The organism is Lutibacter sp. (assembly GCF_030692605.1).
Taxonomy (GTDB): domain Bacteria; phylum Bacteroidota; class Bacteroidia; order Flavobacteriales; family Flavobacteriaceae; genus Lutibacter.
In genome coordinates, this window is record NZ_JAUYUD010000060.1 from 1 (window position 1) to 54,550 (window position 54,550).

Sequence of the window (54,550 nt, forward strand, 5' to 3'; positions counted from 1 at the left end):
CAATTGAATTTAGACCATCAGCCAACAGGATTATATGTGGCTAAAGTTCATTTAGAAAAACCGGTAACGCTTAAAATTATTAAACAGTAAAGGGGGAAAAGTAAAAGTTAGAAACAATAATTGAATTATAAATTCTAATAATCTATAAAACAGATATAAAACACACAAAATGAAATACATACAAAATATTTTATATGCAAGCATACTAAGTTCATTAGTATGGTCTTGTGGCGGTGGCGGTGGAGACACTCCACCACCCCCTGTTAATAATAAACCATCTACTGCAACACTTGTTTATCCTACCCATAATTTGTTGTGTATAAATAATGTACTTAATTTTCAATGGAATGCTGCTACTGATCCTGATGGAGATGCGTTAACGTATCAAATACAAGTTTCAAAAGACAATCAATTTATTATCATTGCTCATTCTCTTTCTGGAAATACGCTAAGTCAAACTATTTCATTAGAAAAAGGCGTCGCCTATTATTGGCGCGTAAAAGCCATCGACAGTAAAAATTTATCGGGAGATTATTCATCAACATTTAGTTTTTACACCGAAGGCATTGGAGTAAGTAATTACTTACCTTTTTCACCAGTTCTATCAGCACCAATACTTAATAGTATTGTATCAACAAGTACAGTAACATTAACGTGGACTGCCTCGGATGTGGATAACGATCCATTGACTTACGATGTTTTTCTGGGAACTGTAAATCCACCAACTGCTAAAATAGCCACTAATATTACAATAGCCACTGTGGGAAGTGGAACTTTAACGGCATCAACAAAATATTACTGGAAGGTGGTTGTAAAAGATACCAAAGGCGGTCAAACAACTGGTCAAGTTTGGAGTTTTACAAAAGATTAAATTCGGCTTCTTATACTTACTATTTTTTGGATAGAAAATAGAATAAAAACCATTCAATTTTTACCTTAAAAAAAGGTTATAACTATTAATATTATAATAGAAAAACTATATTTATAAACATACAATTTATTTTTATGACATTTTTTATGATAATAGGAAAAAAATTGTATTTTGCGTACATGTTAATCAAATCAATTAATTAAATTATGAGAAAAATTTTAAGTGCTGTTTTTGCCTTACTGGTAGGAACTACAATGATGGCCCAAACCACCATTTCAGGTACTGTTTTGGAAGCTAAAACTCAGCAACCAATTCCTGGCGCAAACATAAAAGTAGTGGGGAAATCTATTGGAACTACTGCAGATTTTGACGGGAAATTTACCTTAACGGTAAATCAAGAACCTCCATTTTCAATTGAGGTTTCTCTTATCGGTTTTTCTACTTCAAAAGTAGAAATAACTAAAAGTAAACAAGTAGTTAATGTATTGTTAGATGAATCTGCAACTGCTTTAAATGAAGTGGTAGTTTCAGCATCTAGAACTCCAGAGCGTATCTTGGAGTCTCCTGTTACAATTGAGCGTATGGATGCAAAGACAATTGCCAACACATCTTCACCAACATTTTATGATGGTTTGGAAAATTTAAAAGGAGTAGATGTTAACACCAATAGTTTAACATTTAAATCAATTAACACACGTGGTTTTGCAACATTTGCTAACACTCGTTTTATGCAATTAGTTGATGGTATGGACAACTCTTCACCTGCACTTAACTTTAATTTAGGTAACTTATTAGGAATGTCTGAATTAGATGTTAGCACTGTTGAATTAATGCCTGGAGCTTCTTCAGCTTTATATGGTGCGAATGCCTTTAATGGTATTTTATTTATGACAAGTAAGAATCCTTTTGATTCTGCTGGAATTAGTGTTTATTCTAAAACAGGTTTAACATCTCAAAAAGCCGCTGGCGATAATGCTTATACAGATGTTGGAATTAGAATGGCATATAAATTTAGTGATAAATTTGCTGCTAAAGCATCTTTCTCGTACTTAAAAGGAACAGAATGGTATGCAACAGATTACGGAAACACAAATGATCAAGGTAGTTATATTGCTGGGACAAGAGATAATCCTAGTTATAATGGATTAAATATTTATGGAGATGAAGTTTCAATTGATATGGACGCAACTTTCGGAACCCCAAAAGGTGCCTTAGGTACAGTTTCCAGAACTGGATACAAAGAATCAGATTTGATGGATTATAATGCTGAAAGTGCTAAGGCTGATTTCGCATTACATTATAAGCCTTTTGCAAATGATATTGAATTAATTTACAATGCCAAATTTGGAAAAGGAAATACTATTTATCAAGGAGCAAATAGATATTCAATTAAGAATTTCTTTATGCAACAGCACAAAATAGAGGTAAAAGGCACTAACTTTATGGTTAGAGCGTATGTTACAGATGAAGATGCTGGAGATTCTTATGATAGCCGTTTTGCTGCCATAAATGTTAATAGACTTGCGAAAGGAGACCCAAACTGGTTTACAGATTACTTTTTAAGTTTTACAGGAGCATTACGTAACCCAGCATTTGGAGGCGTATTTAATGCTATTGCGCCAGCACCAGGTTCTCATAGTGCTGCTCGTGCATTTGCAGATGGGAATGTGTTGAATAATTCAAAGTTAAACCCATTCCAATTGGGCGCTTTAAATGCAGGAATTGCACCACTTTTAAAGTTGCCATCTTGGATTAGAAATGATAGTGAAAGATTTGTTCCTGGAACAGCAGCATTCGATAATGCATTTAATAAAGTAATTACTAATCCAGATTTAACAACTGGATCAAAATTTCAAGACGCAACAAAAATTTATCATTCAGATGCTAATTACAATTTTGCAGACCAAATTGAATTTGCCGACATCCAAATAGGTGGTTCTTGGAGAAAATATTCTTTAAATTCATCAGGAACAATTTTTACAGATTATGATGGGCCAATTAATTATGAAGAGTATGGTGTTTACACCCAAGTTCAAAAGAAATTTGTTGATGACCGATTGAAGTTTACAGGATCTTTACGTTATGATAAAGCTCAAAATTTTGATGGAAGCGTTTCTCCAAGAGTGTCATTATCTTATTCATTGGGAAAAGGAAAGACTAGAAATTTAAGAGCTTCATATCAAACAGGATTTAGAAACCCAACTACACAAGATCAGTACATTGGTCTAGACGCTGGTAGAGCTTTCTTAGTAGGTTCTGCGCCAGACAACTTAGATAGATATACAACAGGTCCATTGCCAGTGAGTCCAACCGGAAGAGCTTTAAGCGGATTGCCTGCAACAACTAAGTTAGTTGGAAGACAAGCCTATGAAAATGCATTTTCATTATCTTCAGTTTTAAAGGGAGCACCGGCAAAAGCCAATTTTGCTTATGTAAAACCAGAAAAGGTTACAGCGTATGAAGTTGGGTATAGAGCTGGTTTTGGGCGAGTATCATTAGATGCTAGTGCATACTACAACCAATATGAAGATTTTATTGGAAACAAAACAGTATTAGTACCTTATTACGGTAAAACTGATTTTTCTGATTTTACTCCTGGAGGTGGATTACCTGCACCATTAGCTGCAATTGCTTTAAGTCAAAAGGATTTTAAAGCATTCCAAGTATATACGAACTCTTCAGCAGATATTTCTTCTTATGGTGGTAGTTTAGGTTTAACCTCAAGAATATTTGGAAATTATAATTTCGGGCTTAACTATACGTATGCTAAATTTGATTTTGATCAAACAACTGATCCAGATTATGAAGCAGGGTTTAATACACCTGAGAATAAGGTAAAAGTATCGTTTGGTAATACAGAATTGCTTGAAAACTTAGGATTTAATTTAGATTTTAGATGGAGTGATGAGTTTTTATGGCAATCTTCTTTTGCTGATATTATGGTTGATTCTCGAACTGTTGTAGATGCTCAAGTTAATTATACAGTAACGAAATGGAAATCTGTATTTAAAATTGGAGGCGCAAACCTAGGTGGTAAAGAATATTTTAGTGCACCTGGAGTTGGTAAAATAGGTTCACAATACTATGTTTCTTGGACCATTAATCCATAAAAAACAAAATAAATAATTAAAAACGCCTTAAGAAATTAAGGCGTTTTTGTTTTTCAAAAAACATTTGGATTTTATTTCAGAAATAAAATCAAAAAACTATCTTTGCGCTTTTAAAAATAAGGTTTAGCCTAATAGATTAAATACCTAAATAATAAACAGTTAAAGGAATGACAAAAGTTACAGGAAAAGTTGCACAAATTATTGGTCCAGTTATAGACGTTGAATTTCAATCAGGTGCAGAGTTACCAAAATTATATGATTCATTAGAAATTGTTAGAGAAGACGGAACTTTATTAGTTTTAGAGGTACAGTCGCATATTGGCGAAGATACTGTTAGAACAATTTCTATGGACTCTACCGATGGACTTAGTAGAGGTGTTGAAGTAGTTGCAACAGGGAAAGCAATTCAAATGCCGGTTGGAAAAGATATCTATGGACGTTTGTTTAACGTAATTGGTGATGCAATTGATGGTTTAGGAAATTTACCTAAAGAAGGTGAAAATGGATTACCAATTCATCGTCAAGCTCCAAAATTTGAAGATTTATCAACTTCTACCGAAGTGTTATTTACTGGAATAAAGGTTATTGATTTAATTGAGCCTTATTCTAAAGGAGGTAAAATTGGATTATTTGGTGGTGCGGGTGTTGGAAAAACAGTTTTAATTCAAGAGTTAATTAATAATATTGCTAAAGGTCACGGTGGATTATCGGTATTTGCAGGTGTTGGAGAAAGAACTCGTGAAGGAAATGATCTTTTAAGAGAAATGTTAGAGTCAGGTATCATAAAATATGGTGATGATTTTATGCATTCTATGGAAGAAGGTGGATGGGATCTTTCTAAAGTTGATAAAGCTGGAATGAGAGAGTCTAAAGCTACTTTTGTGTTTGGACAAATGAATGAACCTCCTGGAGCTAGAGCTCGAGTTGCTTTATCTGGACTTACAATTGCAGAATATTTTAGAGATGGTGCTGGTGATGGTCAAGGAAAAGATGTTTTATTTTTCGTAGATAATATTTTCCGTTTTACACAAGCTGGTTCAGAAGTTTCGGCCTTATTAGGACGTATGCCTTCTGCAGTAGGTTATCAACCAACCTTAGCAACTGAAATGGGTGCAATGCAAGAACGAATTACTTCAACTAAAAACGGTTCAATTACATCAGTGCAAGCTGTTTATGTACCTGCAGATGATTTAACGGATCCTGCTCCTGCAACAACGTTTGCCCACTTAGATGCTACCACAGTTTTGTCTCGTAAAATTGCGGAGTTAGGAATTTATCCTGCGGTAGACCCATTAGATTCTACTTCAAGAATTTTAACTTCAGCTATATTAGGTAAAGAACATTATGATTGTGCTCAACATGTAAAAGAGTTGTTACAACGTTATAAAGAATTACAAGATATTATTGCTATTTTGGGAATGGAAGAATTATCTGAAGAAGATAAATTAGTGGTACATAGAGCCAGACGAGTGCAGCGTTTCTTGTCACAACCATTTCATGTGGCAGAACAATTTACTGGTATACCAGGAGTTTTAGTTGATATTAAAGATACCATAAAAGGGTTTAATATGATTATGGATGGTGAGTTGGATAAATACCCTGAAGCTGCCTTTAACTTAAGAGGATCTATACAAGATGCAATTGATGCAGGTGAAAAAATGTTAGCAGAAGTGTAAAACAAGTATTCAGTAATCAGTTACAGTAACTAATACTAAGACTGAAAACTGAGACTGAAAACTTAAAAAATATGATTTTAGAAATAGTAACACCTGAGGCAACATTATTACATTCGGAAGTAGATTTAGTGTCTGTTCCTGGTATAAATGGAGAGTTTCAAATGTTAAATAATCACGCCCCAATTGTTTCTTTATTGGTTAAAGGGATTGTGAAATTTAAAGGAGAAAAAATAAATATAAAAGAGGAAGTTCAGGATTTATTTTCAATTGTTAAAGGTGAATATAGTGTTGCTATTAAAAGCGGAACTATTGAAATGAAAAACAATAAAATTATTATTTTAGCTGATTAAATTTTCTCAAATTATAACAACAAAAAAATCCTCATATATGAGGATTTTTTTTTGCGTAAATCTAAAATCAATCAATCTTATTTACGAAAAGAGTTTAACAACATCGTTACCATTAGCCAATAATAGTAGTGCAATTAAAATTAAGAACCCAGTAATTTGAGCATATTCTAAAAATTTATCATTTGGTTTTCTGCCTGATATCATTTCATATAAAGTAAACATTACGTGCCCCCCGTCAAGTGCTGGAATTGGTAATAAATTCATAAAGGCAAGCATTATAGATAGGAAAGCGGTAATACTCCAAAAAGAATACCAACTCCAAGTAGCAGGAAATATATTTCCAATGGCAATAAAACCACCAATACTGGTTGCTCCTTTTTTGGTAAAGACATATTTAAACTGAGTAATATAATCTTTTAAAGTCCATATAGCTAACGAGTTACCTTTTGAAATACTTTCAATAAAGGTATATTTTTTGGTTTGTACATTTACACCTCTCGATTTGAAGTTAGAAACACCAATAGTTTTATCTTCACTAGGCTCTACCGTAATAGTTTCTTGTACCCCATTTCTGTCTACTAATAATAAAACGTTTGTTTCTGAAGCAATTACATGTTGCGTAAATTCGTGCCAATAAAAAACTGGAGTATTATTTACTGCCAAAATTTTATCACCTTTTAAAACACCTGCCTTAGCAGCGGGCGATTCTACAACTACCGTATCAATTACTGCAACAGATCTTACTACAAACGGCTCCATAACTCCTTTTTCCCACATTATATTTCCTATATCTTCAGGAATGGCAATGGTTTCGTTTTCTCCATTTTCGTGAATAACTTCTATAGATGTGAGGTCTCTTAAAAATAAATGTTTGTTTACAGCTGTAACATCAATAGGTTCTTCACCATTAAATTTGCTAATTTTATCACCATCTTTAAATCCAAACTCTTTAAAAGTTTCATGAACGGCAAATCCATTTGTAACATCATTTGATTTAATGGACTGAACACCCCATACAAAGGTAATCATGATGTAAATAAGAATTCCAAGTATAAAATTTACAACAACCCCACCAAGCATAATAATTAATCGTTGCCATGCTGGTTTAGATCTAAATTCCCAAGGTTGTGGTGGAAGTTTCATTTGTTCAGTATCCATACTTTCATCAATCATTCCAGAGATTTTTACATAACCTCCTAATGGAATCCAACCAATACCATAAACGGTATCTCCTATTTTCTTTTTAAATAAGGAAAATTTATAATCAAAAAATAAATAAAATCGTTCAACCCTAGTTTTAAATAATTTTGCTGGAATAAAGTGTCCCAATTCGTGCAAAACAATTAAAAAGGATAAACTTAAAATAAACTGAGCGGCCTTTATAATAATTTCCATATGTGTTTTTCAAAATAAAATCGCACAAATGTACGGTTTTATAAACGGTTAGCGAAAAAGAAAAGAATGCTTTCTATATCTTTTAACAAAGTTTAACAATTTAATAAACTTTTAAGGCATTTGTTCTAATTTTGTAATTCATTTTAATAATTATGGATTTAAAGTTTTTTAAAAAATCGATTACACCACTAATAATAATGGGTTTATTTTCTATTATTATGATTTTTGCAATTTATACACTTCTTACACCTGAAAAGAAATTGCCAATTTATAATCCAGCCGATGTAAATCCAAAGCTAGTTGATGAAAATCTAATTCACATTAGGCGAAATCATAACATTGCAGATTTTAAGTTAATAAATCAAAATGGCGACACTATTACCCAAAAAGACTATGAAAACACCATTTATGTTGCAGATTTTTTCTTTACGCGTTGTACTACTATTTGTCCAATTATGACTAATAATATTGGGAAGTTGCAAGAAGTTTTTAAAGAAAATAACGATGTTAAATTTTTATCTATGTCTGTAACTCCAGAAATGGATAGTGTTCCAGTTTTGAAAACCTATGCAATTCAAAAAGGAGTTATTGACGCTAAATGGAATATAACTACTGGTTCTAAAAAGCATATATACGAATTAGCACGTAAAAGTTATTTTGCAGTTTTAGAAGAAGGAGATGGCGGTTTGCAAGATTTTATTCATACCGAAAATTTTATTTTAGTCGATAAAAAAAAGAGAATTAGAGGGTATTATGATGGAACAGATAATGAAGATATGGCGCGTTTAAGGGATGATATTATACTACTTTTAGAGGAATAAAAGGTAATGACAAATATCATTGTTTAGAATCATTCTAATTAATACCTTTGTACTTAATAAATCTAATTCTAAATAATGAAAATGACCATTGGAAATTTGAAGGTTGGAGAGTGTGGTATCATTGAAGAGTTTTCATTGGATATTATTCCATTAAGTCTTCTTGAAATGGGTTGCTTACCAGGAAAAGAGGTGAAATTATTGCAAATAGCACCTTTAAATGATCCTTACTATATTAAAGTAAACGGTAGTCATTTAGCAATTAGAAAGGAAATGGCCGATCAAATTACTATAACTAAATTAGGGTAATGGAGGTCAATGCTGTTGTAAAAATTGCTCTTGTTGGAAACCCAAATACAGGAAAAACCTCATTATTTAATCAACTTACAGGTTTAAAACAAAAAGTAGGAAATTATCCAGGAATTACGGTAGATAAAAAAGTTGGAAAATGTAAAATTTCAGAAGCATTAATTGCTGAAATAATTGATTTACCAGGCACATACAGTATTAATCCTACTACTTTAGACGAATCAATTGTTTTAGATACCTTACTTAATAAATCTAATGAGTCTTACCCAGATTTGGTGATAGTGGTAGCAGAAGTAGAAAATTTAAAAAGAAATTTACTGTTATTTTCCCAAATTAAAGATCTAGAATTACCAACGCTTTTGGTAATTAATATGGCAGATCAAATGGCTAGAAAAGGCATTTCTTTTGATTTGGAAAAGCTGAAAGAAGAGCTAAATTCAGAAATTATTTTAGTGAGTGCAAGAAAAAACAGCGGAATTGATGAATTAAAAAATGAAATTAGAAATTTTAAAAAATGGAATACAAAACCAATGGCGAGTATTTCATCAAAAATTGATGAAGAATATTTTAAGGTAGTAAAAAACACATTTCCAGAGTTTTCCTTATACAAGTCGTGGTTACTAATTACACAGCAAAATAATTGTAATTTTTTATCTCCCGAATTTCAACAGAAACTTTCAGTTTTAAATGCGGATAAAGAGAAAATAAAAAAATATCAGCATAAGGAAACTATCTTCAGGTACCAAATAATTAATGATATTTTACATAAAACGTATGTTATTAATAGAAATGAAGCTACTGAGTTTAGGTTTAAACTAGATAAAATTTTAACTCATAAAATTTTTGGTTATCTTATTTTTGCTAGTGTATTACTGCTTATATTTCAATCTATATTTGAATGGGCAAGTATACCTATGGATTTAATTGATGGTTTTTTTGCAAATTTTAGTGAATATGCAAAAGCCAATTTGCCAGAAGGAATTTTCACTAATTTAATTGCTGAAGGAATTATTCCAGGAATTGGAGGTATTGTTATTTTTATACCTCAAATTGCTATTTTATTCTTATTTATTTCCGTTTTAGAAGAAACCGGATACATGAGTAGAGTGGTTTTTTTAATGGATAAAATTATGCGAAAATTTGGAATGAGCGGCAAAAGCGTAATACCTTTAATTTCAGGTACTGCTTGTGCAATTCCTGCTATTATGGCTTCAAGAAATATTGGAAGTTGGAAAGAACGGTTAATAACAATTTTGGTTATTCCTTTTACTACATGCTCTGCGAGACTTCCTGTTTATGCAATTTTAATTGCTTTAATTATTCCAAATAAACGAATTTTAGGAATTTTTAATTTACAAGGATTAACATTAATGGGCCTTTATTTGCTTGGTTTTACAGCTGCCATTTTATCGGCAATTTTATTGCACAATGTGTTGAAAATTGAAAATAAAAGTTTGTTTGTAATAGAAATGCCAAACTATAAATTACCCTCTTTAAAAAATGTTTTTTATGAAGTTGTTGAAAAAACGAAAGCTTTTATAGTTGGTGCTGGTAAAATAATTTTGGCTTTATCTATTGTACTGTGGTTTTTAGCTTCAAATGGTGGTGAATCATTTAAGACTGCTAATGACACTGTAAAACAAGATATAGGAAATCAAAATTTAACAAAAGTTGAATTACAAAAAAAGACGGCTTCATTTAAATTGGAGCATTCCTATATTGGGGTAATGGGTAAAATGATTGAGCCAGTTATAAAACCTTTGGGTTACGATTGGAAAATTGGAATTGCGCTAATTAGTTCCTTTGCTGCACGAGAAGTATTTGTTGGAGCCCTTGCAACTATTTACAGTGTTGAAAGTGAAGGAGAAGATGTTGGAACTATTAAAGAACGGATGGGAGCAGAAGTAAATTCTATAACAGGGCAAAAGCGATTTAATTTACCAACCGGAATGTCTTTATTAATGTTTTATGCATTTGCAATGCAATGTATCGGAACTTTAGCCATTGTAAAAAGAGAAACTAAAAGTTGGAAATGGCCGATTCTTCAATTAGTTGGAATGGGCATATTAGCATATATTTCGGCATTAATAACCTTTAATTTTTTTAGCTAATGCAAGAAATTTTAGTTTATATAGCTCTTGGTTTAGCAATTGGATTTTTAGTTAAAAAATATTTTTTTAAATCTAAAAAGAAAAAGAACTGCGACTCGGATTGCGGTTGCTAGGGTATTGAATTAAGAAATTTTGAATCTTGTATTTACTTTCGCTTTTCAAACTATATGACTAACTAAGCCCAACGTCTAAAGTCATCATAATAATAAAACCACCAATAAAACCAAGCGTTGCAATATCTGTATATTTATCTCTTTGTGTTTCAGGAATAACCTCTTCAACTACAACAAATATCATTGCGCCAGCCGCAAAAGCTAAAGCATATGGTAAAATTGGTTGAAATGTCATAACAGCCCACGCACCTATAACAGCAGCAATTGGTTCTACAATGGCCGAAGATTGTCCGTACATAAAACTTTTTCTTTTACTAAGACCTTGCCTTCTTAAAGGCATTGAAACAGCAAACCCTTCTGGAAAATTTTGCAATCCAATTCCAATTGCCAGTGCAACAGCGCCTCCAATAGTTGCACCATCAAAACCGGCTGCAACACCTCCAAATAATACACCAACGGCTAATCCTTCTGGAATATTATGAAGCGTAATTGCCAATACCAATAGGGTAGTTTTATGCCAAGGAGTTTTAACACCTTCTTTTTCAGATTCCTTGAAATTGATGTGAAGATGTGGTAGAATCTTATCGAGGCCAAATAAAAATAATGCACCTAAACCAAACCCAACAACTGCAGGAATAACTTTAGTAAATCCTTCGCCAGGACTCATTTCAATCCCAGGAGCCAACAAACTCCAGAAACTTGCAGCTACCATTACGCCACCAGTAAAACCTAGCATCCCATCAAAAAAGGCACGATTTACACCTTTAAATAAAAACACCAAAGATGCTCCTAAAGCGGTTAATCCCCACGTAAAAAGAGTTGCATAAAAAGCTGCTAATATTGGATTTATACTTTCGAAATAGGCAATAATTTGATCCATAATTTATATGTTTTTTACAAATAAGTTTTTTGATATTTGATTTGATATTGAAATTAAAGAATTGTTATTTTCAATAATTATTGAATTATCAAATTCTTCTTTAGCAATTACTTTTACAGTGCGCCCTAATTGAATATTAGCCTTGTCCAAAAATTTCAAAAACGAAGAAGTAGAATCTTTAACGCCAATTACAATACAGCTACGATTAGGTTCAATGGATGAAAGCATTATTTTCTTATGGTGCGCAATATTTCCATGTTCATCAGGAATTGGATCACCATGCGGGTCATGTTTAGGAAATTCTAGAAACGCCTCTAACCTACCAACTAATGTATCGGATTTTATATGTTCTAATTGTTCAGCTATTTCATGAACTTCATCCCAATTATAATGAAGTTTATTCGTTAAAAAAACCTCCCAAAGCCTATGTTTTCTTACAATTTCAATAGCAATTTTTTTCCCATTGAATGTTAAAAAAACTCCCTTATATTTTTCGTAATTAACAAGTTCTTTTTCTGCTAATTTTTGAATCATGTCTGTAACTGAAGAAGGTTTTGTTTTTAACTTTTGTGCTATTAGCGTTGTATTTACACTTTTAGAATTGGATAGACCTAAAGTGTAAATGGCTTTTAAATAATTTTCTTCTGTTTGAGATAGCATAAAATTTAAATTTAGACAAATATAAATAAAAATTTAGATAAATCTAAAAAAGTTTTATTTGGCCTATATATATTAAATTAAAATGTATTTTTGAATTAAAAACAAATATAAAATGAATATCGTAATTTATGGTACTGGAGGTGTTGGTGGCTATTTTGGAGCAAGATTAGCACAAGCCGGAAATATCGTTACATTTATAGCTCGTGGACAACATTTAGAAGCCATCCAACAAAAGGGACTTCAACTTAAAAGTATAAAAGGAGACCATTTAGTGTATCCAGCAAATGCTACTTCAAACATTTCTGAAGTAAAAAATATTGATTTAATATTAATTTGTGTTAAAACCTGGCAATTGAGTGAAACTGCTGAAAATATAAAAGCAGTTTTAAATGAAAATACGATGGTTATTTCCTTACTAAATGGAGTAGAAAATGACCAAATAGTATGTAGTATTCTTCCAAAACAACATGTTTTAGGAGGTTTATGTAAAGTGGTAAGTAAAATGGAGGAATACGGAGTTATTAATCATTTTTCATACGATCCAACTATTGTTTTTGGAGAATTAAACAATGAAAAAACATCTAGAGCTCTTCAATTAGAACAAACCTTTTTAAATGCAGGAATTACATCAAAATTGGCAACAAACATTACTCAAGAAATATGGACAAAGTTCTTATTTATTACAACAATTAGTGCTATTGGAGCACTAACTAGATCAACTATTGGAGAAATGATTGTTTCACCTGAGATTAAAAAAATAATGTACCAAACAGCTGAAGAAATTGTGGCTATTGCAAAAGCAAAAGGTATAATTTTATCCGACGACATTATTGAAAAACAATTTAAATTAATTGAGAATCAGCCTTTTAATACAACGGCTTCTTTACAAAGAGATATAATGCAAGGAAAACCATCCGAATTAGAATCTCAAAATGGAACAATTGTTAGAATGGGAATAGAGTTTGGTATTCCAACTCCAGTAAATTCTTTTATTTATAATTGTTTACTTCCGCAGGAAAATAGAGCACGTGAGAGTAGTTCTATGTTTTAAGATGTTGTTTGTCGATACCTATGGTTTTAACCTTAAACCTTGAGCCTTTTGCCTAATTTCTATTGCTTTTCAACTTTTTTTACTAATCATATAAACCCCAATAATAACCATAAAACAACTCAAAATTTTAATAAAATTAATGTCTTGAGCATATTTTTCATTCCCTAAAACATATGCATAAATGCTAACCATTAAAAAACTTAATACAGGTTGTAAATAAATAAAACTTCCATTTACACTAGCAGAAACATAATTGAGTGCATAGATATTAAATAAATAAGTTAAAAAAGTAGTTCCGATAATTACAAAAGCAACTGCTAAATAAGTGTTCGTTGTAAAGGCATTAAAATTGGTGTTTAGTAAATCGTTAAATCCAAAAGGAAGAACAAAAATAAATCCAAATAAAAATACCCAACTTATAACTGTTATGGCTTTATATTTTTGCATTAAGGGTTTTACTAAAACTAAATACAATCCATACGAGCAAGCATTTAAAAAAATAAATAGGTTACCTAAAAAGGAGCTGGTTCCACCAGATTTTTTACCAAACCAAACCAATAAAAAGGCGCCAATTGCACCAATAAAAATTCCAATGAATTTGTTTTTGGTTATTTTTTCATTCAATAAGAAAAAACTTAGAATTAAGACAATTACAGGTGTGGTTGTCATAATTATTGAAGCATCTATTGGCGAGGTTAAACTCAATCCGTGAAAAAACAACAGCATATTTGTTGAAATACCAAATAATCCACAAACGATTAATAATTTGAAATCTTTTTTATCAACTTTTTCTTTTATAAATTGTTTTACAAACCAAAATAATAAACCTGCCCCAATAATTCTCAACAAAACTAAGGCTGAAGCACCCATTTTATCGGGCATAATTCCTTTGGCAATTAAAAAATTTGCGCCGTAAATAATATTAGCTCCAAGTAGTGCTAAATGTGCTTTTTGTGTATTTTTTATCAAATTAATTATTTTGAATTGGGGAAAATACAAACTTACAATCGAAAAAAGTAAAATTTCTATTTATTAATTAAGAAATGGAATCTATTATTTTATCAATTTCGGTTAAGGCATGTTTATAACCAATATCAAATGATTTTCGTATGGCATTACCCTCTAAGACACCTACTTTTTCAATATTTGGAGGAGAAAATACATAATTGCACTTTTCAAATTTTTTAATATTATTTGCATCAAGCCCAATATGGTAAACGCGATATAATAATTTAAGAGACGTGTTTATATCTGCATATTCACATTTTGCGACCGGATTTACAAAACTCCCAATAATTTTTGAACAATTTTTGGTAAGTGGTTCTATCGGAAAATTATTTAAAATTCCACCATCTGAAAAGTAATGACCATCAATTTCTAGAGGTGAAAAAAAGGGAGGTAATGCCGATGAAGCAATTAGAGGTTTTATTAATTCGCCCGAATTAAAATATTCCAACGTGCTATTAAGTAAATTAGTTGCTGTAATTGTTAACGGATATTTCAAACTTTCAAAAGTGTTTTCAGGGAAATAATTGATAAAATATTTGGCATATTTGGCACTGTCCAACATTCCTGGCTTATTTCGAGCGTAGAGCGATAATTTTAATAAGGGAGTTTCTTCAAAAAAAGAAAGCATTTTTTCTGGCTCATAGCCTGCGGCATATAAGGCAGCAACTAAACCACCCGCACTTGTGCCTGAAACTTCTGTTGGAACAATATTTCTTTCGAGCAAGGCTTTTAAAAGACCAATGTGTGAAATTGCCCTAACTCCTCCTCCTGAAAGTACCAATCCAATTTTATCTTTCATTTCGCAACTTATTTTTCACACAGTCAAAATTACGAATTAATTAAGTTGCTTGTTAGCCAAAAAATACACTTTAAAGTTTTGTATATAAAATGTAACTTTGCGCTTTTATAATTGAAAAGTAAAAATGGAATACAATTTTAGAAAGATTGAGGATGATTGGCAAAAGTATTGGGCAGAAAAACAAACGTTTAAAGCAGAAAATAACGCCACAAAACCTAAATATTATGTGTTAGATATGTTCCCTTATCCGTCTGGAGCAGGGTTACATGTTGGGCATCCACTTGGATATATTGCTTCAGATATTTATGCACGTTACAAACGACATAAAGGATTTAATGTTTTGCATCCGCAAGGGTACGATTCTTTTGGATTACCAGCAGAACAATATGCAATTCAAACAGGGCAGCATCCAGCTATTACTACAGAAGCTAACATAAAAACATATAGGAAACAGTTGGATCAAATTGGATTTTCATTCGATTGGTCTCGCGAAGTACGGACTTCAGATCCAAGTTATTATAAATGGACTCAGTGGATTTTCATTCAATTATTCGAATCTTATTATTGCAAAGATGCAAATCAGGCAAGATCAATTTCAGAATTGGAAGCTGTTTTTGCTACTGAAGGAAACTATAGAATTAATGCAGCTTGTGATGATAATATTGAAATTTTTGGTGCTGATGATTGGAAAAACTATTCAGAAGAACAAAAACAGAAAATTTTATTAAAATACAGACTTACTTTTTTATCTGAAACTGAAGTAAACTGGTGCCCTGCTTTGGGAACTGTATTAGCAAATGATGAAATTGTAAACGGTGTTTCTGAACGTGGAGGACATACCGTTATTCGAAAAAAAATGATGCAATGGAGTATGCGAATTACTGCATATGCACAGCGTTTATTGGATGGTTTGGCTAAAATAGATTGGCCACAACCTTTAAAAGATTCACAAACGTATTGGATTGGAAGATCTGAAGGAGCAATGGTTTCATTTAACGTCATTGCGAGTGAAACGAAGCAATCTCTACCTTATAAGATTGATGTTTTTACAACTCGCCCTGACACCATTTTCGGAGTTAGCTTTATGACACTTGCTCCCGAACACGAATTAGTTTCAAAAATTACAACTCCAGAACAAAAAGAAGCAATTGAAACGTACAAAAAAGCTACCTCAAAACGAAGTGAATTAGAACGTATGGCTGATGTAAAAACAATTTCGGGAGTTTTTACAGGCGCTTATGCCCAACATCCATTTTCTGGCAAAGAAGTTCCAATTTGGATTGGAGATTATGTATTAGCTGGTTATGGGACAGGTGCCGTTATGTCGGTTCCATGTGGTGATGAACGTGACTATGCTTTTGCGAAACATTTCAATATTGAAATTCCAAATATTTTTGAAGGTGTTGATATTTCCGAAGAAGCTTATACCGATAAAGAAAATTCTGTAATTGCTAATTCTGATTTTTTGAATGGATTGCCTTATAAAAAAGCAATGAAAACCATTATTTATGAAATAGAAAAACGTGGTTTTGGATATGGAAAAATAAATTACCGTTTGCGCGATGCAGTTTTTAGTCGTCAACGATATTGGGGAGAACCTTTTCCGGTATATTACAAAAACGGAATGCCTCAAATGATTGACAAACAATATTTGCCAATTGTATTACCAGAAGTTGAAAAATACTTACCAACAGAAGATGGTCAACCACCTTTAGGTAATGCAACTACTTGGGCTTGGGATACAAATACAAACACAATAGTTAGTAACGATAAAATAAGTCACCCTTCGGGGGATTTAGGGGGCGTTTTTTCGCTGGAATTAAACACAATGCCGGGTTGGGCAGGAAGTTCTTCTTACTTTAACCGGTATATGGATTCTGAAAACACAGAAGAATTTGTAAGCAAAGAAGCTGTAAATTATTGGCAAGATGTAGATTTGTATATTGGTGGAAGTGAACACGCAACTGGGCATTTATTATACTCTCGTTTTTGGCAAATGTTTTTATACGACAAAGGAGTTGTACCTGTTGAAGAATATGCAAAAAAACTGATTAACCAAGGAATGATTACTGGGACTTCAGCTTTTGTTAAAAGAGTAGGTTTTACTTTTTTTAACTTAGCAGGAATTGATTTTTCTGTAAAAGATAATGAAAATTTAAATCTTTTAAGAGAAGAATTTAAGGTGGTAAAGGATAAAATTATTTCAGAGGACTTAATATTATATTTAAAAAAAACATACAATCTTGATAAAACGAACAATAAAGAGCATATTGAACATATGAAAAAAAGAGAAGTTTTGATTAATTATTTAATTAATCCAATTTCTCAAAAAATTAGTGAATTAGGCTTAATTGATAAAATATTGATTGATGATGGAGATTTACAGTTTTTCAAAACACACGTATCGGTTGACTATGTAAATTCGAATGATCAATTAGATTTTGAAAGATTAAAAAAGGAGGATATTCTATATAAGGAAGTAGAATTTATAACAGCAGATAGTAATATATTTTTGTGTTCTCGCGAAGTAGAAAAAATGTCTAAATCCAAATACAATGTTGTAAATCCAGACCAAATTTGTGTGGAATACGGAGCGGATAGTTTACGAATGTTCGAAATGTTTTTAGGTCCGTTAGAGCAGTCTAAGCCTTGGAAAACTTCCGGAATTTCGGGTGTTTACAGTTTCTTAAAAAAATTGTGGAAATTATATATTGTAAACGATGTTTTTTCTGTTTCAGATGAAGAGCCAACACCTGAAGAATTTAAAGTTTTGCACAAAACTATTAAAAAAGTGGAAGAAGATATTGCAAATTTCTCTTTCAACACTTCGGTTTCAACATTTATGATTGCGGTAAACGAATTAACAGCTTTAAAATGTAATAAAAGAGCAATTTTAGAGCCACTAGCCATTATTATTGAGCCTTATGCACCGCATATTGCTGAAGAATTATGGAAAAATCTAGGACATTCAACATCTATTTCAACTGTTGAATTCCCTGTTTTTGAACCAAAATATTTGGTAGAAAGCAGAAAGGAATATCCTGTTTCATTTAATGGTAAAATGCGTTTTAAAATAGAATTATCATTAGATTTGGGGATAAAAGAAATTGAAGATGCTGTTTTGGCTCATGAAAAAACGCAAGAGCACTTACAAGGAAGAATTCCTAAAAAGGTAATTATAGTTCATGGTAAAATTATAAACATTGTTGAATAATAATTAAATGATTGACAAATTTGAAATAATAGGATTAATTGCAGCTGTTTTAACAACATCGGCTTATGTTCCTCAGGTTTATAAAACTTGGAAAATAAAATCGGCAGGTAATTTATCATTAACAATGTACATCACCATGTTTATTGGAATTATATTATGGTTGGTTTATGGAATTCATTTGAATAGTTTCGCAATGATTATTGCTAATAGTATCACCGCCATGTTAACCTTTTTATTGATTGTTTTTAAACTTAAATATAAATAACAATGTTCAAAAAAAATATTAATTATAACGCTCGAAAAACACATAGATATTTAGGTGTTATCATTGGTATTCAATTTTTATTTTGGACACTTGGCGGTTTGTATTTTAGTTGGAACAATATGGATGATGTGCATGGTGAAACGCTTTTAAAACATGATGAATATTCCGTAAAAAACTTCGATTTTTCTTTGATTCAACAAGGAATAGATTCCTTAAAAATTGTGAAAGGATTGGATTCAATTCGATCTATTAATTTTATAGAAATATTGGATAAACCTACTGCGCAAGTAAGATATTTTTATGATGGACATCTTCAAATTCAACTAATAAATTCGGAAACGGGGAAATTGCGTTCAGAATTAACAGGTCAAGAGTGTATTGAAATAGCCGAAAAACAGTTACTAAAACCAATTCCAATTATTAAAGCAGTGTTATTAAAAAAGCACACCGCTGGAGATCATCATGAATATAGAGGGAAGTTATTGCCAGCCTATGCTTTTACATTAGATCATCCAACAAAAACTACCATTTATGTTTCTACCGAATTAGGTGAAATCACAAGTGTAAGAAATAACAATTGGCGTCGTTTCGACTTTTTATGGATGCTTCACACCATGGATTATTCTACAAGAGACCATATAACAAACTGGGTATTACGTATTTTTTCAGTGTTTGGGTTAGTTACAGTATTATCAGGCTTTTATCTTTTCTATTTATCGTCACCATTTATGAGAAAATTCCGTAAAAAATAAGTTAAACTCATGTTGATTTCAATTTGAAGGTGATGTATAAAATGTTTTTCATCCAGTAAAATATTAGTTATATTTACTTCAAATTATAGTATGAAAATAAAGCAACTTTCTTTACGAATCCGTATTTTTTTAGCAATGATTTTGCTGATATTATTGGCATCGGTATTAATTGCGGCGGTTACTATATATCAATACAAAGAGCAAACCGAAGAGTATAATGAAGGCAGATTATTGCGTAAAGAGGAAGCCGTAAAAGCATCAATAAATTATTGGCTCTCAAGTGGGAATACTTTCCCTTTGGAAGCTGAGAATTTAAAATTTATTTTCAAAGATAAAATTTATGAAATTTCTGATATTGAAAAATTAGAAATTAATATTTACGATTTAAATGGAAACAAGGCCATCAGTTCTCATGCAGGTTTTATAAAAAGTGATGCTCCAGTTGCACTTTCAAAGGAGCTAATTAATTATTTATCAAATAATATAGAACATAAATATTCAAGTTCATTAAACCTTGAAGGAAGTACTTTTCAAACTTCTTTTTCTTATATTATTGATAATAAATTTAAACCATTTGGGATTTTGAATTTACGTTATGAGCAAGACAATACTGCTCAAGATGAAGATTTGAGAGAGTTTTTGTATAGGATGTTAATGGTGTATGTTTTAATGTTCGCAATAGCCATTTTACTTGCTTATTTTATCTCAAGTTATGTTACCAAAAATATAAAAGCTGTAACTGATAAAATGAAAAGCACATCGTTAAATTCAAGAAACGAAAAAATTGAAATAAAAAATGCAAGTTTAGAAATTAACACACTAGTTAACGCATATAATTTTATGGTCGATGAACTTGAAAGCAGTGCAATTAAATTAGCTAAAGGGGAAAGAGAACAGGCGTGGCGCGAAATGGCAAAACAGGTGGCTCATGAAATTAAAAATCCGCTAACGCCAATGAGACTTACGGTGCAAAGTTTTCAACGAAAATTTGATGCTAACGATCCTGAAATTAAAGATAAAATTAATGAATATAGCAAAACATTGATTCAACAAATTGATACCATGAGCCTTATAGCTTCAGCCTTTTCAGATTTTGCTAAAATGCCAGCACAACAAAAAGAAGAATTGGATGTGGTAGAAGTTATAAAACATGCACTTGATATTTTTTCTGAAGAGTATATTTATTATTTTCCTAAAAAGGAATCAATTATTGCAGAATTAGATAAAACGCAATTAATAAGGGTTATAACAAACTTAGTAACTAATGCCATTCAAGCATTACAAGAAGTTGAACACAAAAAAATTGAAGTTACTGTAACCGAAGAAAATGAAAAAGTGATTATTGTTATTGCGGATAATGGAAAGGGAATTTTGGAAAATGATAAAATAAGGGTTTTTGAGCCAAAATTTACGACCAAATCCAGTGGAATGGGATTGGGATTGGGAATGGTTAAAAACATAATTGAAGCATATAACGGAACAATTACTTTTACATCAAAACAACAAGTTGGAACCGTTTTTAATATCGAAATACCAAAAAAATAAGAAATGGAATTTAATAATATTTTAGTTGAGATTGATGCAAATATTGCATTTATTACAATAGACCGTCCTCAAAAATTGAATGCTTTAAATATAGACACTATTGAGGAGCTTCATGAAGCATTTAAAAGTTTGAATAACAATAAAAATGTGAAGGTAATTATAATTACAGGAAGCGGTGAAAAGGCTTTTGTAGCTGGTGCAGATATTTCAGAATTTGCTCATTTTTCAGTTTTGGAAGGAGCTGAGTTAGCAAGAGAAGGACAATATAAATTATTCGATTTTATTGAGAACCTAGAAACTCCGGTTATTGCAGCAATTAATGGTTTTGCACTTGGAGGAGGTTTAGAATTGGCTATGGCAGCGCATTTTAGAGTGGCAAGCTCCAATGCAAAAATGGGATTACCAGAAGTTAGTTTGGGTGTAATTCCAGGGTATGGAGGCACACAGCGTTTGCCACAATTGGTAGGAAAAGGAAAAGCAATGGAACTTATTATGACTGCCGGAATGATAACTGCTGATGAGGCTAAAGATTGGGGGCTTGTAAATTATGTGGTAACACAAGAAGAATTATTATCTTTTTGTGAAACTCTAGCGCAAAAAATTGCAAGAAACTCTTCTGTGGCAATTACCGCTGCAATAAAATCGGTAAACGCAAATTTTACGAATGGTGTAAATGGTTACAATGTTGAAATAGAAAATTTTGGGAAAAGTTTTGGCACCAATGATTTTAAAGAAGGGACAACGGCATTTTTAGAAAAACGAAGACCTAATTTTGAGTAAATTTTAAAAAATTCTATTTATTTGAACAAATCTTTTTGAATAGTACATCTCTTTAATGGATGAAATTATAACACCTAAACTTGTTGAAGAATGAATAAATTTTATTTCGTCTTCAATAATTTCTGTAATCATACCCACATGACTTATGCTCCCTATTCTATTGGTAGCAAAAAAGATTAAGTCGCCTATTTTGGCTTCGGAACGATCTATTTTGGTTCCAACTTTAGCTTGTTGATGAGACGATCTTGGAAGGGTCATGTTTATTTCTTTAAAAGTAGTATACATTAATCCAGAACAATCAAAACCTTTAGCGCCTGTTCCACCTCTTCTGTATCTAGTACCAATATTTTTCGATGCGGTTTCAATTAAAAAATCAATTTGTGAAGTTTCAAATACAACTTCTTCAATAGGTGCCTTTACAACAATATTTTCAATGGCTACAATTGGAGCTTCTTCTCTTAATATTAAAACATGACCAATAGGTAGTTTTGCCGTAACAGACGGGTTTAAATGTTCAAGTTCTTGAATACTAATCCCATATTTTTTTGAAATTCTAAATAAAGTTTCGCCTGAAACAACAGTATGATTTTGTATTTGAGAAAGATCTATTTCATTCGTTTTTACTTGTTTATTTGGTATTTGAACAATTGTATTTAATTGTAATAACTTTCCTTTAAGTTTAGGATTAAGGGCATAAATGACCGTTTCTTTTACATCGTATTTTTTAGCAATGGCATAAATACTTTCACCTTTAGCTACTTTATGTGTAACAGTGGTTTGAGAAAAAACCAACGAGCTAGTTAGTATAAAAAAGAAGGATAAAAGTTTATAACTATTCATATATTTCAATGTGTTTTAACAATAGTTGCCAAAAGTATAAAAACTATCAATTGGGTTTAAGATATTAACATAACTTTATCATTCCTAAACAAATTGTTTCTTCAAAGATAAAACTTATTATTTATTTTACCCCATTCCATTCATTGTAAAACTGCTGAAGAAAAGTTTCCATATATTGGTGACGTTCTTCAGCAATTTTTTTACCTGATACGGTGTTCATTTTATCTTTTAATAATAACAATTTTTCATAAAAATGATTAATTGTTGGAGCGTCTGACTTTTTATATTCTTCTATATTTTGATTTAGTTTTGGAGCAATTTCAGGGTTGTATAATTCCCTGTTTTTAAAACCTCCGTAATTAAAACAACGAGCAATACCAATTGCACCAATTGCATCTAACCTGTCTGCATCTTGAATAATAGCAAGTTCTGGTGAATTGAATTTTTGCTCAAAATTTCCACCTTTATATGATATGTTCGAAATTATTTTTTCAATATGAACGATAATAGAATCATCAACTTGCTGACTTTCTAAAAATTCACGTGCTATTTTAGGTCCAATAGTTTCATCACCATTATGAAATTTTGAGTCGGCAATATCGTGCAATAAAGCACCCAATTCAACAATAAACAAGTCAATATTTTCTCCTTTTGCTATTAATTTGGCATTGTTCCAAACACGTAAAATATGAAACCAATCATGTCCACCTTCGGCATTAATTAAGCTCGCTTTTATAAATACTTCAGTATTTGAAATTATTTGTTGTTTATTCATTGCTTAAAATTAAAAAATCCACTTTAATTAAAGTGGATTTTTATATTTATTTTTTTTTAAAAAATATTACAATTCTTTTATTCTGATATTTCTGAACCAAACATCATCACCATGGTCTTGTAGTCCGAAATATCCTTTTGAAGCAACATCGGCCCAGTCTTTATTTAATGATGGGAATTTACTTCCAGCAACAAGTTCGTTCCATTCTGGAGTCCATAAATGATATTCTAAAACATTTTCACCATTCATTTTGTGCACAACAGTTCCTTTATAAACTGTAATTTCAACAGTATTCCATTCTCCAACCGGTTTGGCGTTTTGTGGTTTTGCTGGAATTAGATCGTATAATGAACCTGCCATTCGATTTCCGTCTTTTCCTAATTTAGCGTCAGGATGTTTCTCATTATCAAGAACTTGCATTTCTGGTGCCGTTTTCCAAATATAATCGAGCTTTTCTTGTCCAAGGTAAAATATACCAGAATTTCCACCTTCAGAAATTTTCCATTCTAATTTTACGGTAAAGTTTTGAAATTCTTTATTATAAAGGATATCTCCACCTTCCTTGTTTCCAGCTTCACCTCTTCCAGATCCAATACAGTGGATTGTACCATCAATAATTGTCCAACCATTAGGTAAATATTCTTTTTTGTAACCTCTCCAACCTTCAGCTGTTTTACCATCAAAAAGTAGCAACCAACCTTCTTCTATTTCAGCTTGAGTTAACGTATTTATTGGAGTTTCTATATTCACTTTTTCTTCTTCGGCAGTTTCAACAGGCTTTTTTATTTCAGGTTTACAACTTATTATTAAGATAAGAATGAGAGAACCAAACATTAAATTTTTTGTTTTCATTTGTTTAAATTTTATTATTTTTATAAATATGTTTTTAATTATTTTGGCATATCTGGTAATGACCATCCATTTCTATAATTATGTTTAATCAATTCTTCTGCAAATAAATTTGCGTTAACTGGTTCTGTCCATACTTGATCAAAAGTTGGGTGTCCATCATGAATTTTAAAATTATCTTCTTTAATAATTTTAATAAACTCATTATCATTTATATTGGTAAACTTCATGTTTTTTCCATCCCACTCCAATTTTTTATTTAAATTTTGAAGACGAACGGCAAGTACTCCCATTACAACCATTTCGTTAAATGGTCCAGCTTCTTTAAAAGGTGAAGCGGTTTCAATTCTACTTCCTGCATTTTCCTTACATGCTCTTATCCAATCTTGTTCATGAGAAACTTCAATTCTACGTCTGAATTTTGGAGCTGATGGAATTCTTCCTGACAATAACCAAGGATCCATACCATAACATCCACAAATAAGTGTGTCTTTGGTACCATGGAAAATAACACCACCACCTGAATTGTTCATGTCCTTACCTTCTGGCCATCCTACTGGTTTATTTGGTTGCAAACCACCGTCATACCATGTAACATCTACTTGAGGTAAATTTAGGTTATTCTTAGACATTCTTTTTGGGAAGGTAAGGGTTACCTTTTCAGCATTTGGTGCAGAGTCTGTAAGTAACATTGTGGAACTTGCTTGAGCAGAGATAGGATACCCTAATTCGAGCCCAACAAAAACTGGATGTAAAATATGACAAGCCATGTCACCAAGTGCTCCTGTTCCAAAATCCCACCATCCACGCCAGTTCCATGGAGTGTAAATTTCGTTATATGGTCTCATTTTTGCTGGTCCAACAAAAAGATCCCAATCTAATGTTCCTGGTGATTCCATAGCGCCTGGAATTGGTTGTCCTTGTGGCCAAATTGGCCTGTCAGTAAAAGCTTCCACACTTGTTACTTCACCAATTTCATTGTTTGCTATCCACTCTGCAATCAAATTAACGCCTTCCCCAGATGCACCTTGGTTACCCATGGAAGTTGCTACTTTGTATTTATTTGTTAGATTAGTCAAAAGTCGAGATTCATAAACTGTATGCGTCAAAGGTTTTTGCAAAAAAACGTGTTTCCCCATTGTAATTGCATCTGCGCTGATAATAGCATGAGTATGATCAGCAGTCGCCACAACAACAGCATCAATAGATTTACCTAGCTCATCATACATTTTTCTAAAATCTTTATATATTTTAGCTTTTGGATAATGTTTAAAAACTCGATCAGAATATTTCCAATCAACATCACACAAACCAACAATATTCTCGGTTTCCATTTTTTTAAGGTTACTAAACCCCATTCCACCAACACCGATTCCAGCTATATTTAGCTTATCGCTTGGAGCAATATGGCCTAAACCACTTACAGTAAAAGATGGAATAATAGTAAAACCAGCTGTTGCAACTAAACTTTTTTTCACAAAGTCTCTTCGCGAGAATGCATTTTCTTTTTTAATTCTACTCATGATTTGATACTTTTATAATTAATTATTTTTTTTGGAACTATTTTATGAGGATACTTAATTTAACATTTTTGCAGCCTTTATCATAAGGTTTTTAGTGGCCATAATACCAGCTATTTCATCTAAGTTATTACCTTCGTACTCAACCCCTATATAACCTTTGTAGCCTGCATCTTTAACAATTTGAAGCATTTTTACATAATCAATTTTAGGTTGATTACCATCTGAATCAAAATCATAACTTTTTGCACTAACTCCTTTTGCAAATGGCATTAATTCTTTAACACCTTTATAAATATCATACGCATCTTTACAGTTTTCACTATTAATTGAACCATAATCTTTAGTTTGACAAAAATTACCAAAATCTGGTAAAGTACCGCAATTGTCTTTTCCTATTTTGGTCATTACATCCGCCAACCAAGCTCCATTTGAAGTATATCCACCATGATTTTCTACTATAACATTAATATTTTTTTCTTTAGCATAGTCGGCTAATTCACTTAAGCTATTTATTGCAGCATTTGCAACATCTGTAGAACTACCCTTTCCATGAGCATTAACTCTAATTGAATGACAACCTAAATAGGCGGCAGCATCTACCCATTTTTTATGATTCTCAACAGCGTTACTTCTTTCGTTATTATCCAATGAAGCCAAATCACCCTCACCGTCAACCATAATTAGAACATTTTCTACATTATATTTTTCACTATTAATTTTAAGTATTTTCAATAGATTTTCCATGGCAATTTTTGGATTATCGCCTTTTGCTAATTCCACTTTATAAAGTTGACTTACATACTCTATACCATCAAAGCCTAATTCATTGGCTTTTTTAGCAAAATCTAATGGATCTAGGGTTTTTTCTCTTAAAATGGCCTTATTTAAAGACCACTGAGCTAAAGAAATTTTAAAAAATAAAGAAGGTTCTTTCTGTAAGATTTCTTTTGATAATAATGCAATTTCTTTTTCTTTAGTTTTTGACGAAGTACAAGCGCTAACCCCTAGAATTACAAGCGCAAAATAAATTAAAACTGATTTTGACATGAAATGAATATTTTTTTTCACAATTTATTATGAATTTAAAAGATTAATAATTATTTAACTAGGCATAAATTTAATGAATATTCTTTTAAAAATGCTTTAATATTTGAAAACAATAATTAATTTTTATTACAGCATGGTTGTTAAATATTAAGGCTATAAATTGTTATATTAGCAACCGAAAAAAATATTTTAATTATAAAATTTCTTATAATCAATGCTTAAAAATGAGATTAATAAACAACCTGAATACGATGCTATAGTTATAGGAACTGGTATTACAGGCGGTTGGGCTGCAAAAGAACTTTGTGAAAATGGTTTAAAAACCTTAGTATTGGAAAGAGGGCGAATGGTTAAACATATTGAAGATTACCCTACCATGCTTAAGGATTCATGGGATTTTGAATTTAGAGGAAAGGCCTCAAAACAAGATTTAGAACGTCAACAAAAACAAAATAGATCAGAGGGGTTAATTAATCCAGCTCATAATCATTGGTTTGTAGATGATATTCAACATCCGTATACCGAAACAAAACGATTTGATTGGATAAGAGGTTATCATGTCGGAGGCAGATCAATAACTTGGGGAAGACAATCGTATCGATGGAGCAACTTGGACTTTGAAGCTAATAAAAAAGATGGTTTCGGGGTAGATTGGCCAATACGTTATAAAGATATTGAACCTTGGTATGATAAAGTTGAGCAATATATAGGCGTATCTGGAGAAAATTTAGGTCTTGCCCATTTACCTGACGGGAAATTATCTAAACCGATGGAATTGAATTGTGTAGAGTTGGATTTTCGAAGAGGTTTAGCTGAAAAATTTGATGATAGAATTCTTACAATTGGTAGAACAGCGAATTTAACAGGAGATAAAGTGCATGAAGGAAGATCAAACTGTCAATTTAGAGATAGATGTATAAGAGGTTGTTTATTTGGAGGTTATTTTAGTAGTAATTCATCGACGCTACCAGCTGCTGAACGAACAGGAAATATGACATTAAGACCGAATTCAATTGCTTTTGAAATAGTATACGATGAGCAAAAAGGATTAGCTTCAGGTGTGAGAGTAATTGATACTTTAACCAAAGAAAAACATTTTTTTAAAGCATCGATTATATTTTGTTGCGCCTCTACTATTGCAACTGCAAGTGTTTTAATGCAATCGAAATCAAATAGATTTCCTAATGGTTTGGGTAATGATAGCGGGGAACTTGGACATAATGTAATGGATCATCAATTAAATGTTGGAGCATATGCAACCGTAGAGGAACACCAAGATAAATATTATAAAGGTAGAAGACCAAATGGGTTTTATATACCAAGATTTAGAAATTTGGATAAAAAAAGTGAACAAAAAGATTTTATAAGAGGATATGGATATCAGGGAGCTGCTTTAAGAAACGATTGGAGTAGTGCTGTAGCGGAAATGAGTTATGGAAAAGAGTTGAAAGAAGAATTGACAAAACCAGGTCAATGGTCTATTGGCATGGGTGGTTTTGGAGAATGTTTGCCTTATCATGATAATAAGATTAGTTTGAATTATGATAAATTAGATGAATGGGGATTACCAACGGTTGATTTTGATGTGGAATTTAAAGATAATGAAAAGAAAATGCGAAAAGACATGCAAGAGCAGGCTGTAAAAATGCTTGAAGCAGCGGGATATAAAAATGTTAAAGGATTCGATAAAACAGAATCTTTTTACCCAGGTCTAGGTATTCATGAAATGGGTACAGCTCGAATGGGGCTTGATCCAAAAACATCTGTATTAAATAAAAATAATCAAATACATTCAGTACCAAATGTATATGTGACCGATGGCGCATGTATGACTTCTTCTGCTTGTCAAAACCCTTCGTTAACATATATGGCATTAACGGCAAGAGCAGCAAATCATGCCGCTGAAGAGCTAAAAAAGAATAAAAAGAAGTTATGAAACGTAGAACAGCGCTAAAAAATTTATCCTTAAGTTTTGGATATGTAGTTGCCACTCCAACAATAATTAATATACTATCATCTTGTACAGAAAGCGTTGAAACTTGGAAGCCTTTATTTTTATCATCTGAAGAAAAACATTTAGTAACCCACTTAGTTGACATTATTTTACCAGCATCTGAAATTCCTGGGGCATTAGATGTTAACGTTCCTCAATTTATTGATAAAATGTATAAAGAAGTTGAATTTGAAAGTAATCAAAAGATATTTCAAAAGGGAGCAACTATTTTTATCCAAAAATTTGAAGACAACTTTGAAAAAAGAGTAGAAAAGGGTTTTAGACAAGAAATTGAGCAATTATTTGAAACGTACTTTAAATTACCAATATTTGAAACAGAAAAGATAATACAAGAACAAAGGTTAACGGAATCTGAGGTAAGTAATAGCAGAAAAGAGGATTATTTAATGTATAAGTTTTTATTCTCTGTAAGAAATTATACCTTATTTGGGTATTATACCTCAGAAAAAATTGGTAAAGAAGTATTGACTTATGATCCAATTCCAGGGGCATATAAGGGTTGTTTGCCTATTGAAACATTAGGGAATGTATGATCATTATAAGCACTACTTTTATAAATGAAATACAATCAAAAAAAATCCTAAAAAAAATATTTTTTTAGGATTTAAAATTTTCAAAAAACACAAAATATTTTCAAAAAACAGCAACACATTTACCGTCTACACAAGAAAGCGCTGTTGGAGGCATTGCAAAAGCGCAATCTGAACCAATGCTCCATTTTTTGTTATAGACACTTTCTTTCAAATTGTAAATGGCTACTTTTTCCTTTAATAAATCAATATTAACAGATTTACTAAACACTATGTAACTCCATGGACCTCCACAGGGTTTACTTCCAAAGGCCAAATAATCACAGTTGGAATTTTCGATGCAACTACCTGTTGCAACAAGTTGATCAATTTCTTTTTTTAAAGAATTTAATTCTTTTAAATCATCTTCTTGATACCCTTCACTTTCGTTTGAGCAACAAAAAAGGAATGGTAAAAACAGAAGTATTTTTGTAAATGAAATAAACATTTTCATAAATAGATTATTCAATTGAGTTTAAAAAACATCAAAAATCAATCCAAATTTAAATTAATTTTGAAAATTATTTTAGCAATATTCTTCATAAGCACCTGCTAAATTTGAAGCAATTACTTCTGCGGGTCTTCCTTCGATATGATGACGTTCTAACATGTGAACTAGTGTACCGTCTTTAAACAGTGCAATGGCTGGAGATGAAGGAGGAAAAGGAACCATAAATTCACGTGCTTTAGCCGTTGCATCTGAATCAACACCTGCAAAAACAGTTACTAGATTAGTAGGTTTTTTATCGTATTGCAAAGAGACTACCGCTCCAGGACGTGCAGTACCAGCGGCACAGCCACATACAGAATTAACAACTACCAATGTAGTGCCTTCTTTTTTTAACGCTTCTTCTACCTCTTGAGCCGAATGTAATGATGTAAAACCAGCGTTTTCTAATTCAAGTTGCATTGGTTTTACTATTTCTTGTGGATACATAATATATTTTTTTAGTTAAATAATTGAAGCTGCAAATATAACAGATTTAAAGTAAAATGATGTTTTTTTCAATTTAAGTGTATGCTTTGTTTTTAAAAATAAGTATAAAACTACGTATATTTGAAACTTTATTTTAGAATATGGCAAATTTTGTAAAGTGGATAGGTGCTGGTTTAGGTTTTACATTGGGTGGACCAATTGGTAGTGTTTTAGGTTTTGTTTTAGGAAGTGTCTTAAGCGGGTTTTCGAAACAAGATATTGAGCAAGTAAGGCAATATAGGTCTGCTAGTGCAAATGCACAATCTGGTGATTTTGAAATTAGTTTATTGTTGCTTTCTGCAGTTGTTATTAAAGCAGATGGGAAAGTGAATCAAACCGAATTGAATTTTGTTCGTCAGCATTTTATTGTAATGTACGGTGAAGAAAGGGCCAACAATGCATTTAAGTTGTTTAAAGGATTTACTGAAAATAACGATTTTTCGACAAGGCAAGTTTGTATTCAAATCAGACAAAATCTTTCGCATGCAGCTCGATTGCAATTGTTACATTTTTTATTCGGAATTGCTAAGGCCGACGGAATTGTATCAGAATTGGAAATTGGAGCTATTAAAACATTGGCAGGATATTTAAATATCAATCACAATGATTTTGAATCTATAAAGGCAATGTTTTATGAAAGTGTTAATAATGCCTATGTTATTTTAGAAATAGACAAAAATGTTTCAAATGAAGAAGTAAAATTAGCTTATAGAAAAATGGTAAAAAAACACCATCCTGATAAATTACAACATCTTGGTGATGAACACGTTAAAGGCGCTGAAGATAAGTTTAAAGAAGTACAAAAAGCATATGAACAGATTAAAAGTGAAAGAAATATGTAAAAAAAATATTTTTTGGTGACCAAATTCTAATGTTGGGGTCTTATAATTATATTATCAGGAATTAATAAGTTACCCAAAGATATGAGACGCCTCCACAGAGGCGTTTTTTATTTCCCATAAATAGCAGTAAAATTCTTCTTTTTATTGAATATAAAATCAAAATTAACACAATTAACATCAATGTTTTATGTGATAATTTTTTTAACATTTTCAAACTGTTATTTTCAATAAAATATGTAATTTCGCAAACTAATTGAATTAAGGGTAAAAATGAGTAAAAAGTTTAGAGAATATAAGGGTTTGGACCTTTCCAAAATAGCCAATGAAACATTGTTATTTTGGGAAGCAGAAAATATTTTCGAAAAAAGTATCACTACTAGGAGTGAAAACAAACCCTATGTGTTTTTTGAGGGGCCACCTTCAGCAAATGGGTTACCTGGAATTCACCACGTGATGGCTCGTGCTATTAAAGATATTTTTTGCCGTTATAAAACCTTGCAAGGCTTCCAAGTGAAGCGTAAAGCAGGTTGGGACACTCACGGATTACCCATAGAATTAGGTGTTGAAAAGGAATTAGGAATTACCAAAGAAGATATTGGTGTAAAGATTACTGTTGAAGAATATAACGAGGCATGTAAAACTGCGGTGATGCGTTATACCGATGTGTGGGAAGATTTGACACACCGGATGGGGCATTGGGTAGATATGGAAGATCCATACGTTACTTACAAGCCAAAATACATGGAAACTGTTTGGTGGTTATTGGCTGAAATGTATAAAAAAGGATTGATTTATAAAGGATATACCATCCAACCATATTCACCAAAAGCAGGTACTGGACTAAGTTCTCACGAATTAAATCAGCCAGGAACGTACCAAGATGTTACAGATACATCTGCGGTTGCTCAGTTTAAAGCTATAAAAAATACGTTGCCAAATTTTTTACAAGAAATAGCTGGAGATGTCTACTTTTTAGCTTGGACAACTACACCATGGACGTTGCCTTCAAACACTGCGTTAACAGTTGGTAAGAAGATAGATTATGTGTTGGTTAAGTCTTTCAACCAATATACTTTTGAGCCTATTAATGTAATTTTAGCTAAAAATTTAGTTGGAAAACAATTTGCAGGAAAATTCTTTTCAATTGAAGATGAATCGTTACTTTCTGAATTCAAAGAAAACGACAACCTGCCTGCCGGCAAGGCAGGGAAAATTCCTTTCATTGTTGTTCAAGAATTTAAAGGCGCTGATATATTAGAATCTAGATACGAACAATTATTGCCATTTACACTTCCATATCAAAATCCAGAAAATGCTTTTAGAGTTATTTCAGGTGATTTTGTGACTACTGAAGATGGAACAGGAATTGTACACACCGCTCCAACTTTTGGTGCCGATGATGCTATGGTTGCAAAACAAGCAAGCCCAGAAGTGCCACCAATGTTAGTGTTAGATGACAATGGGAATCCAGTTCCATTAGTAGATTTACAAGGAAGGTTTACTAAGCACATGGGTGTATATGCTGGAAAATATGTAAAGAACGAATATTACGATGAAGGTGAAGCACCAGAACGCTCTTTAGATGTAGAAATTTCAATACAATTAAAAGAAGAAAATAAAGCATTTCATGTAGAAAAATACCGTCACAGCTATCCACATTGTTGGAGAACTGACAAACCAGTTTTATATTATCCAATGGATTCTTGGTTTATAAAAGTGACCGAGAAGCGTGATAGAATGTTCGATTTAAATAATACTATTAACTGGAAACCAAAATCAACTGGAGAAGGTCGTTTTGGAAATTGGTTAAAGAATGCCAATGACTGGAATTTATCTCGATCTCGGTATTGGGGAATTCCGCTGCCAATTTGGAGAACTGAAGACGGAACCGAAGAAATAATTATTGGTTCGGTTGAAGAATTAAAAATGGAGATGAAAAAATCTGTTGAGGCAGGTTTTATGATGCATGATATATTCTCTGATTTTGAAGTTGGAAATATGAGTAATGAAAACTATGATAAAATAGATCTTCATAAAAATATTATTGATAAAGTAGTGTTGGTTTCTGCAAAAGGACAACCAATGAAACGCGAATCAGATTTAATTGACGTTTGGTTCGATTCAGGTTCTATGCCTTATGCACAATGGCATTATCCGTTTGAAAATAAAGAATTAATTGACGAAAATAAATTCTTCCCTGCGGACTTTATTGCTGAAGGAGTGGATCAAACACGTGGGTGGTTTTATACATTACACGCTATTTCAACCATGGTTTTTGATTCGGTGGCATATAAAAATGTAGTTTCTAACGGATTGGTGTTAGATAAAGAAGGTAAAAAAATGTCGAAACGATTAGGAAATGCTGTGGATCCATTTGAAACAATGGATAAATACGGTGCAGATGCTACACGGTGGTATATGATTTCAAATGCAAATCCTTGGGATAATTTAAAATTTGATATTGAAGGTGTAGACGAAGTTCGCCGTAAATTCTTTGGTACCTTATACAACACTTACTCATTCTTTTCTCTTTATGCAAATCTTGATAATTTTACCTATGCTGAGGATGAAATTGCAATTAACGAAAGGCCAGAAATAGATCGTTGGATTTTATCAGAATTAAATACACTGGTGAAAAATGTTGAAAGTTTTTATGAAGACTACGAACCAACCAAGGCCGCACGTGCAATTCAGGAATATGTTGGTGAGAATTTAAGTAACTGGTTTGTTCGTTTAAGCAGAAGACGTTTTTGGAAAGGGAATTACGAACACGATAAAATATCGGCATATCAAACGTTATACACTTGTTTGTTAACGGTAGCAAAATTAAGTTCACCAATTGCACCATTTTTTATGGACAATCTTTACAAAGATTTAATGAGTGTAACAGGAAAGGAAGATTTTGAATCGATACATTTGGGTACTTTTCCAACTTTTGATGAAAATTTGGTAGATAGTAAGTTGGAACATAAAATGCAACAAGCTCAAAAAATATCTTCTATGGTTTTGTCACTTCGTAAAAAGGAAATGATAAAAGTGCGTCAACCATTACAACGAATTATGATTCCCGTTTTGGATGAAAAAGAAAGGGAAGAAATTTTAGCTGTTGAAAACTTAATAAAATCTGAGGTAAATGTAAAAGAAATTGAACTGATCGATGATGCTTCTGGGATGTTGGTTAAGACTATAAAACCTAATTTTAAGATACTTGGGCCTAAGTTTGGTAAAGAGATGAGGTTTGTTTCAGAGGCCATTCAAAATTTAACTCAAGAAGATATTTCAATTGTTGAAAAACAAGGTGGAATTTCGTTAAAAATAAACGAAAATGTTGTATTTTTAGAACAGGAAGATTTCGAAATTACCTCTCAAGATATAGAAGGATGGTTGGTAGCAAATCAAGGAGGCCTTACAGTTGCTTTAGACGTAACAATTACCGATGAACTACGAAAAGAAGGGAATGCAAGAGAGCTAATTAATAGAGTTCAAAATTTACGAAAAGAGTCTGGTTTAGATGTAACAGATAAAATTAAATTAGTTATTCAAAAAAATAGTATATTAGAACAATCAATAGCAGCAAATGAGGACTATATAAAAACAGAAACATTAACTAATGAGCTGGTTTATGAAGAGTTTTTAGAACATGGGATAGAAATTGCTTTTGACGATGTTAACACGAAAATTTTAATTGAAAAAATGTAATTATGACCGAAAATAATAGATACTCAGACAAAGATTTAGTTGAATTTAAAGAACTAATCTTAAGAAAAATTGAAGCTGCAGAAGAGGATTTGGCCTTAATAAAAAGCGCATTTAAGAACGATAGTAATAATGGAACTGACGATACCTCTCCAACTTTTAAAGCATTTGAAGAAGGTTCAGAAACCATGTCTAAAGAGGCAAATGTAGCTCTTGCTATTAGGCAAGAAAAATTTATTAGAGATTTAAAAAACGCTTTAATTAGAATTGAAAATAAAACCTATGGTGTTTGCCGTGTTACAGGGAAATTAATTGTTAAAGAACGATTAAAATTAGTTCCACATGCAACATTAAGCATCGAGGCTAAAAATATGCAGCAGTAAAGTAGTACGCATTAATATTGAATGGAGCTTCCTAATTTGGGAGCTTCATTTTTTTAATAAAATTTTTAAAAATTGAAAAAAGCACTTATAATTATTTTTACAGTTTTGTTCATTGATCAATGGAGTAAAATTTATATTAAAACTAATTTTTATTACGGAGAAGAAATTTTTGTTTTCGATTGGTTTAGAATTCATTTTATTGAAAATAACGGAATGGCTTGGGGCTTTGAGTTCGGTGGTAAAGCAGGAAAATTATTTCTTTCATTGTTTAGAATTGTAGCAATTTCGGGTATTGGGTATTGGTTATATAAATCAATTCAACAAAAAGCACATTCTATTTTGATTGTAGCGGTATCTTTAATTTTTGCTGGGGCAATAGGTAATATAATAGACTCTATTTTTTATGGGTTAATATTTAATACACCAAATGGTCATGAAGTAGCTCAGCTATTTTCTAATGAACCGTATGGTAAATTATTTTTTGGAAAAGTAGTTGACATGCTATATTTCCCCATTTGGAGTGGAGACTTGCCTAATTGGATGCCTTTTTTTGGAGGAAAACCATTTACTTTTTTTAATGCTATTTTTAATGTTGCTGATTCTGCTATTTCTACAGGGGTTGGATTATTAATTGTTTTTAACAAAAAAGCATTTCCAAACGAATTATAATATTTTTTAAAATTTAAAGATATTATTTTTTGATATTTTATTATTTATCGTATTATTGCAATAAAATAATAAAGCAAGATGGGGACAACTAAATCTGAAATATTTAATGAGAATCAAAATCAAATTTCATTAATTGCAAAAGCCTTTGCGCATCCCGCTAGAGTGGCCATTTTACAGCAACTTTTTAAATTAAATACTTGTATTTGTGGTGATTTGGTAAATGAAATTGGTTTAGCTCAACCAACAATTTCTCAGCATTTAAAAGAACTGAAAAATTTAGGTATTATAAAAGGAACTATTGAAGGTACAAGTAGTTGTTATTGTATTGATGATAAGGTTTGGAAGGAAATGAAACAGCTTTTTATAAATTTTTTAAATCAAGATACTAATCCAAAAATAAAATGTTGTTAATAACACATTTTTTCAATTTTTTATTATATAAAATTAATTTAATATGAAAACTGCCCAAGAATTAAAAGATTTGGTAAAGCAAAAATATAGTGAAATTGCCTTACAAGACCAAAATGAAAATAGGGCTTCATGTTGCGGTTCTGGAGAATGCTCAACAGAAGTATATAACATTATGAGTGATAGTTACGAAAATCTAGAAGGTTATAATCCGGAGGCCGATTTAGGTTTAGGTTGTGGGCTTCCAACAGAATACGCTTTAATTAAAGAAGGCGATACTGTATTAGATTTAGGAAGTGGGGCTGGTAATGATTGCTTTGTTGCTAGAGCTCAAACAGGCGTAAAAGGGAAAGTAATTGGCGTTGATTTCACACCTATTATGATTGAAAAAGCACGTGAAAATGGTGAAAAAAGAGAATTTAACAATGTAGAATTTCGGTTAGGAGATATTGAAAAATTACCTGTGTCTTCTAATTTAGTTGATGTTGTTGTTAGTAATTGTGTACTTAATTTAGTGCCTAATAAGAAAGGAGTATTTGATGAAATAATTAGAGTTCTAAAACCCGGTGGACATTTTAGTATTTCAGATGTGGTTTTAATAGGTGATTTACCTCTTGAGCTTACCCAACAGGCAGAAATGTATGCAGGATGTGTATCAGGAGCCATTCAAAAAGAAGCCTATTTAGATTTAATTAAAGAAAGTGGATTTGTTGGTATTGAAATTCAAAAAGAGAAACCTATTTTGCTTCCAGATGATATTTTAAAAAATTATTTAGGTGATGAAGCGCTAGTATTGTTTAAAAATTCTAATATTGGTATATTTAGTATCACAGTGTTTGCTAAAAAACCAAATAATTGTAATCCTGGAACGGGCTGTTGCTAATCAAAAAATGAAAAAAAAATTAAATTTTCTCGATAGTTATTTAACACTTTGGATATTTATAGCAATGGCATTGGGTGTTGGAATAGGCTATTTTACACCTTCATTTCCAATTTTAATAGATTCATTGAGTAGCGGTACAACCAACATTCCTATAGCAATTGGTCTAATTGTAATGATGTACCCACCTTTAGCCAAAGTGAACTACGCCCTCTTACCTAGAATATTTAAAAATGTAAAAATATTGTCTATTTCATTACTGTTAAACTGGATAATTGGCCCAGTTTTAATGTTCATGTTGGCAATTACTTTTTTGCATGACTATCCTGAATATATGGTAGGTTTGATTTTAATTGGCTTAGCACGTTGTATAGCAATGGTATTGGTTTGGAACGATCTTGCTGAAGGAAGTAGCGAATATGGTGCTGGTTTGGTTGCATTAAATAGCATTTTTCAAGTATTTGCGTATAGTTTTTATGCATGGTTATTTATAACAGTACTACCTCCTTATTTTGGGTTTGAAGGTGCCATAGTAGATATTTCTATTGTTACTATAGCTGAAAGTGTAGCTATTTATTTAGGAATACCATTTTTATTAGGAATTTTAAGTAGAGTAATTTTAGTAAAATTAAAAGGAGAAAATTGGTATACTCAAAAATTTATTCCCACTATTTCACCTTTAACATTAATAGCCTTACTATTTACAATTGTAGTTATGTTTTCTTTAAAAGGAGAATTAATTGTTGAAATACCAATGGATGTGTTGATAATAGCAGTGCCTTTATTAATATACTTTGCTATAATGTTTCTTATTGGCTTTTTTATAACCAAAGCAATGGGCGCTACTTATGATAAAACCGCAGCCGTGGCATTTACAGCAGCAGGTAATAATTTTGAATTAGCAATTGCTGTGGCAATTGCTGTTTTCGGTTTAAACTCTGGACAAGCTTTTGCTGGTGTTATAGGTCCTTTAGTGGAGGTTCCTGCACTTATTTTATTAGTGAGAGTTTCTTTTTGGTTAAAGAAAAAGTATTACTCATAATTTTGTTTATATGAAAGTTGAAAATAAAAACACACCTCATAACTTTTTTGTTTTTAGCGAACTATTTTAGCATTTGAAGATTTTGAGGTTAGATTATATGATTATTAAATAACAAACATTTCACTTACTGCGCACTTTTATTAAATTCACTTTCAATAAAAAAGAGTATTTTTAATTTTTAAAACAATAATTTTTTGGAATTAGAAATTCAAATTAAAACGTTACCAAATCAACCTGGAGTTTATCAGTATTACGATAAAAATGGAAAGATTTTGTATGTTGGTAAAGCAAAGAATTTAAAAAAAAGAGTTTCTTCATATTTTACAAAAAAGCATGACAATGGTAAAACAAAAGTATTAGTAAATAAAATTGTTACTATTGAGCACATTGTAGTTGAAACAGAAACAGATGCGTTGCTTTTAGAGAATAATTTAATTAAAAAGTATCAGCCCCGATACAATGTAATGTTAAAAGATGATAAAACCTATCCTTGGATTTGCATTAAAAAAGAACGATTTCCAAGAATATTTTTGACAAGGAATGTGATAAAAGATGGTTCTGAATATTTTGGACCATACACATCAGTAAGAACAGCAAAGGCATTATTAGATTTAATAAAAGAATTGTTTTTGTTACGAAGTTGTAATTACGATTTAAGTGAAAAAAATATAGAATTACAAAAATATAAAGTGTGTTTAGATTTTCATATTGGAAACTGTAAAGGTCCTTGTGAAAATTTGCAATCAGAAGAAGAGTACAATAACGATATTACTGCTATTAAAAATATTGTTAAAGGAAATTTTAAAGAGGCAATAAAATCGTTTCATAATTTAATGGTGAATTATTCGAATGAAATGGAGTTTGAAGACGCTCAAAAAATTAAAGAAAAGATTGATTTATTAGCTAATTATCAAGCAAAATCTACAGTTGTAAACCCATCAATTACCAATGTAGATGTTTTTTCAATTATTTCAGATGAAAGTTACAGTTACGTTAATTTTTTTAAAATTATTAATGGAGCAATTATTCAATCTCATACGACCGAGATTAAAAAGAAATTGGATGAAGAGGATAAGGAATTGTTAGAGCTAGCCATCATTGAAATTCGTCAACGATTTAACTCTCAATCTAAAGAAATTTATGTGCCTTTTGAAGTTGAATTAGGAGAGAATATAAAGGTTACTGTTCCTAAATTGGGAGATAAAAAACGAATAGTAGAATTAAGCTTACGAAACGCTAAATATTACCGTCAAGAACAATTTAAACAAATAAAAATTGTTGATCCAGATAGGCATGTAAATAGAATAATGGTTCAAATGAAAAAGGATTTGCATTTATCTTTGGAGCCAAGACATATTGAATGTTTTGATAATTCAAATATTCAAGGAACCAATGCTGTAGCGGCGTGTGTAGTTTATAAAAACGGAAAGCCAAGCAAAAATGATTACAGGCATTTCAATATTAAAACAGTGGAAGGGCCAGATGACTTTGCATCCATGGAAGAGGTTGTTTTTAGGCGTTATAAAAGGATGTTAGAAGAAGATCAATCATTACCACAATTAATAATAATTGATGGCGGAAAGGGACAACTTTCTTCGGCACTAAAAAGTCTAGATATTTTAGGATTAAGAAATAAAATAGCCATTATTGGAATTGCAAAACGCTTAGAGGAAATCTATTTTCCAAACGATTCCATTCCACTTTATTTAGATAAGAAATCAGAAACTCTTAAAATAATTCAACAATTAAGAAATGAAGCTCATCGTTTTGGTATTTCACATCATAGAAATAAAAGAAACAAAAGTTCGTTAGTTAATGAACTAGAGCAAATTTCTGGTATAGGTGAGCAAACTATTGTATCTTTAATGAAGCAATTTAAATCTGTAAAAAGAATTACTGAAGCTTCCTTTGAAGAGATGGCTTCAATAATTGGAGATTCAAAGGCTACAAAAGTTTATAATTATTACCATAAAAAAAGTGAATGAAAAGAATTTTAACCTTAATTCTATTAATTAACGTTGTTTTTTGTTTTTCTCAAAATGAAGAAAAAAAGGACATTAAAGTTGGTTTGGTATTAAGCGGTGGCGGCGCTAAAGGGTTTGCTCATGTGGCGGCTTTAAAAGTTATAGAAGAAGCAGGTGTTCGAGTGGATTATATTGGAGGAACAAGTATGGGAGCAATAGTTGGTGCACTTTATGCTTCAGGTTATACTGCAGATCAATTAGATTCTATTGTAAGAACAATTAATTTCTCAAAAATTTTAACAAACGATTTGCCTCGAAAATCAAAACCCTTTTACGAAAAAGAAGCAGGTGAAAACTATTCCATTTCCCTTCCAATAAAAAATAGAAAAATTGGGATTCCTAAAGCAATTTCTGAGGGTCAAAATGTATTAAATTTATTAACTAGTTTAACGCAGCATGTTAATAATATAAACGATTTTAGCAAACTTCCAATTCCGTTTATTTGCATAGCAACGGATTTAGCAACGGGAAAACAAGAAGTGTTAAAATCTGGGTTTTTACCGGAAGCTGTAAAAGCGAGCAGTTCATACCCAACACTTTTAGCGCCAGTTGAAATAGATGGAAAATTACTTTCAGATGGGGGAATTGTCAATAATTTTCCAGTTGAAGAAGTTATTGCTATGGGTGCTGATGTAATAATAGGAATAGATATTCAAGGTGGTCTAAGTGAGAAAGAAAATTTAATTTCTGGGTTGGATATTTTAAATCAAATTGTTGGTTTTCAAATGTATAACACCTTAGCTTCCAAACACAATCTGGTCGATGTTTTAATTAAACCTAAATTGGACCATTTCAATGTAATTTCATTTAGTAAAACTAATGAAATTATGTTGGAAGGTGAAATTGCAGCAAGGCAATATATAAAGGAATTGGAAGCTATAGCAAATGCACAAATTAAGAAAGATGTCCCCAAATTGAAAACATCAATTGTTAAAAAGTATTTCATAAAAAGAATACATATAGAAGGCAATAATAATTATACTAGAGCCTATGTGCTAGGGAAACTTAATTTGAATATAAAAAACGCAACCAGTTATAAAAGTTTGATTGAAAGTATAAATAATTTAACTGCAACAGGGAATTTTGAAAGCATTGAATATCAATTAATTGATGAAAAGGATGGAGTTGTTTTAAAATTAAATATGAAAGAGAATCTATTATCTAATTTTTTACAACTTGGAATTCATTATGATAATTTGTACAAAACGGGTGTTTTATTAAATATAACGTCAAAGCACGTACTTAATAAAAACGATGTAATTTCGACCGATATTATATTAGGTGATAATTTAAGGTATAATTTCAATTACTTTGTAGATAACGGATTTTATTGGAGTTTTGGCTTTAAATCTAGATATAATAGTTTTAATGCAAATGTGAATTTTGAGGAAGGTAATGTTAATAAAATTAATTTAGTGTATGAAGATTTTTCTAATTTGTTGTATTTCCAAACGGTTTTTAGTAGAAAATTTGCATTTGGTTTAGGTGCTGAACATAAAAGGGTAAAAGCATTTACTGAAACAATTACTTCATTAGATAATTCAAATACAGATAGAGATAAATCCTATTTTGACAAATCTAATTACTTTAATTTAATCACTTATTTTAAGATTGACACCTACGATAAAAAATATTTTCAAAAAAGAGGTTTTTATCTAGATTCTGAATTAAGGTGGTATTTGGCATCATCAGATTACCCGAATGATTTAGCAGTAGAGCACATAGAATTTAAGTCATTTTCTCAGTTTAAAAGTAAGTTCGGAATGGTTAACACGCTTTTTAATAAATTAACAGGTCACTATATTTCCGAAGTGGGTATTACAATGGGAGATAATTCGAATAGAGCATTGGATTATAATTTAGGTAGTTATGGAGAAAATTTTATCAATAATTTTATTCCTTTTTATGGCTATAGTTTAGCCGAATTAAATTCAAATTCATTTTTAAAATCAACTTTTACCTTAAGGTATGAATTTATTAAAAAAAATTATATTTCGGCCACTGCTAATTATGCTCGATTTGATAAAGATTTATTTAATAAGGGAAAGATTTTTGAAAACACCAAATCGGGATATTTATTGGGATATGGCTTAGATACTTTTATTGGACCAATTGAATTAAATTATACTTGGTCACCAGACCATAAACAGAATTATTGGTATTTTAATGTTGGGTTTTGGTTTTAAAAAAAGCCCTGCATAAATGCAGGACTTTTTGGATATTGGAATTGCTTTATTCAATTATTTCACCTTCTTTATTGGTGAAATTGAAAAATAAATATTGATAAGCATTTCTAGGTAAAATTTTAATCCACTTTTTGTGTTTAGCAATCCATCTTTGTTGAATAGATGGAATTCCTTTTTTTAAATAAGCTGCAATAAAAGGATGTACATTAAGTACAATTTTGGTATTTGTTTTTTGACTTACAAGTCTTTCGAGCTCCGCTTCTATTTTATCTAATATTATTATAGGAGCCTCTACTTCACCAATTCCACTTGGGTTTGGTTCTTGAGTTTTAATTACCAATTCTGGTCGAACACGTTGCCTTGTAATTTGAACTAAACCAAATTTACTTGGAGGTAATATTTTGTGCTTTGTTCTGTCGAAAGCCATCTCAGCTTTCAAGTGATCATAGAGTTTTTGTCTATGTTCAACAGCATGCATATCAATAAAATCTACCACAATTATTCCGCCCATATCTCTTAACTGTAATTGTCTTGCTATTTCTGAAGCAGCAATTAAATTAACTTCAAGAGCAGTGTCTGCTTGTGAATCGGCTTTATTAGATCTATTACCACTATTAACATCAATAACATGCAATGCTTCTGTATGTTCAATCACTAAATAAGCACCTTTACTCATTGAGACTGTTTTTCCAAAAGACGTTTTAATTTGACGTTCGATGCCATAATGTTCAAAAATTGGAACTTTTGACTTGTATAAACTAACGATAGATTCTTTATCAGGATCAATTTCTTGCATGTAATCTTTGGTTTCAATGTACATAGCTTCTTCGCTAGTAACAATACTTGTAAAAGTATCATTAAACAAATCTCTTAAAATAGAGGATGCTCTGTTTAATTCACTTAATACTTTTACGGGTGTGTGTTGTGCATGAGCAGCTTTAATCTTCTTGCACATTACAATCCATTTTTCTAATGAATTTTGTAAATCTTTATCTAGTTCTGCTACTTTTTTATTTTCGGCAACAGTTCTAACAATTACTCCAAAACCCTTAGGTTTAATGCTTCTAATAAGTCTTTTTAATCGGTCTTTCTCATGATTATCCATAATTTTCTGTGATACAGATACTCTGTCAGAAAATGGAACTAATACTAAATACCTTCCAGCTATGGAAATTTCAGAACTCATACGAGGTCCTTTAGTAGAAATAGGTTCTTTTACAATTTGAACCAATAAGCTTTGACCCGATTTAAGAATGTCAACAATACTTCCGTTTTTATCAATTTCGGTTTCAAGTTGAAAATTTTTTAAAGTGTAATCTTTTATTTTACCTGAGTTTATGCCTTTTATAAATTTATTTAAAGATTGCATTTGCGCACCTAAATCATGATAATGTAAAAAGCCGTCTTTTTCGTAACCCACATTAACAAATGCAGCGTTTAAGCCAGACAACACTTTTCCAATTTTTGCTAAAAAAATATCTCCAACGGAGAATTTATTATCATTGGTTTCATTATTTAAGGCAGTTAATCTACCATCTTTTAATAAAGCAAAGTCAATATCAGAGGAGTTCGATCTAATAATTAATTCTGTTTTCACTCTGTATTGTATTGTGTTCTTTTTAAAATAAAAAGAACGATTTATAATAAGTTTTTCAGGATATACCCAACAATATTTGCATTGCTGCAAATATCTATTTCAATGAACGTTGTAAACTAAGAAAAAGTAAGCTCAGCTTACTTTTTCTTTTTATGTCTATTTGCTCTTGCTCTTTTTTTACGCTTGTGCGTTGATATTTTTGATCTCTTTCTTTTTTTACCACTTGGCATAATGTAATGTTGTTATAATTAATAAATAGGTTTTAGTTACGCTACCGTAACTTTGGTTTTTACACCTTCAACAAATACTTTTGCCGGTTTAAATGATGGAATGTTGTGTGCTGGAATTTTTATTGTGGTATTTTTTGAAATGTTTCTTCCAGTCTTTTCAGCTCTAGTTTTAATGATAAAACTTCCGAATCCTCTTAAATAAACATTATCTCCTTTTTCTAAGGAAACTTTTACTTCTTCCATAAACGCTTCTACAGTTGCTAAAACATCTGCTTTTTCTATTCCCGATTTGTCTGAAATATTTGATACGATTTCTGCTTTCGTCATTTTAATTATATTATATAGGTTATTATAAATTTGAGAGGGCAAATATAGGATATATAAATCAAAATCAAAAAGTTAATTCATTAAAATTTAATCAATTAAATCTAGTATCATTGTATTTCATAATAAAACCTATGAATTTTTCTAAACATCTAATAGACTGGTATTTAAAAAACAAAAGAGAATTACCGTGGAGACAGGCCAAAGACCCTTATTGTATATGGCTTTCAGAAATAATATTACAACAAACAAGAATTGATCAAGGATTACCTTATTATAATAAGTTTGTTGCACATTACCCAACGCTAAACGACTTAGCAAAAGCTTCAGAAAAAGAAATTTTGAAGTTATGGCAAGGATTAGGGTACTATTCAAGAGCTAGAAATTTACATTTTTCAGCAAAACACATTGTAAATGAACTTAATGGTGTATTTCCAAATACATATAAAAATTTACTTCAATTAAAAGGAATTGGAGATTATACAGCTTCTGCTATTGCATCTATATGTTTTAATGAAGAAACTGCCGTAGTTGATGGAAATGTGTACAGGGTATTAGCACGTTTTTTTGGAGTTGAAACGGCAATAAACTCCTCTAAAGGCATCAAGGAATTTAAAAAATTAGCACAAGAGTTAATAAAAGGAGAGCATCCCGGAACTTTTAACCAAGCCATTATGGAATTTGGGGCTAGAATGTGTATTCCTCAAAATCCGAATTGTGATTTTTGCCCTGTAAAAAATGGGTGTATTGCTTTCGGCCAAAACAAAATTGAAACACTTCCTAATAAACCAAAAAAGACTGTTATAAAACAACGCTTCTTTAATTATCTTGTTATTGAAACTGAAAATAATTGTGGACATTTGGTAAAACGAAAAGAAGGAATATGGAAAAATTTGTATCAATTTCCGTTGATTGAAACCGACAAAGTAATTGATGAAAAGGTGTTATTTTCTCATAATGAATTCGAAAATTTATTTAATAATATTTCGGTAAATATTAGGTTGCATAATACAACAATGGTGGTACATAAATTGTCGCATCAAACCATTTTTACAAAATTTTGGATTGTTAAATTAAAAGAAGATAAAAAATTTGTCACACATTGGGATACGTTAATTGAGTATCCAGTTCCTAAACTAATAGAGAATTTTTTGAAGACCTACAAAAGCAAGTGATAAATTTTGTATTTTTGTTAAATAATTGGCACTTAAAATTATGGCAGGAACAGTAAACAAAGTTATTTTAATTGGACACCTTGGGGACGAGGTTAAAATGCATTATTTTGACGGTGGAAATTCAATTGGAAGATTCCCAATTGCAACAAACGAAACTTATACAAATAAGCAAACTGGAGAGAAAGTTACCACTACAGAATGGCATAATATTGTTGTGAAAAATAAACTTGCAGAACTGTGCGAAAAATATTTAAGCAAAGGAGATAAAGTTTATTGCGAAGGTCGAATAAAATCACGACAATGGGAAGGTGAAGATGGACAAAAAAGATACACTACCGAAATTATAGTTACAGAAATGACTTTTTTATCTATTAAAAACGAAGTGGGTGGAAGTGGAGTTATTAAAGAAAACTCAGGTTCACCTATAACCAACCTAAAACCAGACTCTTCTGATAATAATGAAGAAGATGATTTACCATTTTAAGTTTAACTAATTCTAATTTCAATTGGATCCCGAACCCTCATTTTTAACTAATTTTATTCCTGAAGAACTAGACACTTGGTATTTAATGAGTATTCTAATTCTATTTATCCTACTTATTTTATCGGCCTTAATTTCTGGTGCAGAGGTTGCTTTTTTCTCATTATCAAAAACAGATATTAGCAAAGCTGCAGAATCAAAATCGAGTAAACTGAAAACAGTTGCTGAACTTATAGGAAATCCACAAAAATTATTAGCAACAATTTTAATTTCTAATAATTTTGTAAATATTTTATTTGTATTAATTTTTGCATTTGTAGGTGATGAATTTTTTAAAGGAATTACATCAAGCATTATTAAATTTATTATTGAAGTACTTTTAGTAACCTTCTTAATTTTATTATTTGGTGAGGTTTTGCCAAAAGTCTATGCTACTAGAAACTCTTTAAAATTTGCTTCTTTTATGGCGTATCCTCTTAAAATTTTAAATTCACTTTTATCTGTAATAAGTGTTCCTTTATTGGGATTAACCAAAATAATTGAGGGTAAATTGAGTAAAAGACAATCAAGTCTATCCGTAGAAAAATTGTCTCAGGCTTTAGATTTAACTTCCAATGAAGCAACAACAAAAAATGAACATAAAATATTAAAAGGAATTGTAAGTTTTGGGAACACTGAAACAAGTCAAATTATGGTACCAAGAATTGATGTTTTTGTACTTTCCAGTTTAGATTCTTTCGAAAATGTTATTTCAAAAATAGTTAATGAAGGATTTTCAAGAATACCTGTTTACGGGGAAAATGTTGATGAAATAGTTGGTGTTTTGTACGCAAAAGATTTACTACCCCACTTTCATAAAAAAGATTTTAAATGGCAAGAGATAATTAGACAGCCCTATTTTGTTCCTGAGAATAAAAAATTAGACGATTTATTAAAGGAATTTCAGGAGAAAAAAAATCATCTTGCGGTTGTTGTAGATGAATATGGAGGAACAAGTGGTATAATTACCTTGGAAGATGTTATTGAAGAAATTGTAGGAGAAATTAGTGATGAGTTTGATGATGATGAACTTTCATATTCAAAATTAGATGATAATAATTGGGTTTTTGAAGGGAAAACTAATTTAAAAGATTTCTATAAAATTATGGAAATTGAAAACAGCTCTCTTTTCGATGAATTTAGAGGCGAATCTGAGACAATTGCTGGCTTTATTTTAGAAGTTCATGGAAAGTATCCAAAACTTGATAAAGTAATTCAATTTCAAAATTATTCATTTAAAATTGAAGCTATAGACAACAGAAGAATTAAGCAAGTAAAAGTCACTATAGACAGATAAATTAATATCATGAAGCATTTTGGTTTGGTTTTAGTTTTGCTCATACTATTAGGGTCTTGTAACAGCGAAACGTTGCCTAAACCAAAAAGCTATTTAAAACTCGAGTATCCAACAAATACCTATTCAAAACCAGCGTTTAATTGTCCATATTCTTTTGAAATTTCTGAACAAGCAACTATTCAGTTTAAAAATAATTGTTGGGCAATTGTTCAATATCCAAAATTAAAAGCGACTGTTCATATTACTTATAGAAGCATCGATAATAATTTGGAAGAAATATTGAAAGAGATAGAAAAATTAACTTTTGAACATACAGTAAAAGCAAATGCCATAAATGCTGTTCCTTTTGAAAATTATAAAGACAATGTTTACGGTAAATTGTATAATATTGAAGGGGATGTTGCAACTAATATACAATTTAGAGTTACCGATAGTTTAAATCATGTGTTGGCAGGCGCCGTATATTTTTATGTTAAGCCTAATTACGATTCAATTTTACCCGCGGTTAAATACATTGAAAAAGACATAATGCATTTAATGGAATCTGTAAAATGGAAATAAATGATCCACACTTTTAAATATAGTAGAACAATAAGAATTTGGTTACTAATTGGCTTGGTTATGCTTATTGGTCAAGTAGTTATAGGAGGAATTACTAGATTAACAGGTTCGGGACTTTCAATTACCAAATGGGATATTTTAACAGGAGTTATTCCGCCTTTAAATGCAGAACAATGGCTTCAAGCTTTTAATTTGTATAAAGAAACGCCACAATTTCATAAAATCAACTCATTATTCTCGGTAAGCGATTTTAAATTTATTTATTTTTGGGAGTATTTTCATAGGCTTTGGGTTAGGGCGTTAGGAATTATCTTTTTAATACCATTTGTTTTCTTCGTTTTTAGAAAAAAAATTGACGGTTATTTAATAAAGCGACTTGGGCTTGTTGTTTTATTGACAATTATAACCGCTTCTGCGGGATGGATTATGGTTAAAAGTGGATTGGTTAATAAACCTTGGGTAAATGCTTATAAATTAACGTTACATTTTGTTTTAGCAGTATTAGTTGTTGTTGCAATGGTTAGAACTATTGCCGATGTTTATAATTATGGAAGTTCAAGGAAAAAGCAAAACGTATCAATTGTAAAAATTGGTATTACAGTTACTTTTTTTCAAATGGTTATTGCAGGACTTATGGCTGGTATGAGAGCAGGGTTGTACTATCCATCTTGGCCTGATATGAATGGTGAATTTTTACCAAGTGTTTTGAAGAATTCAGAAAATTACAGTTTGGGAAATTTAATTAATTACGATAGTTATTTGTTTGCTCCAGCGTTAGTACAATTTTCACATCGGATTTTGGCCTATATATTATTAGGTATTATCATATACATGTTCATGATTCTCAAAAATAAAATTAATAATAGGGCTCGCAAATGGTTAGATTATACCGTTATATTAATTGTTATTCAAGTTGTATTGGGTATCTTAACAGTTTTAGAAGTTGATGGAAAAATACCTTTGTTATTAGCTGTGAGCCATCAGCTTATTGGTTTGCTATTTTTAATAAGCATTATGTTTTTACACTTTTCATTAAGAAAAGTTAAGGCATAAAAAAACCTCAAGTTTCCTTGAGGTTATTTTTTAACTTTGCAAAGTAAAAAAGTATGAATTATTTAACTTCTTCAACAACTTCTTCAACAGCAGCAGCAGTGTCAACAGCCATAGTATCGATAGCTTCAACAGCTACTTCTTCAACAGCTTCTACTTCTTCTACTTTTGGAGTCTCTTTACAAGAAATAGCAAAAACACTAACTAATAATGCGATTGCAACTAAAAATTTAATTTGTTTCATTTTTGATTGATTTTTATTATAAGTGCAAATTTAAGATAATTTTATGATAAAAAAATAACTTTTTTAGTTTTTTTTAAATAATTTAATCCAATTGTTCAATTTTTTCAACCCTGTAAAGGTTTCCACCAGCAATTTCGTTGATTTTCCTTATAATTTCAGCCTCAGATACAACGTTTTCGTTAAAAGTGAAGCTTCCTTTTTTGGCTTCAAAATTAACTTTTACTTTTATAATGCCTTTAATTTTAGACACTTTTGACTCTATAAGTCGAGCGCAGCCAATTTCACACGTCATTCCACTAATTTCTGCTTCAAAACTCTTTAAAGAAACTGCTAATTCTTTATTTTTAGAATTATCTTTCAAGGAATCCTTATTTGATGCGCCATTTGTACAATGCGTAAACAATATTATAACAAAAGCATAAAAGAAAAGTCTACTCATAATATTTGTTAATTTCCATAAATCGAAACAAATTTAGTTACTATTAACGTCTCTTCCGAATTTTTATTAGATTTTTGCATTATTAATTTTCAAATGGTTTCAAAACAATTACGTTGGTTATATTTAGGTGCCCTAGCGCTAATTTGGGGTAGCTCATTCATATTAATGAAAAAAGCTTTAATAGATTTAACCCCAATGCAAGTTGGAGCATTAAGAATTCTAATTTCAGCTGTTTTTCTGATACTTATTGGCTTTAAGAAATTGTTTTCAATAAAAAAAAGGCATTGGTATTATTTAACGTTAAATGGACTATTGGGTACTTTTTTCCCTGCTTTTTTGTTTGCATTTGCAGTAGATAAAATTGACAGTTCTATTGCCTCCATATTAAATTCATTCACCCCATTAAACACCTTAATTTTTGGAACATTAATTTTTGGGTTTTCTTTTAGTAAAAGACAAGCAATTGGAATTTTATTTGGCTTAGTTGGAACTTTAATTTTAATTTTGAAAGGTGCCGAATTAAATCCTAATCAAGATTATTTTTATGCAAGTTTTATCCTTGTAGCTTCTATCGGTTATGCTTTAAATGTAAATATTTTAAAGAAATACCTGTATGAATTAGATGCCGTTTCTATTGCAGTTGCAAATTTTACGTTATTAATTATTCCAACGTTTTTAATTTTATGGTTCACTGGCTTTTTTGAAACTGTAGAGGTCACTAAAACATATACAAGATCTTTACTTTATATTTTTATTTTGGGAATTGTAGGTACTGGCTTAGCTAAAATTATATTTAACAGATTGATTCAAATTTCCAATCCTGTATTTTCATCTTCAGTTACCTATTTAATTCCAATTGTGGCAATTACTTGGGGAATTTTAGATGGTGAAAAAATAAGTTTTATTCAATTTTTGGCAGGGTTTGTTATTATTTTTGGAGTTTATTTAGTAAACAAATCTAAATAAAAACGCCTCTGTGAAAGAGGCGTTTAAAATTTATTATTTTTTTATTTATTTAAAATCAGTGACTGTAACACCTTCATTAATTTTAAGTTCTTTAGTTATAAAATCGAATTGCTGAGGTCCGGCAGACATTTTATACAAGTGTGGAAATTTAACGCCATTTACTTCTTTAAAATCAGCAAACTCCATTCCTTGTTGCATGGTTTGCCCCATTGCTTTTACTTCAGTAACTTGTTTAATTTTCAATCCAGATTTCACATCGTAATAAATGGTTGTATCGTCTCCCATTTTAACAACGTAGGCATCGTTACCATTAATCGGTTCTATATTTACCAAGGTAACTTTGTCATTCTTACCATAACTTAGTTCAGGAAATAATTCGCTTGTAGCTTTAATTTTTTCAAGTTCATCTCCTGCTAAATCCTTTTTCGCTCCTTGTTGCTCAGAATAGCCTTTTTCGCCATCAAAAATCATTTTAGAAAAAACCATTCCCATTCCAGAAACAATAACCGATTGTTTTGTTGGAGCCATAGATTTTATTTCCATGGTTAACGTCATTCCTTGCATAGTGGCTTCAGCTTTACTTAATACAGTTTTAATTTTAGCAACTTTATCAGCACCACCAATTGCTTTAATGTAATTATCAAAAACAACTTGTTTAGTAATTCCTGTAGGAATTGGTTTTGTTAATTCTGGTTTTGCAGTTACATTTCCTTCTTTATCATAAAAAACAATTTTATAAGGTAATTTTTCTAATGAAGGCAGAACATCTAAAGCTTTACCAGTAACAATAATTCTAGCATTATCTGCACTAAAATATTTTTGAGAAACACGTTGAACATCTTCAATTGTTACTGCATTTAATTTTGTTAAATAAGTTTCATAAAAATCGGCTGGCAAATTATTTGTTCTAATGCTTAGAGCATAGCCTGCAACCGTTTGTGGTTTTTCAATATTTCTAACAAAACTTCCAACATAGGCGGCTTTCACATTAGCAAGTTCTTCTTCACTAACCTTAACTGTTCTAATTTGTTGAAGTTCTTTCATAATTTCAATAACAGTACTATCAGTTACTGCATTTCTAACTTGAGCACCAGAAGAGAAAACCGAAAAAGTATTTTTATCAGCACTAATTCCTGATCTCGCCCCATAGGTATAACCGTGCTTTTCTCTTAAATTCATATTCAAATGGCTGTTGAAATCGCCTCCAAAAATTCTATTGGCTAACAAAACAGCAAAATAATCAGCATCGTTCATTTTAAAATCTACTGCGTTTAAAACTGTAACATCAGATTGTACAGAGTTTGGCATATCTATAAAATTTATCTCAGTTTTAGAAACATTGTTTATAGAAGGATTCAAATATGCTGGCACAACTCCATTTTGCCATTTGCTAAATTGCGAGGTAACTAATTTTTTTACATCCTTAAAATTAACATCTCCTACAATTACTAAATAAGCATTTGTTGGTTTAAAATAGGTGTTATAAAAATTTTGAACATCGACTAAGGTAACTTTTTCAACAGATTCCTTACTTGCAAATTCACCATAGGGATGTTTTTTACTATAGGCAAGTCCATTTTGCACTCTACTTGCTATATTTTCAACACTTTTTTCCCCAGATTTTATATTGTCTAGTAATTTGTTTACCTCTTTGTCAAACTCAACTTGAGAAAATAAAGGATTTAATGCAGCATTTGCCATTAATTCAAGAATTCTTGGGTAGTATTTAGAAAGTGAACTCATACTTGCATTTTGGCTAGAAAAAGAAATTGAAGCCCCTAAATAATCTACTTCTTCATTAAAAGCATCTTTACTTATAGTTTTGGTTCCACCACCTAATAAGCTCCCTGTTAAACTGGAAACCCCAGCTTTTTCTCCTTCAAAAATTAAAGGGTTGTCTAATGTTAAAGTGGCAGAAACTCGAGGTAATTTATGATTTTCAACAACGAGAACTTTTAAACCATTTTTAAGTTCAAAAACTTGTGGTTTTCCTAAATTTATTTTAGGAGACGGACCTGGTTTTGGTTGTATGGACCTATCTATTTGTGCAACAAGTGAAGTTGCAAATAGAAATAAGGTTATAATAGATAAAATTTTTGTTTTCATTTTAATTTGTATTATTCTTTATCTTTTTTAGGTAAATAATCTAACACCAATCGTTGATTAGGATTGAGGTATTTTTGAGCAATGTCTCTAATTTCTTCACGTGTAATAGAATTATAAATATCTATCTCAGTGTTTATTAAATTTACATCCCCATATAATAAATAATAGGATGCTAACGAATCTGCAATTCCTTCAACACTAGAGTTCGAGTTAACAAATTGATTTTCATATTTATTTCTCAATTTTTGAAGTTCTTTTTCAGAAATTAATTCTGTTTGAATTTTAACTATTTCTTCATCCATTTCCTTTACTAAATCATCCAAAGTATTTTCTCCCAAAGGAAGTGCTAAAACAATATAAGCTCCGTAATCTTCTAATGAATAGTTAAATGCAGCTATTTGTAAGGCTTTTTTCTTTTCATCAACTAGTTTTTTATATAATCTAGAACTTTTCCCATCACTCAAAACAGTAGAAATCATATCTAAAATTCTAGCTTCTCTAGTTTTCATAGAAGGAGTTCTATAAACAGTAAATACTGCAGGAATTTGAATGTTTGGATCTTCAAAAGTGGTTTTTAATTCTTGTGTGATTGGCTTTTCAGAAATTTTACCTCTTTCAATAGGTTCTCCTTTTGGAATAGAACCAAAATAATCTTCAATTAGTTTCTTAGCATTATTTTTTTCAAAGTCACCAGCAACAACTAATACGGCATTGTTTGGCACGTAGAATTTTTTGTTGAATGCTTGAAATTCTTCTAAAGTAGCGGCATCCAAATGATCTAAAGAACCTATTGTTGTCCATTTGTATGGGTGCTCATTAAATAAATTTTTAAAAACTTCACCAGTCCATTGTCCATAAGGAGAATTATCAACTCTTAATCTTTTTTCTTCTTTTACCACTTCATTTTGGGTGTCTACCCCAATTTGATTTATTACTGGATGTAATAATCTTTCAGACTCCATCCATAACCCTAATTCTAAATTATTAGACGGAAAAACCTCGTAATAATAAGTTCGGTCTTGGGTAGTGTTGGCATTATTTGTACCTCCATTAGAAGATACAATTTTAAACCACTCGCCTCTTTTAATATGTGCAGTACCTTCAAATAATAAGTGTTCAAAAAAATGTGCGAAACCAGTACGCTCAGGGTTTTCGTCTTTTGCTCCAACATGGTACATTACCGAAGTAATAACAACTGGAGCAGAATTGTCTTGATGCAGAATTACATGCATGCCGTTGTTAAGTTTGTACTCTTCAAAAGTTACTTTTTGAGCAATTAAAGAACTGCAAAAAAGGAACCCTAAAAAGCTTAAATAAAATTGTTTTTTCATTATTGACAATTTGTGTTTTAAAGATTAATAATTATTTAGTAAGACGCAATTGCTAACATGACGTTACAATTATTTTATGAATATTGTAATCAAAGAAAATTAAAATAACATCATAGCAAAATGGCCTAGTCAAATTTAAGTATTAACCCGACGGCATTATATCTATAATTATCAAGCTGCATATTGAATATCTTTATGATTGAAATATTTTTGAACTCTATCTGGATTTTGAACTAACATTTGCATATGGTTTTCTAAATTTTCTTTAAGTTTTTCATGG

Annotated in this window: 48 protein-coding genes; 30 read left to right on the top strand and 18 right to left on the bottom strand. The window is 31.0% G+C overall.

The annotated features are described in order from the left end of the window. Positions 1 to 169 precede the first annotated feature (169 nt). From Q8S45_RS05640 to Q8S45_RS05655, 4 genes are all read left to right on the top strand, one after another. Positions 170 to 871 (top strand): hypothetical protein, encoded by a 702-nt coding sequence (locus Q8S45_RS05640; RefSeq protein ID WP_305602086.1) that lies wholly within the window; start codon positions 170 to 172, stop codon positions 869 to 871. A 206-nt stretch (positions 872 to 1,077) separates the two neighbouring features. Continuing rightward, positions 1,078 to 3,981, top strand: a complete 2,904-nt coding sequence (locus Q8S45_RS05645) for a TonB-dependent receptor (RefSeq protein ID WP_305602090.1) — start codon at positions 1,078 to 1,080, stop codon at positions 3,979 to 3,981. Positions 3,982 to 4,148: 167 nt separating this feature from the next. Then, positions 4,149 to 5,657, top strand: coding sequence for a F0F1 ATP synthase subunit beta (atpD, locus tag Q8S45_RS05650; protein WP_305602093.1), 1,509 nt, complete (start codon positions 4,149 to 4,151; stop codon positions 5,655 to 5,657). Positions 5,658 to 5,728: 71 nt separating this feature from the next. Next, positions 5,729 to 6,007, top strand: a complete 279-nt coding sequence (locus tag Q8S45_RS05655) for a F0F1 ATP synthase subunit epsilon (RefSeq protein WP_305602095.1) — start codon at positions 5,729 to 5,731, stop codon at positions 6,005 to 6,007. A gap of 81 nt (positions 6,008 to 6,088) precedes the next feature. Here the strand turns inward: Q8S45_RS05655 and rseP are convergent, their stop codons facing one another. Further along, positions 6,089 to 7,402: an RIP metalloprotease RseP gene (rseP, locus tag Q8S45_RS05660; RefSeq protein WP_305602097.1), complete on the bottom strand. Its 1,314-nt coding sequence runs from the start codon at positions 7,400 to 7,402 to the stop codon at positions 6,089 to 6,091. 152 nt (positions 7,403 to 7,554) lie between these two features. Between rseP and Q8S45_RS05665 the strand changes: the two genes are divergently transcribed. From Q8S45_RS05665 to feoB, 3 genes are all read left to right on the top strand, one after another. After that, the gene (locus Q8S45_RS05665; RefSeq protein WP_305602099.1) at positions 7,555 to 8,223 is read left to right on the top strand and encodes an SCO family protein; all 669 of its coding nucleotides are present in this window, start codon (positions 7,555 to 7,557) and stop codon (positions 8,221 to 8,223) included. Between the two features lie 75 nt (positions 8,224 to 8,298). After that, on the top strand, positions 8,299 to 8,529 hold the full coding sequence (locus Q8S45_RS05670) for a FeoA family protein (protein WP_305602102.1): 231 nt from the start codon (positions 8,299 to 8,301) through the stop codon (positions 8,527 to 8,529). After that, the gene (gene feoB / locus Q8S45_RS05675) at positions 8,529 to 10,640 is read left to right on the top strand and encodes a ferrous iron transport protein B (RefSeq protein WP_305602105.1); all 2,112 of its coding nucleotides are present in this window, start codon (positions 8,529 to 8,531) and stop codon (positions 10,638 to 10,640) included. Before Q8S45_RS05670 ends, feoB begins: the two co-directional genes overlap by 1 nt. Positions 10,641 to 10,811: 171 nt before the next feature. On the opposite strand, the gene Q8S45_RS05685 is transcribed toward feoB, so the two are convergent. After that, positions 10,812 to 11,633, bottom strand: coding sequence for a ZIP family metal transporter (locus Q8S45_RS05685; protein WP_305602110.1), 822 nt, complete (start codon positions 11,631 to 11,633; stop codon positions 10,812 to 10,814). A gap of 3 nt (positions 11,634 to 11,636) precedes the next feature. After that, positions 11,637 to 12,293 (bottom strand): metal-dependent transcriptional regulator, encoded by a 657-nt coding sequence (locus Q8S45_RS05690; RefSeq protein WP_305602113.1) that lies wholly within the window; start codon positions 12,291 to 12,293, stop codon positions 11,637 to 11,639. A gap of 112 nt (positions 12,294 to 12,405) precedes the next feature. Here Q8S45_RS05690 and Q8S45_RS05695 point away from each other — a divergent pair, with 112 nt between their 5' ends. Continuing rightward, positions 12,406 to 13,344 carry a ketopantoate reductase family protein gene (locus Q8S45_RS05695; RefSeq protein WP_305602115.1) on the top strand — a complete coding sequence of 313 codons (939 nt, stop codon included), beginning with the start codon at positions 12,406 to 12,408 and terminating at the stop codon, positions 13,342 to 13,344. 69 nt (positions 13,345 to 13,413) lie between these two features. On the opposite strand, the gene Q8S45_RS05700 is transcribed toward Q8S45_RS05695, so the two are convergent. Together Q8S45_RS05700 and Q8S45_RS05705 are read right to left on the bottom strand one after the other, a co-directional pair. Continuing rightward, the gene (locus Q8S45_RS05700; RefSeq protein ID WP_305602118.1) at positions 13,414 to 14,313 is read right to left on the bottom strand and encodes a DMT family transporter; all 900 of its coding nucleotides are present in this window, start codon (positions 14,311 to 14,313) and stop codon (positions 13,414 to 13,416) included. Between the two features lie 67 nt (positions 14,314 to 14,380). Further along, a complete protein-coding gene (locus Q8S45_RS05705) occupies positions 14,381 to 15,151 on the bottom strand; it encodes a patatin-like phospholipase family protein (protein ID WP_305602121.1) in 771 nt (256 codons plus the stop codon). Between the two features lie 124 nt (positions 15,152 to 15,275). On the opposite strand from Q8S45_RS05705, the gene Q8S45_RS05710 reads away from it, so the two are divergent. From Q8S45_RS05710 to Q8S45_RS05730, 5 genes are all read left to right on the top strand, one after another. Then, entirely contained in the window at positions 15,276 to 18,365 is a 3,090-nt protein-coding gene (locus Q8S45_RS05710; protein ID WP_305602122.1) for a leucine--tRNA ligase, read from the top strand. A gap of 7 nt (positions 18,366 to 18,372) precedes the next feature. After that, the gene (locus Q8S45_RS05715; RefSeq protein ID WP_305602124.1) at positions 18,373 to 18,630 is read left to right on the top strand and encodes a SemiSWEET family sugar transporter; all 258 of its coding nucleotides are present in this window, start codon (positions 18,373 to 18,375) and stop codon (positions 18,628 to 18,630) included. 2 nt (positions 18,631 to 18,632) lie between these two features. Next, positions 18,633 to 19,382, top strand: coding sequence for a hypothetical protein (locus Q8S45_RS05720; protein ID WP_305602126.1), 750 nt, complete (start codon positions 18,633 to 18,635; stop codon positions 19,380 to 19,382). Positions 19,383 to 19,472: 90 nt separating this feature from the next. After that, on the top strand, positions 19,473 to 20,927 hold the full coding sequence (locus Q8S45_RS05725; protein WP_305602128.1) for a PAS domain-containing sensor histidine kinase: 1,455 nt from the start codon (positions 19,473 to 19,475) through the stop codon (positions 20,925 to 20,927). A 3-nt stretch (positions 20,928 to 20,930) separates the two neighbouring features. Continuing rightward, complete coding sequence (locus Q8S45_RS05730; protein WP_305602130.1) at positions 20,931 to 21,707, top strand: enoyl-CoA hydratase/isomerase family protein; 777 nt, start codon at positions 20,931 to 20,933, stop codon at positions 21,705 to 21,707. A gap of 3 nt (positions 21,708 to 21,710) precedes the next feature. On the opposite strand, the gene Q8S45_RS05735 is transcribed toward Q8S45_RS05730, so the two are convergent. From Q8S45_RS05735 to Q8S45_RS05755, 5 genes are all read right to left on the bottom strand, one after another. Beyond that, complete coding sequence (locus Q8S45_RS05735; RefSeq protein ID WP_305602133.1) at positions 21,711 to 22,547, bottom strand: LysM peptidoglycan-binding domain-containing C40 family peptidase; 837 nt, start codon at positions 22,545 to 22,547, stop codon at positions 21,711 to 21,713. Between the two features lie 121 nt (positions 22,548 to 22,668). Beyond that, on the bottom strand, positions 22,669 to 23,322 hold the full coding sequence (locus Q8S45_RS05740; protein WP_305602136.1) for an HD domain-containing protein: 654 nt from the start codon (positions 23,320 to 23,322) through the stop codon (positions 22,669 to 22,671). Between the two features lie 66 nt (positions 23,323 to 23,388). After that, positions 23,389 to 24,174 (bottom strand): DUF1080 domain-containing protein, encoded by a 786-nt coding sequence (locus Q8S45_RS05745; protein ID WP_305602139.1) that lies wholly within the window; start codon positions 24,172 to 24,174, stop codon positions 23,389 to 23,391. A 38-nt stretch (positions 24,175 to 24,212) separates the two neighbouring features. Beyond that, positions 24,213 to 25,694: a Gfo/Idh/MocA family oxidoreductase gene (locus tag Q8S45_RS05750; protein WP_305602142.1), complete on the bottom strand. Its 1,482-nt coding sequence runs from the start codon at positions 25,692 to 25,694 to the stop codon at positions 24,213 to 24,215. Between the two features lie 54 nt (positions 25,695 to 25,748). After that, entirely contained in the window at positions 25,749 to 26,741 is a 993-nt protein-coding gene (locus tag Q8S45_RS05755; RefSeq protein WP_305602145.1) for a sugar phosphate isomerase/epimerase, read from the bottom strand. A 214-nt stretch (positions 26,742 to 26,955) separates the two neighbouring features. Between Q8S45_RS05755 and Q8S45_RS05760 the strand changes: the two genes are divergently transcribed. Beyond that, positions 26,956 to 28,677, top strand: a complete 1,722-nt coding sequence (locus Q8S45_RS05760; protein WP_305602148.1) for a GMC oxidoreductase — start codon at positions 26,956 to 26,958, stop codon at positions 28,675 to 28,677. Beyond that, positions 28,674 to 29,288 (top strand): gluconate 2-dehydrogenase subunit 3 family protein, encoded by a 615-nt coding sequence (locus Q8S45_RS05765; RefSeq protein WP_305602151.1) that lies wholly within the window; start codon positions 28,674 to 28,676, stop codon positions 29,286 to 29,288. The genes Q8S45_RS05760 and Q8S45_RS05765 overlap by 4 nt, the downstream gene beginning before the upstream one ends. Before the next feature lie 100 nt (positions 29,289 to 29,388). Here Q8S45_RS05765 and Q8S45_RS05770 read toward each other — a convergent pair whose 3' ends face one another. Both Q8S45_RS05770 and Q8S45_RS05775 read right to left on the bottom strand, forming a co-directional pair. Then, on the bottom strand, positions 29,389 to 29,778 hold the full coding sequence (locus Q8S45_RS05770; RefSeq protein WP_305602154.1) for a hypothetical protein: 390 nt from the start codon (positions 29,776 to 29,778) through the stop codon (positions 29,389 to 29,391). A gap of 72 nt (positions 29,779 to 29,850) precedes the next feature. Then, positions 29,851 to 30,261: a BrxA/BrxB family bacilliredoxin gene (locus Q8S45_RS05775; RefSeq protein ID WP_305602157.1), complete on the bottom strand. Its 411-nt coding sequence runs from the start codon at positions 30,259 to 30,261 to the stop codon at positions 29,851 to 29,853. A 140-nt stretch (positions 30,262 to 30,401) separates the two neighbouring features. Between Q8S45_RS05775 and Q8S45_RS05780 the strand changes: the two genes are divergently transcribed. The 9 genes from Q8S45_RS05780 (at position 30,402) to Q8S45_RS05820 (ending at position 42,430) form a co-directional block, all read left to right on the top strand. Further along, positions 30,402 to 31,142 carry a TerB family tellurite resistance protein gene (locus Q8S45_RS05780; protein ID WP_305602159.1) on the top strand — a complete coding sequence of 247 codons (741 nt, stop codon included), beginning with the start codon at positions 30,402 to 30,404 and terminating at the stop codon, positions 31,140 to 31,142. A gap of 270 nt (positions 31,143 to 31,412) precedes the next feature. Beyond that, positions 31,413 to 34,841, top strand: a complete 3,429-nt coding sequence (gene ileS, locus Q8S45_RS05785; protein ID WP_305602162.1) for an isoleucine--tRNA ligase — start codon at positions 31,413 to 31,415, stop codon at positions 34,839 to 34,841. Between the two features lie 2 nt (positions 34,842 to 34,843). Continuing rightward, positions 34,844 to 35,221, top strand: a complete 378-nt coding sequence (locus Q8S45_RS05790) for a TraR/DksA C4-type zinc finger protein (RefSeq protein WP_305602165.1) — start codon at positions 34,844 to 34,846, stop codon at positions 35,219 to 35,221. A gap of 72 nt (positions 35,222 to 35,293) precedes the next feature. Continuing rightward, on the top strand, positions 35,294 to 35,890 hold the full coding sequence (locus Q8S45_RS05795; RefSeq protein ID WP_305602168.1) for a lipoprotein signal peptidase: 597 nt from the start codon (positions 35,294 to 35,296) through the stop codon (positions 35,888 to 35,890). Between the two features lie 78 nt (positions 35,891 to 35,968). Further along, positions 35,969 to 36,301, top strand: coding sequence for a helix-turn-helix transcriptional regulator (locus Q8S45_RS05800; protein WP_305602170.1), 333 nt, complete (start codon positions 35,969 to 35,971; stop codon positions 36,299 to 36,301). Positions 36,302 to 36,344: 43 nt separating this feature from the next. Beyond that, entirely contained in the window at positions 36,345 to 37,181 is an 837-nt protein-coding gene (locus tag Q8S45_RS05805; RefSeq protein WP_305602172.1) for an arsenite methyltransferase, read from the top strand. A 7-nt stretch (positions 37,182 to 37,188) separates the two neighbouring features. Beyond that, on the top strand, positions 37,189 to 38,220 hold the full coding sequence (gene arsB / locus Q8S45_RS05810; RefSeq protein ID WP_305602175.1) for an ACR3 family arsenite efflux transporter: 1,032 nt from the start codon (positions 37,189 to 37,191) through the stop codon (positions 38,218 to 38,220). 194 nt (positions 38,221 to 38,414) lie between these two features. Beyond that, positions 38,415 to 40,205 carry an excinuclease ABC subunit UvrC gene (gene uvrC, locus Q8S45_RS05815; protein ID WP_305602178.1) on the top strand — a complete coding sequence of 597 codons (1,791 nt, stop codon included), beginning with the start codon at positions 38,415 to 38,417 and terminating at the stop codon, positions 40,203 to 40,205. After that, on the top strand, positions 40,202 to 42,430 hold the full coding sequence (locus Q8S45_RS05820; protein WP_305602179.1) for a patatin-like phospholipase family protein: 2,229 nt from the start codon (positions 40,202 to 40,204) through the stop codon (positions 42,428 to 42,430). Before uvrC ends, Q8S45_RS05820 begins: the two co-directional genes overlap by 4 nt. 46 nt (positions 42,431 to 42,476) lie before the next feature. Here Q8S45_RS05820 and Q8S45_RS05825 read toward each other — a convergent pair whose 3' ends face one another. Both Q8S45_RS05825 and Q8S45_RS05830 read right to left on the bottom strand, forming a co-directional pair. Next, positions 42,477 to 44,027 carry a ribonuclease E/G gene (locus Q8S45_RS05825; protein WP_305602182.1) on the bottom strand — a complete coding sequence of 517 codons (1,551 nt, stop codon included), beginning with the start codon at positions 44,025 to 44,027 and terminating at the stop codon, positions 42,477 to 42,479. A 266-nt stretch (positions 44,028 to 44,293) separates the two neighbouring features. Further along, entirely contained in the window at positions 44,294 to 44,614 is a 321-nt protein-coding gene (locus tag Q8S45_RS05830) for an HU family DNA-binding protein (RefSeq protein ID WP_305602214.1), read from the bottom strand. Positions 44,615 to 44,715: 101 nt separating this feature from the next. Here Q8S45_RS05830 and mutY point away from each other — a divergent pair, with 101 nt between their 5' ends. The 5 genes from mutY to Q8S45_RS05855 are packed head-to-tail and all read left to right on the top strand — an operon-like array spanning position 44,716 to position 49,187. Then, complete coding sequence (mutY, locus tag Q8S45_RS05835; protein WP_305602185.1) at positions 44,716 to 45,756, top strand: A/G-specific adenine glycosylase; 1,041 nt, start codon at positions 44,716 to 44,718, stop codon at positions 45,754 to 45,756. A gap of 40 nt (positions 45,757 to 45,796) precedes the next feature. After that, entirely contained in the window at positions 45,797 to 46,240 is a 444-nt protein-coding gene (locus Q8S45_RS05840) for a single-stranded DNA-binding protein (RefSeq protein ID WP_305602188.1), read from the top strand. Positions 46,241 to 46,262: 22 nt separating this feature from the next. After that, on the top strand, positions 46,263 to 47,573 hold the full coding sequence (gene gldE, locus Q8S45_RS05845; RefSeq protein WP_305602191.1) for a gliding motility-associated protein GldE: 1,311 nt from the start codon (positions 46,263 to 46,265) through the stop codon (positions 47,571 to 47,573). 9 nt (positions 47,574 to 47,582) lie between these two features. Further along, positions 47,583 to 48,134: a gliding motility lipoprotein GldD gene (gene gldD, locus Q8S45_RS05850; RefSeq protein ID WP_305602194.1), complete on the top strand. Its 552-nt coding sequence runs from the start codon at positions 47,583 to 47,585 to the stop codon at positions 48,132 to 48,134. Beyond that, entirely contained in the window at positions 48,135 to 49,187 is a 1,053-nt protein-coding gene (locus Q8S45_RS05855) for a COX15/CtaA family protein (RefSeq protein ID WP_305602197.1), read from the top strand. Between the two features lie 58 nt (positions 49,188 to 49,245). Here Q8S45_RS05855 and Q8S45_RS05860 read toward each other — a convergent pair whose 3' ends face one another. Further along, positions 49,246 to 49,428: a hypothetical protein gene (locus Q8S45_RS05860; protein WP_305602200.1), complete on the bottom strand. Its 183-nt coding sequence runs from the start codon at positions 49,426 to 49,428 to the stop codon at positions 49,246 to 49,248. 82 nt (positions 49,429 to 49,510) lie between these two features. Further along, a complete protein-coding gene (locus Q8S45_RS05865) occupies positions 49,511 to 49,867 on the bottom strand; it encodes a heavy-metal-associated domain-containing protein (RefSeq protein ID WP_305602202.1) in 357 nt (118 codons plus the stop codon). A gap of 93 nt (positions 49,868 to 49,960) precedes the next feature. Here Q8S45_RS05865 and Q8S45_RS05870 point away from each other — a divergent pair, with 93 nt between their 5' ends. Then, positions 49,961 to 50,833, top strand: coding sequence for a DMT family transporter (locus Q8S45_RS05870; protein WP_305602205.1), 873 nt, complete (start codon positions 49,961 to 49,963; stop codon positions 50,831 to 50,833). Positions 50,834 to 50,878: 45 nt separating this feature from the next. Here the strand turns inward: Q8S45_RS05870 and Q8S45_RS05875 are convergent, their stop codons facing one another. Continuing rightward, entirely contained in the window at positions 50,879 to 52,939 is a 2,061-nt protein-coding gene (locus Q8S45_RS05875; protein WP_305602208.1) for a pitrilysin family protein, read from the bottom strand. 11 nt (positions 52,940 to 52,950) lie between these two features. Further along, positions 52,951 to 54,270 (bottom strand): pitrilysin family protein, encoded by a 1,320-nt coding sequence (locus Q8S45_RS05880; protein ID WP_305602211.1) that lies wholly within the window; start codon positions 54,268 to 54,270, stop codon positions 52,951 to 52,953. Between the last annotated feature and the right edge of the window lie 280 nt (positions 54,271 to 54,550).

Coding starts and splice junctions, on each gene's coding strand:
- Q8S45_RS05765 (WP_305602151.1), top strand. CDS start 28,674: ATGAAACGTAGAACAGCGCTAAAAAATTTATCCTTAAGTTTTGGATAT.
- Q8S45_RS05805 (WP_305602172.1), top strand. CDS start 36,345: ATGAAAACTGCCCAAGAATTAAAAGATTTGGTAAAGCAAAAATATAGT.
- Q8S45_RS05685 (WP_305602110.1), bottom strand. CDS start 11,633: ATGGATCAAATTATTGCCTATTTCGAAAGTATAAATCCAATATTAGCA.
- Q8S45_RS05690 (WP_305602113.1), bottom strand. CDS start 12,293: ATGCTATCTCAAACAGAAGAAAATTATTTAAAAGCCATTTACACTTTA.
- Q8S45_RS05720 (WP_305602126.1), top strand. CDS start 18,633: ATGTTCAAAAAAAATATTAATTATAACGCTCGAAAAACACATAGATAT.
- Q8S45_RS05800 (WP_305602170.1), top strand. CDS start 35,969: ATGGGGACAACTAAATCTGAAATATTTAATGAGAATCAAAATCAAATT.
- gldD (WP_305602194.1), top strand. CDS start 47,583: ATGAAGCATTTTGGTTTGGTTTTAGTTTTGCTCATACTATTAGGGTCT.
- Q8S45_RS05715 (WP_305602124.1), top strand. CDS start 18,373: ATGATTGACAAATTTGAAATAATAGGATTAATTGCAGCTGTTTTAACA.
- Q8S45_RS05665 (WP_305602099.1), top strand. CDS start 7,555: ATGGATTTAAAGTTTTTTAAAAAATCGATTACACCACTAATAATAATG.
- Q8S45_RS05770 (WP_305602154.1), bottom strand. CDS start 29,778: ATGAAAATGTTTATTTCATTTACAAAAATACTTCTGTTTTTACCATTC.
- Q8S45_RS05745 (WP_305602139.1), bottom strand. CDS start 24,174: ATGAAAACAAAAAATTTAATGTTTGGTTCTCTCATTCTTATCTTAATA.
- Q8S45_RS05645 (WP_305602090.1), top strand. CDS start 1,078: ATGAGAAAAATTTTAAGTGCTGTTTTTGCCTTACTGGTAGGAACTACA.
- Q8S45_RS05755 (WP_305602145.1), bottom strand. CDS start 26,741: ATGTCAAAATCAGTTTTAATTTATTTTGCGCTTGTAATTCTAGGGGTT.
- Q8S45_RS05820 (WP_305602179.1), top strand. CDS start 40,202: ATGAAAAGAATTTTAACCTTAATTCTATTAATTAACGTTGTTTTTTGT.
- Q8S45_RS05705 (WP_305602121.1), bottom strand. CDS start 15,151: ATGAAAGATAAAATTGGATTGGTACTTTCAGGAGGAGGAGTTAGGGCA.
- rseP (WP_305602097.1), bottom strand. CDS start 7,402: ATGGAAATTATTATAAAGGCCGCTCAGTTTATTTTAAGTTTATCCTTT.
- Q8S45_RS05640 (WP_305602086.1), top strand. CDS start 170: ATGAAATACATACAAAATATTTTATATGCAAGCATACTAAGTTCATTA.
- feoB (WP_305602105.1), top strand. CDS start 8,529: ATGGAGGTCAATGCTGTTGTAAAAATTGCTCTTGTTGGAAACCCAAAT.
- atpD (WP_305602093.1), top strand. CDS start 4,149: ATGACAAAAGTTACAGGAAAAGTTGCACAAATTATTGGTCCAGTTATA.
- Q8S45_RS05730 (WP_305602130.1), top strand. CDS start 20,931: ATGGAATTTAATAATATTTTAGTTGAGATTGATGCAAATATTGCATTT.
- Q8S45_RS05670 (WP_305602102.1), top strand. CDS start 8,299: ATGAAAATGACCATTGGAAATTTGAAGGTTGGAGAGTGTGGTATCATT.
- Q8S45_RS05780 (WP_305602159.1), top strand. CDS start 30,402: ATGGCAAATTTTGTAAAGTGGATAGGTGCTGGTTTAGGTTTTACATTG.
- Q8S45_RS05865 (WP_305602202.1), bottom strand. CDS start 49,867: ATGAGTAGACTTTTCTTTTATGCTTTTGTTATAATATTGTTTACGCAT.
- Q8S45_RS05775 (WP_305602157.1), bottom strand. CDS start 30,261: ATGTATCCACAAGAAATAGTAAAACCAATGCAACTTGAATTAGAAAAC.
- Q8S45_RS05760 (WP_305602148.1), top strand. CDS start 26,956: ATGCTTAAAAATGAGATTAATAAACAACCTGAATACGATGCTATAGTT.
- Q8S45_RS05860 (WP_305602200.1), bottom strand. CDS start 49,428: ATGAAACAAATTAAATTTTTAGTTGCAATCGCATTATTAGTTAGTGTT.
- Q8S45_RS05735 (WP_305602133.1), bottom strand. CDS start 22,547: ATGAATAGTTATAAACTTTTATCCTTCTTTTTTATACTAACTAGCTCG.
- Q8S45_RS05880 (WP_305602211.1), bottom strand. CDS start 54,270: ATGAAAAAACAATTTTATTTAAGCTTTTTAGGGTTCCTTTTTTGCAGT.
- Q8S45_RS05875 (WP_305602208.1), bottom strand. CDS start 52,939: ATGAAAACAAAAATTTTATCTATTATAACCTTATTTCTATTTGCAACT.
- Q8S45_RS05750 (WP_305602142.1), bottom strand. CDS start 25,694: ATGAGTAGAATTAAAAAAGAAAATGCATTCTCGCGAAGAGACTTTGTG.
- Q8S45_RS05655 (WP_305602095.1), top strand. CDS start 5,729: ATGATTTTAGAAATAGTAACACCTGAGGCAACATTATTACATTCGGAA.
- ileS (WP_305602162.1), top strand. CDS start 31,413: ATGAGTAAAAAGTTTAGAGAATATAAGGGTTTGGACCTTTCCAAAATA.
- Q8S45_RS05740 (WP_305602136.1), bottom strand. CDS start 23,322: ATGAATAAACAACAAATAATTTCAAATACTGAAGTATTTATAAAAGCG.
- Q8S45_RS05840 (WP_305602188.1), top strand. CDS start 45,797: ATGGCAGGAACAGTAAACAAAGTTATTTTAATTGGACACCTTGGGGAC.
- Q8S45_RS05725 (WP_305602128.1), top strand. CDS start 19,473: ATGAAAATAAAGCAACTTTCTTTACGAATCCGTATTTTTTTAGCAATG.
- Q8S45_RS05855 (WP_305602197.1), top strand. CDS start 48,135: ATGATCCACACTTTTAAATATAGTAGAACAATAAGAATTTGGTTACTA.
- Q8S45_RS05695 (WP_305602115.1), top strand. CDS start 12,406: ATGAATATCGTAATTTATGGTACTGGAGGTGTTGGTGGCTATTTTGGA.
- Q8S45_RS05710 (WP_305602122.1), top strand. CDS start 15,276: ATGGAATACAATTTTAGAAAGATTGAGGATGATTGGCAAAAGTATTGG.
- mutY (WP_305602185.1), top strand. CDS start 44,716: ATGAATTTTTCTAAACATCTAATAGACTGGTATTTAAAAAACAAAAGA.
- arsB (WP_305602175.1), top strand. CDS start 37,189: ATGAAAAAAAAATTAAATTTTCTCGATAGTTATTTAACACTTTGGATA.
- Q8S45_RS05870 (WP_305602205.1), top strand. CDS start 49,961: ATGGTTTCAAAACAATTACGTTGGTTATATTTAGGTGCCCTAGCGCTA.
- Q8S45_RS05790 (WP_305602165.1), top strand. CDS start 34,844: ATGACCGAAAATAATAGATACTCAGACAAAGATTTAGTTGAATTTAAA.